The 54,597-nt window shown below is 55.2% G+C and carries 65 protein-coding genes and 1 tRNA gene (1 of these 66 only partly in view); 45 read left to right on the forward strand and 21 right to left on the reverse strand.

Annotated features, from left to right (window positions below):
* On the forward strand, positions 1–2,024 hold a 2,024-nt coding region (locus tag F7C11_RS10140; protein WP_297093084.1), incomplete at its 5' end, for a hypothetical protein.
* 4 nt (positions 2,025–2,028) lie between these two features.
* Here the strand turns inward: F7C11_RS10140 and F7C11_RS10145 are convergent.
* Positions 2,029–2,706, reverse strand: a complete 678-nt coding sequence (locus tag F7C11_RS10145) for a TIGR00289 family protein (RefSeq protein ID WP_297093085.1) — start codon at positions 2,704–2,706, stop codon at positions 2,029–2,031.
* 85 nt (positions 2,707–2,791) lie between these two features.
* On the opposite strand from F7C11_RS10145, the gene F7C11_RS10150 reads away from it, so the two are divergent.
* On the forward strand, positions 2,792–4,075 hold the full coding sequence (locus F7C11_RS10150) for a bifunctional L-myo-inositol-1-phosphate cytidylyltransferase/CDP-L-myo-inositol myo-inositolphosphotransferase (RefSeq protein ID WP_297093169.1): 1,284 nt from the start codon (positions 2,792–2,794) through the stop codon (positions 4,073–4,075).
* A gap of 2 nt (positions 4,076–4,077) precedes the next feature.
* On the opposite strand, the gene F7C11_RS10155 is transcribed toward F7C11_RS10150, so the two are convergent.
* The 4 genes from F7C11_RS10155 to F7C11_RS10170 are packed head-to-tail and all read right to left on the reverse strand — an operon-like array spanning position 4,078 to position 8,625.
* Entirely contained in the window at positions 4,078–5,163 is a 1,086-nt protein-coding gene (locus F7C11_RS10155; RefSeq protein WP_297093171.1) for an ABC transporter ATP-binding protein, read from the reverse strand.
* Positions 5,164–5,173: 10 nt separating this feature from the next.
* The gene (locus F7C11_RS10160) at positions 5,174–6,043 is read right to left on the reverse strand and encodes a carbohydrate ABC transporter permease (protein ID WP_297093086.1); all 870 of its coding nucleotides are present in this window, start codon (positions 6,041–6,043) and stop codon (positions 5,174–5,176) included.
* Positions 6,043–6,981 carry a carbohydrate ABC transporter permease gene (locus F7C11_RS10165; protein WP_297093087.1) on the reverse strand — a complete coding sequence of 313 codons (939 nt, stop codon included), beginning with the start codon at positions 6,979–6,981 and terminating at the stop codon, positions 6,043–6,045. Before F7C11_RS10165 ends, F7C11_RS10160 begins: the two co-directional genes overlap by 1 nt.
* A gap of 9 nt (positions 6,982–6,990) precedes the next feature.
* A complete protein-coding gene (locus F7C11_RS10170) occupies positions 6,991–8,625 on the reverse strand; it encodes an ABC transporter substrate-binding protein (protein ID WP_297093088.1) in 1,635 nt (544 codons plus the stop codon).
* Positions 8,626–8,873: 248 nt separating this feature from the next.
* Here F7C11_RS10170 and F7C11_RS10175 point away from each other — a divergent pair, with 248 nt between their 5' ends.
* The 5 genes from F7C11_RS10175 to F7C11_RS10195 are packed head-to-tail and all read left to right on the forward strand — an operon-like array spanning position 8,874 to position 12,295.
* Complete coding sequence (locus tag F7C11_RS10175; RefSeq protein ID WP_297093173.1) at positions 8,874–10,022, forward strand: inositol-3-phosphate synthase; 1,149 nt, start codon at positions 8,874–8,876, stop codon at positions 10,020–10,022.
* A gap of 51 nt (positions 10,023–10,073) precedes the next feature.
* Complete coding sequence (locus tag F7C11_RS10180) at positions 10,074–10,676, forward strand: DUF4443 domain-containing protein (RefSeq protein WP_297093089.1); 603 nt, start codon at positions 10,074–10,076, stop codon at positions 10,674–10,676.
* 4 nt (positions 10,677–10,680) lie between these two features.
* A complete protein-coding gene (pyrF, locus tag F7C11_RS10185) occupies positions 10,681–11,313 on the forward strand; it encodes an orotidine-5'-phosphate decarboxylase (protein ID WP_297093090.1) in 633 nt (210 codons plus the stop codon).
* A 3-nt stretch (positions 11,314–11,316) separates the two neighbouring features.
* On the forward strand, positions 11,317–11,835 hold the full coding sequence (locus F7C11_RS10190; RefSeq protein WP_297093091.1) for an RNA-binding protein: 519 nt from the start codon (positions 11,317–11,319) through the stop codon (positions 11,833–11,835).
* 1 nt (position 11,836) lies between these two features.
* Complete coding sequence (locus F7C11_RS10195; RefSeq protein ID WP_297093092.1) at positions 11,837–12,295, forward strand: FAD synthase; 459 nt, start codon at positions 11,837–11,839, stop codon at positions 12,293–12,295.
* 91 nt (positions 12,296–12,386) lie between these two features.
* Here F7C11_RS10195 and F7C11_RS10200 read toward each other — a convergent pair whose 3' ends face one another.
* The 4 genes from F7C11_RS10200 to F7C11_RS10215 form a co-directional block, all read right to left on the reverse strand.
* Positions 12,387–12,722, reverse strand: a complete 336-nt coding sequence (locus tag F7C11_RS10200; protein ID WP_297093093.1) for a CopG family transcriptional regulator — start codon at positions 12,720–12,722, stop codon at positions 12,387–12,389.
* A complete protein-coding gene (locus tag F7C11_RS10205) occupies positions 12,709–13,479 on the reverse strand; it encodes a ParA family protein (protein WP_297093094.1) in 771 nt (256 codons plus the stop codon). Before F7C11_RS10205 ends, F7C11_RS10200 begins: the two co-directional genes overlap by 14 nt.
* Before the next feature lie 31 nt (positions 13,480–13,510).
* Positions 13,511–14,755: a cell division protein FtsZ gene (ftsZ, locus tag F7C11_RS10210; protein WP_297093095.1), complete on the reverse strand. Its 1,245-nt coding sequence runs from the start codon at positions 14,753–14,755 to the stop codon at positions 13,511–13,513.
* 65 nt (positions 14,756–14,820) lie between these two features.
* A complete protein-coding gene (locus F7C11_RS10215) occupies positions 14,821–15,012 on the reverse strand; it encodes a ribbon-helix-helix domain-containing protein (RefSeq protein ID WP_088180914.1) in 192 nt (63 codons plus the stop codon).
* 209 nt (positions 15,013–15,221) lie between these two features.
* Between F7C11_RS10215 and cgi121 the strand changes: the two genes are divergently transcribed.
* The 5 genes from cgi121 to F7C11_RS10240 all read left to right on the forward strand — a co-directional run bounded on the left by cgi121 (position 15,222) and on the right by F7C11_RS10240 (position 18,704).
* Positions 15,222–15,629 (forward strand): KEOPS complex subunit Cgi121, encoded by a 408-nt coding sequence (gene cgi121 / locus F7C11_RS10220; RefSeq protein WP_297093096.1) that lies wholly within the window; start codon positions 15,222–15,224, stop codon positions 15,627–15,629.
* Positions 15,630–15,713: 84 nt separating this feature from the next.
* Positions 15,714–16,892: a pyridoxal phosphate-dependent aminotransferase gene (locus tag F7C11_RS10225; RefSeq protein WP_297093175.1), complete on the forward strand. Its 1,179-nt coding sequence runs from the start codon at positions 15,714–15,716 to the stop codon at positions 16,890–16,892.
* Positions 16,893–16,903: 11 nt separating this feature from the next.
* Complete coding sequence (locus tag F7C11_RS10230; protein ID WP_297093097.1) at positions 16,904–17,167, forward strand: TMEM165/GDT1 family protein; 264 nt, start codon at positions 16,904–16,906, stop codon at positions 17,165–17,167.
* Between the two features lie 12 nt (positions 17,168–17,179).
* The gene (locus F7C11_RS10235) at positions 17,180–18,385 is read left to right on the forward strand and encodes an MFS transporter (RefSeq protein WP_297093098.1); all 1,206 of its coding nucleotides are present in this window, start codon (positions 17,180–17,182) and stop codon (positions 18,383–18,385) included.
* Positions 18,375–18,704, forward strand: coding sequence for a hypothetical protein (locus F7C11_RS10240; protein ID WP_297093099.1), 330 nt, complete (start codon positions 18,375–18,377; stop codon positions 18,702–18,704). Before F7C11_RS10235 ends, F7C11_RS10240 begins: the two co-directional genes overlap by 11 nt.
* A 452-nt stretch (positions 18,705–19,156) precedes the next feature.
* Here F7C11_RS10240 and F7C11_RS10245 read toward each other — a convergent pair.
* Positions 19,157–19,244, reverse strand: a tRNA-Leu gene (locus tag F7C11_RS10245).
* Positions 19,245–19,340: 96 nt separating this feature from the next.
* On the opposite strand from F7C11_RS10245, the gene F7C11_RS10250 reads away from it, so the two are divergent.
* Genes F7C11_RS10250 through F7C11_RS10275 form a run of 6 tightly spaced genes read left to right on the forward strand, consistent with a single transcriptional unit; the run spans position 19,341 to position 22,666 of the window.
* A complete protein-coding gene (locus F7C11_RS10250) occupies positions 19,341–19,727 on the forward strand; it encodes a DUF2178 domain-containing protein (protein WP_297093100.1) in 387 nt (128 codons plus the stop codon).
* Entirely contained in the window at positions 19,728–20,096 is a 369-nt protein-coding gene (locus tag F7C11_RS10255; protein ID WP_297093101.1) for a DUF2178 domain-containing protein, read from the forward strand.
* Positions 20,097–20,396, forward strand: a complete 300-nt coding sequence (locus F7C11_RS10260) for a DUF2178 domain-containing protein (protein ID WP_297093102.1) — start codon at positions 20,097–20,099, stop codon at positions 20,394–20,396. It abuts the gene before it with no gap.
* Between the two features lie 9 nt (positions 20,397–20,405).
* Positions 20,406–20,603, forward strand: a complete 198-nt coding sequence (locus F7C11_RS10265; protein ID WP_297093103.1) for a helix-turn-helix transcriptional regulator — start codon at positions 20,406–20,408, stop codon at positions 20,601–20,603.
* A gap of 21 nt (positions 20,604–20,624) precedes the next feature.
* Positions 20,625–21,383, forward strand: coding sequence for an ABC transporter ATP-binding protein (locus tag F7C11_RS10270; protein ID WP_297093104.1), 759 nt, complete (start codon positions 20,625–20,627; stop codon positions 21,381–21,383).
* Positions 21,380–22,666 (forward strand): ABC transporter permease, encoded by a 1,287-nt coding sequence (locus tag F7C11_RS10275; protein ID WP_297093105.1) that lies wholly within the window; start codon positions 21,380–21,382, stop codon positions 22,664–22,666. Before F7C11_RS10270 ends, F7C11_RS10275 begins: the two co-directional genes overlap by 4 nt.
* 11 nt (positions 22,667–22,677) lie before the next feature.
* On the opposite strand, the gene F7C11_RS10280 is transcribed toward F7C11_RS10275, so the two are convergent.
* Positions 22,678–23,091 (reverse strand): RNA-binding domain-containing protein, encoded by a 414-nt coding sequence (locus F7C11_RS10280; protein WP_297093107.1) that lies wholly within the window; start codon positions 23,089–23,091, stop codon positions 22,678–22,680.
* A 71-nt stretch (positions 23,092–23,162) separates the two neighbouring features.
* Here F7C11_RS10280 and F7C11_RS10285 point away from each other — a divergent pair, with 71 nt between their 5' ends.
* Complete coding sequence (locus F7C11_RS10285; RefSeq protein WP_297093108.1) at positions 23,163–23,972, forward strand: ZIP family metal transporter; 810 nt, start codon at positions 23,163–23,165, stop codon at positions 23,970–23,972.
* Here F7C11_RS10285 and F7C11_RS10290 read toward each other — a convergent pair.
* Both F7C11_RS10290 and F7C11_RS10295 read right to left on the reverse strand, forming a co-directional pair.
* Entirely contained in the window at positions 23,958–24,515 is a 558-nt protein-coding gene (locus tag F7C11_RS10290) for a dephospho-CoA kinase (RefSeq protein ID WP_297093177.1), read from the reverse strand. The two genes, F7C11_RS10285 and F7C11_RS10290, sit on opposite strands and share 15 nt — an antisense overlap.
* A gap of 46 nt (positions 24,516–24,561) precedes the next feature.
* Complete coding sequence (locus F7C11_RS10295) at positions 24,562–26,742, reverse strand: ATP-dependent DNA helicase (protein WP_297093179.1); 2,181 nt, start codon at positions 26,740–26,742, stop codon at positions 24,562–24,564.
* A 137-nt stretch (positions 26,743–26,879) separates the two neighbouring features.
* Here F7C11_RS10295 and F7C11_RS10300 point away from each other — a divergent pair, with 137 nt between their 5' ends.
* On the forward strand, positions 26,880–27,125 hold the full coding sequence (locus F7C11_RS10300; RefSeq protein ID WP_088180934.1) for an Lrp/AsnC family transcriptional regulator: 246 nt from the start codon (positions 26,880–26,882) through the stop codon (positions 27,123–27,125).
* On the opposite strand, the gene F7C11_RS10305 is transcribed toward F7C11_RS10300, so the two are convergent.
* The gene (locus tag F7C11_RS10305; protein WP_297093114.1) at positions 27,126–27,473 is read right to left on the reverse strand and encodes a signal recognition particle protein Srp19; all 348 of its coding nucleotides are present in this window, start codon (positions 27,471–27,473) and stop codon (positions 27,126–27,128) included. It abuts the gene before it with no gap.
* A 58-nt stretch (positions 27,474–27,531) separates the two neighbouring features.
* Here F7C11_RS10305 and F7C11_RS10310 point away from each other — a divergent pair, with 58 nt between their 5' ends.
* The 4 genes from F7C11_RS10310 (at position 27,532) to gltA (ending at position 31,384) form a co-directional block, all read left to right on the forward strand.
* Entirely contained in the window at positions 27,532–28,170 is a 639-nt protein-coding gene (locus tag F7C11_RS10310; protein ID WP_297093181.1) for a DUF257 family protein, read from the forward strand.
* Positions 28,151–28,912, forward strand: a complete 762-nt coding sequence (locus tag F7C11_RS10315) for a tRNA (adenine-N1)-methyltransferase (protein WP_297093116.1) — start codon at positions 28,151–28,153, stop codon at positions 28,910–28,912. The genes F7C11_RS10310 and F7C11_RS10315 overlap by 20 nt, the downstream gene beginning before the upstream one ends.
* A 154-nt stretch (positions 28,913–29,066) precedes the next feature.
* Complete coding sequence (locus F7C11_RS10320; RefSeq protein ID WP_297093118.1) at positions 29,067–29,933, forward strand: sulfide/dihydroorotate dehydrogenase-like FAD/NAD-binding protein; 867 nt, start codon at positions 29,067–29,069, stop codon at positions 29,931–29,933.
* A complete protein-coding gene (gltA, locus tag F7C11_RS10325; RefSeq protein ID WP_297093120.1) occupies positions 29,933–31,384 on the forward strand; it encodes an NADPH-dependent glutamate synthase in 1,452 nt (483 codons plus the stop codon). Before F7C11_RS10320 ends, gltA begins: the two co-directional genes overlap by 1 nt.
* A 17-nt stretch (positions 31,385–31,401) precedes the next feature.
* On the opposite strand, the gene F7C11_RS10330 is transcribed toward gltA, so the two are convergent.
* From F7C11_RS10330 to gcvH, 3 genes are all read right to left on the reverse strand, one after another.
* Positions 31,402–32,499, reverse strand: coding sequence for an ATP-binding protein (locus F7C11_RS10330; protein WP_366927984.1), 1,098 nt, complete (start codon positions 32,497–32,499; stop codon positions 31,402–31,404).
* 220 nt (positions 32,500–32,719) lie between these two features.
* Positions 32,720–33,058, reverse strand: a complete 339-nt coding sequence (locus F7C11_RS10335) for a hypothetical protein (RefSeq protein WP_297093185.1) — start codon at positions 33,056–33,058, stop codon at positions 32,720–32,722.
* Positions 33,059–33,134: 76 nt separating this feature from the next.
* Complete coding sequence (gcvH, locus tag F7C11_RS10340; protein WP_297093187.1) at positions 33,135–33,539, reverse strand: glycine cleavage system protein GcvH; 405 nt, start codon at positions 33,537–33,539, stop codon at positions 33,135–33,137.
* 191 nt (positions 33,540–33,730) lie between these two features.
* On the opposite strand from gcvH, the gene F7C11_RS10345 reads away from it, so the two are divergent.
* From F7C11_RS10345 to F7C11_RS10380, 8 genes are read left to right on the forward strand one after another with little or no spacing between them, the layout of a single operon-like run.
* Entirely contained in the window at positions 33,731–34,336 is a 606-nt protein-coding gene (locus F7C11_RS10345; RefSeq protein ID WP_297093121.1) for a monovalent cation/H+ antiporter subunit E, read from the forward strand.
* Entirely contained in the window at positions 34,312–34,584 is a 273-nt protein-coding gene (locus tag F7C11_RS10350) for a monovalent cation/H+ antiporter complex subunit F (protein ID WP_297093122.1), read from the forward strand. The genes F7C11_RS10345 and F7C11_RS10350 overlap by 25 nt, the downstream gene beginning before the upstream one ends.
* Entirely contained in the window at positions 34,577–34,891 is a 315-nt protein-coding gene (mnhG, locus tag F7C11_RS10355; RefSeq protein ID WP_297093125.1) for a monovalent cation/H(+) antiporter subunit G, read from the forward strand. Before F7C11_RS10350 ends, mnhG begins: the two co-directional genes overlap by 8 nt.
* Positions 34,872–35,102: a hydrogenase subunit MbhD domain-containing protein gene (locus F7C11_RS10360; protein WP_297093127.1), complete on the forward strand. Its 231-nt coding sequence runs from the start codon at positions 34,872–34,874 to the stop codon at positions 35,100–35,102. Before mnhG ends, F7C11_RS10360 begins: the two co-directional genes overlap by 20 nt.
* Positions 35,099–35,341, forward strand: coding sequence for a hypothetical protein (locus tag F7C11_RS10365; RefSeq protein ID WP_297093128.1), 243 nt, complete (start codon positions 35,099–35,101; stop codon positions 35,339–35,341). The genes F7C11_RS10360 and F7C11_RS10365 overlap by 4 nt, the downstream gene beginning before the upstream one ends.
* Entirely contained in the window at positions 35,338–35,739 is a 402-nt protein-coding gene (locus tag F7C11_RS10370) for a Na(+)/H(+) antiporter subunit B (RefSeq protein WP_297093130.1), read from the forward strand. The genes F7C11_RS10365 and F7C11_RS10370 overlap by 4 nt, the downstream gene beginning before the upstream one ends.
* Positions 35,732–36,022 (forward strand): cation:proton antiporter subunit C, encoded by a 291-nt coding sequence (locus tag F7C11_RS10375; protein ID WP_297093132.1) that lies wholly within the window; start codon positions 35,732–35,734, stop codon positions 36,020–36,022. Before F7C11_RS10370 ends, F7C11_RS10375 begins: the two co-directional genes overlap by 8 nt.
* Entirely contained in the window at positions 36,019–37,515 is a 1,497-nt protein-coding gene (locus F7C11_RS10380) for a proton-conducting transporter membrane subunit (RefSeq protein WP_297093134.1), read from the forward strand. Before F7C11_RS10375 ends, F7C11_RS10380 begins: the two co-directional genes overlap by 4 nt.
* Here the strand turns inward: F7C11_RS10380 and F7C11_RS10385 are convergent.
* Positions 37,498–37,905, reverse strand: coding sequence for an ACT domain-containing protein (locus F7C11_RS10385; RefSeq protein ID WP_297093136.1), 408 nt, complete (start codon positions 37,903–37,905; stop codon positions 37,498–37,500). The genes F7C11_RS10380 and F7C11_RS10385 overlap by 18 nt on opposite strands.
* A gap of 77 nt (positions 37,906–37,982) precedes the next feature.
* On the opposite strand from F7C11_RS10385, the gene F7C11_RS10390 reads away from it, so the two are divergent.
* Positions 37,983–39,131, forward strand: coding sequence for a cation:proton antiporter (locus F7C11_RS10390; protein ID WP_297093138.1), 1,149 nt, complete (start codon positions 37,983–37,985; stop codon positions 39,129–39,131).
* Positions 39,132–39,297: 166 nt separating this feature from the next.
* On the forward strand, positions 39,298–39,771 hold the full coding sequence (locus F7C11_RS10395; protein ID WP_297093140.1) for a pyruvoyl-dependent arginine decarboxylase: 474 nt from the start codon (positions 39,298–39,300) through the stop codon (positions 39,769–39,771).
* Here the strand turns inward: F7C11_RS10395 and F7C11_RS10400 are convergent.
* The gene (locus F7C11_RS10400; protein ID WP_297093142.1) at positions 39,765–40,268 is read right to left on the reverse strand and encodes a hypothetical protein; all 504 of its coding nucleotides are present in this window, start codon (positions 40,266–40,268) and stop codon (positions 39,765–39,767) included. The two genes, F7C11_RS10395 and F7C11_RS10400, sit on opposite strands and share 7 nt — an antisense overlap.
* Before the next feature lie 96 nt (positions 40,269–40,364).
* Here F7C11_RS10400 and speE point away from each other — a divergent pair, with 96 nt between their 5' ends.
* From speE to F7C11_RS10425, 5 genes are all read left to right on the forward strand, one after another.
* On the forward strand, positions 40,365–41,234 hold the full coding sequence (gene speE, locus F7C11_RS10405; RefSeq protein ID WP_297093189.1) for a polyamine aminopropyltransferase: 870 nt from the start codon (positions 40,365–40,367) through the stop codon (positions 41,232–41,234).
* An 82-nt stretch (positions 41,235–41,316) separates the two neighbouring features.
* Positions 41,317–42,033, forward strand: a complete 717-nt coding sequence (locus F7C11_RS10410) for a creatininase family protein (RefSeq protein WP_297093191.1) — start codon at positions 41,317–41,319, stop codon at positions 42,031–42,033.
* On the forward strand, positions 42,033–42,674 hold the full coding sequence (locus tag F7C11_RS10415) for a hypothetical protein (RefSeq protein WP_297093143.1): 642 nt from the start codon (positions 42,033–42,035) through the stop codon (positions 42,672–42,674). Before F7C11_RS10410 ends, F7C11_RS10415 begins: the two co-directional genes overlap by 1 nt.
* Positions 42,675–42,714: 40 nt before the next feature.
* Positions 42,715–43,527 (forward strand): hypothetical protein, encoded by an 813-nt coding sequence (locus F7C11_RS10420; RefSeq protein WP_297093193.1) that lies wholly within the window; start codon positions 42,715–42,717, stop codon positions 43,525–43,527.
* Positions 43,528–43,594: 67 nt separating this feature from the next.
* Positions 43,595–43,744, forward strand: coding sequence for a nucleotide-binding protein (locus F7C11_RS10425; RefSeq protein ID WP_297093145.1), 150 nt, complete (start codon positions 43,595–43,597; stop codon positions 43,742–43,744).
* 75 nt (positions 43,745–43,819) lie between these two features.
* On the opposite strand, the gene F7C11_RS10430 is transcribed toward F7C11_RS10425, so the two are convergent.
* Positions 43,820–44,827, reverse strand: coding sequence for a cell wall-binding repeat-containing protein (locus tag F7C11_RS10430; protein WP_297093147.1), 1,008 nt, complete (start codon positions 44,825–44,827; stop codon positions 43,820–43,822).
* A gap of 45 nt (positions 44,828–44,872) precedes the next feature.
* A complete protein-coding gene (locus tag F7C11_RS10435; RefSeq protein ID WP_297093149.1) occupies positions 44,873–45,547 on the reverse strand; it encodes a metal-dependent hydrolase in 675 nt (224 codons plus the stop codon).
* Positions 45,548–45,732: 185 nt separating this feature from the next.
* On the opposite strand from F7C11_RS10435, the gene F7C11_RS10440 reads away from it, so the two are divergent.
* The 6 genes from F7C11_RS10440 to F7C11_RS10465 all read left to right on the forward strand — a co-directional run.
* Positions 45,733–47,112 (forward strand): acetate--CoA ligase family protein, encoded by a 1,380-nt coding sequence (locus F7C11_RS10440; protein WP_297093150.1) that lies wholly within the window; start codon positions 45,733–45,735, stop codon positions 47,110–47,112.
* An 11-nt stretch (positions 47,113–47,123) separates the two neighbouring features.
* On the forward strand, positions 47,124–49,064 hold the full coding sequence (iorA, locus tag F7C11_RS10445) for an indolepyruvate ferredoxin oxidoreductase subunit alpha (protein ID WP_297093151.1): 1,941 nt from the start codon (positions 47,124–47,126) through the stop codon (positions 49,062–49,064).
* A complete protein-coding gene (locus tag F7C11_RS10450; RefSeq protein WP_297093154.1) occupies positions 49,061–49,675 on the forward strand; it encodes an indolepyruvate oxidoreductase subunit beta in 615 nt (204 codons plus the stop codon). Before iorA ends, F7C11_RS10450 begins: the two co-directional genes overlap by 4 nt.
* A 56-nt stretch (positions 49,676–49,731) precedes the next feature.
* On the forward strand, positions 49,732–51,357 hold the full coding sequence (locus F7C11_RS10455) for a DUF2357 domain-containing protein (RefSeq protein WP_297093156.1): 1,626 nt from the start codon (positions 49,732–49,734) through the stop codon (positions 51,355–51,357).
* Positions 51,351–53,690 carry an McrB family protein gene (locus F7C11_RS10460; RefSeq protein ID WP_297504783.1) on the forward strand — a complete coding sequence of 780 codons (2,340 nt, stop codon included), beginning with the start codon at positions 51,351–51,353 and terminating at the stop codon, positions 53,688–53,690. Before F7C11_RS10455 ends, F7C11_RS10460 begins: the two co-directional genes overlap by 7 nt.
* 62 nt (positions 53,691–53,752) lie before the next feature.
* A protein-coding gene (locus tag F7C11_RS10465) for an ATP-binding protein (protein WP_297093158.1) crosses the window boundary here: on the forward strand, positions 53,753–54,597 show its 5' portion. Its footprint extends 265 nt past the window's final position; only the first 845 of its 1,110 coding nucleotides appear in the window; it begins with the start codon at positions 53,753–53,755; its stop codon lies off the right edge, out of view.

The following is a 54,597-nucleotide window of genomic DNA, read 5'->3' on the forward strand; positions in this document are numbered from 1 at the left end:
ACTTCAAGAACGAGAGCCTGATGGGGCAGTACATCCATCCTGAGTTCCTCATGAACCCCGTAACGGGTGAGAAGGTAACCTACAAGCCAACCGTCATAAGAATAGACGAGGGGAGCGAGTTCGGCGAAAGGTGGGAGGTGCACATCTACGGAGGGATCAGCAAAGGCAGCTTCACGCTATACAGGGTCACCGGGAGCGGGCTGAATGAACTCCAGAGCGGGGAGGTGAGCTTCAGCGGTTCTTCAGCGAGCTTCACGATTGAGAACTTCTCCGGGATGTTCCCTGAGAAGGTTTTCCTCAGAGCCCATGCGGTCCCGATGAGCGAGACAATGCCGGCCTTTTATTATCCGTCGGAGAAGACCTTTGTGTTGATAGCCTCAAAGGGACTGATAGAGTACCAGGAGAGCGCCTTCTTTGGAATGGAAGGCGAGCCCATCAGCCTCAGGGCGACGGCGAGCGGCTATGACCTTAGCTTCGACTTCTACTTAGAGAGGCCCGATGACTGGCTTCCTTTCGCCGTCTACATAGACAGCACGGACGACGGGAAGATAAACTGGGTCCTGAAGGTCTCGGAAAACGGTTTCCAGCTCCTCGACTCAAACGGCAACACCTTCAGGGAGGGGGATGTGGAGATTGAGGACACCCAGCTTGGCAGGAAGGTAAGCTTAAAGGTTGAGAACCTCTTCGGTTTAATCCCCTGGATGAGTTTCCGCTTCTGGGCTACGAACTGGATCGACCGCTTCCCGGCCAAGAGCAATCTGTGGCTAGACGCCAACGATGGGATGCTCATTGAAAAGGACGTCGATAGCTACCTGGTCGTGGTTGTTGAGGACGTGTTCATAAAGGGCAACAAGGACAAGGCCGAGGGTGAGATACAGCTGTCCTCGTGGGCCTACGGTCTCAGCTGGCCTCAGGGCAAGCTTTATCCGGTAAACTACAGCGAAATTTACACCTTCGGCTACCCCGTTGCCCACTGGGTTGAAGCCAAGGACAACAGCAGGCTGCTCTACCACGACGAGATGTCCACCGGAAGCCTTGGAAGTGCGTTCGTTAACGGCTATCCCATACTGGCGATGCCGATGGAGGAAGCTGAAAAGTACCGCATCATCGTCCTCGAAACGGCCGGCTGGGACAGGGACGAGCCGGGCGAATACGTCACCAAGACCGTTGGCTTATTGACTGACTTCGCGGTCGGAATGGCCACCGGGGAGATAGGGACGATAGCAGAGTACGCCTACAAGGGCGCCACCTGGATGAACTGGCTGGCAACTGGCCAGAGCGCCGACGACTTCTGGGGGAGCGTCTTCGAGTGGCTTGCTGGAGCAGAGCCGGACAGAGTGGGCGATGCGGTCTACATTTTAAAGCCCAACGAGGCGGACTTCACGAACGGTTACAGGGTGGTCACCGAATCCAAGGACGGCAACATGCGCGTCACCTACGTCATCTACGAGGTGGAGGTTCCCAGGATTATCCGCTACGACCACCTGAAGGCCGAACTCCTTGGAGTGAGCTTTACCAAGGATACGGAGTGGGGCGACGACGAGTATTACTACTACGCGAGGGCCTGCTCCGGGTTCGTGAGCAACGGGGAAACGAGGGGACTGAACGGCGTTAATGTCGAAGTTGCCGTTCCGGGCGGTTACGCCTACTCCTACCCGGTGCGCTCCGAGGAAGGTTTAACCTTCCACAGGGATTCGTGTGTGGCATCAAAGCTCCCGCACAAGCACCTTCTCGGGAACAAGGTCAACCTGGATCCAGATCTCGTCATGCTTGACCTCGACGATGCGCGGGTTCCTTTCCTCTACATGGAGTACTCTGGCTGGGAGAGCGATTCCGGAAAATGGGGCAACGACGATGATCCAATGGGCAACGTGGGGATAACGATACTCCTCGACGACGACTACCTCGACTGGGATATCCAGTCCGCAATCCCAACCAAGTACTGGTCGCTGAGCTATTCCGTCTGCGGCGTCTCTGGCGGCTGCTCGGAGGTCTGGCTCGGGCTGGACGTGAGGGAGGATTGACCCCTCACTCCTTTTTCTCCAGGTGCGCTCTCTTAACTTCGAGAACACCCGAATAGTTGCACTCGTCCCACTTCCTCTCGACCTCGTCGAAGACTATTCTGGCCTTGAAGAAGGGGGCATCACGAACGAAGGTCTCGAACTCGCCGCCCTCTCCGGCCACATGAATCCTGTACTTCTCGTGGAGCTTGATAAGTTCTTCCAGGGCTTTCTCGTCTATCCTCCTTCCGAGCCAGCGCTCGTCGAGGCCGTAGGCTGCCGTACCAACCATCACGATGTCAAAAATTTCTATCAGCTCGCGCATGTAGTCAACGGGGTCGCGGTGCCATGCCGGGGCGAAGCTCTCTATCCCGAGCTCCTCAGCAACCCTGTCCACACGCTTCTTCTGGTACTCGCTCGCTAAGGCTCCGGCAACGACGCCCTCTATTTTTAACCCCTCAAGGACGGCCTTCATGTCCTCTACCTCTTTCTCCTTCTCGCCGCTCGTGAAGCCCTTGACGAGCGGAATTCCCACCGCTTTAGCCTGAAGCTCGGTCAGATGAATGTTCGGGACGTGGTACATGTAGCTCTCATCGCTTTCACTCACCATCGAGACGAGGTATTTGACCTCAAACCCCTGCTTCAGCGCCCAGTAGAGGGCGTAGTTGGAGTCCTTCCCGCCGGAATACAGCACCGCAACGCGCATCTCTCTCACCCGAAAGCTTCAAATCATTGGTCGGATAATCCTCACTGGAGAGTGGCTCGGCGGGGGCTTTAAAAAGGTGATGCCGATGGCACCAAAAACGGCGGTGATTCTAGCGGCCGGCCTCGGAACGAGGATGGGGAAGAGACCCAAGGGGCTTATCAGAGTTGCTGGAAGAGAGATTCTATACAGGACGCTCACCCTTCTAATGAAAAACGGCGTTGAGAGGTTCATAATAGTAACAAACGAGCGTTATGGGAGGCTTTACCGCAAGTTCGTTGAGCGACATGGTTTTCCTGCGGAGATAGTTATCAATCCCGAGCCCGAGAAGGGCAACGGGCATTCCCTTCACCTGGCCAGCGGGAAGGTTTCGGGGAAGTTTGTTCTGACGGTGAGCGACCACGTTTACGGCGAGGATTTCATCAGGGAGGCCCTGAAGGGGAGCGGCCTTATAGCGGACAGGAAGCCAAGATGGACGGACGTGGGCGAGGCGACTAAGGTACGGGTCAGAGATGGCAGGGTTAAGGAGATAGGCAAATCCCTCGACGATTGGGACGCAGTCGATACTGGCTTCTTCGTCCTAGACGAGGGCATCTTTGAGGTAACAGAGAAGCTGGAGATAGAAAGGGAAGGGGACTACCCCGTGAGCGAGGTCGTAAAGCGGGCCGGGCTTGAGGTTACCTTCATTGACGGCCTTCCCTGGACAGATGTTGACACTCCCAACGACCTGAAGAAAGCGAGGAGGATGCTCGTCAAGACGGCGGTGAAGGGAACGGGTGACGGGTTCATCAGCAGGCATCTCAACAGGAGGATTTCAACAGAGATAAGCTACCTCCTCGCCGAAAGAGTCACCCCGAACGGGATGACGGCCATCACCTTCGCCCTCGGGATGCTCTCGGCCCTTCTGACGCTCCTCAGCCTCCCCTTGGCCGGAATACTCTATCAGCTGAGCTCAATCCTCGACGGCGTTGATGGCGAATTAGCGAGGGCCCAGCTCAGGACGAGCAGGCTCGGGGGCTACATCGACTCCCTCCTCGACCGCTACGTTGACGGCGCGTTTCTGGCCCTCCTAGCCTACTCAACCCTCACCGAACCCCTCTGGCACCTCATTGCCCTCCTCGCTCTCCTCGGCTCGGTGATGGTGAGCTACTCGACGGAGAGGTTCAAGGCGGCTTTTGGAAGGAACGCCTACGCCGAGATACCCTCCCTGAGGAAGCTGCCCGGCAAAAGGGACGAGAGAATCTTCCTGACGATGCTCTTCCTCCTGTATCCGGTCGAGACTTCGGTTAAAGCGCTCCTCCTCCTGCTCACCGTAATTACGAACCTGAGGGTCGGCCTGACGGCGTGGCTGGTATGGAGAAAGAAAGGCTGAGCTCAGTCCTCAAGGAACTCAAGGGCCTTCTCCGTCCTTCTGTCGAAGAGGACTATTCTCTCTTCCCGGAGCTTTACCGTTACCTGCTCACCGAAGCTGAAGTGCTCACCCTCCGGGGCGAAGACCTTCACCACCGCACCGTTTATGGACACAGTGACTATCTGCTCCCTGCCGAGGGGCTCGAAGGAATAGACCGTGCCGGCCAGTCCCTCGGCGCTCCCCTTCACGACCTCCGCATCGTGTGGCCTGAAGCCGAGGACGACCTCGGTGACCCCGAGCCTCTCAACCAGCTCCCTGTACTGCGCCGGGATCGGAATCCTGCTTCCGTAGACGTCGAGATGGGACCCCATAACCTCCGCCTCGACGAAGTTCATGGGTGGACTCCCGAGGAAGCCGCCGACGAAGCGGTACTTCGGCCGGTAATAGACGTCGTCGGGAGCTCCGACCTGGAGTATCACCCCCTCCTTTATCACCGCTATCCTGTCGGCCATCGCCAGCGCCTCGGCCTGGTCGTGGGTGACGTAAACGGCGGTGATTCCAAGCTCCTTCTGGAGCCTCTTGAGCTCGGCCCTCACCTCAAGCCTCAGGAGAGCGTCGAGGTTGCTCAGCGGCTCGTCGAGCAGGAGGACGTCCGGCTCCTTGACCAAAGCTCTAGCTATGGCAACGCGCTGCTGCTGGCCGCCGGAGAGCTGCCACGGATAGCGGTCGAGGAGGTTCTCTATGCGGAGCATCTCGGCCACTTCCCTGACTTTCCTGGATATCTCATCCTTCGGCGCCTTCCTAAGCTCAAGCGGAAAGGCTATATTGTCGAAGACCTTCATATGCGGATAGAGCGCCCAGTTCTGGAAGACCAGCCCGACGTTCCTGTCCTTCGGCGGAACATCCGTAACGTCCCTGCCGTCGAAGTATATCCTTCCGCTCGTTGGCCGGTATATGCCCGCTATCGTGTAGAGGAGCGTGGATTTCCCGCTTCCAGATGGGCCGAGGAGGGCCATGAACTCCCTGTCCTCTATCTCAAGGCTTACCCGCTTGAGGGCCTCAAAGTCGCCGAACCTCTTCGTGATGTTGTCCAGGGTGACCTTGACCATTCCCACCACCTCATCCCTTTATTCCACCGGAGTAGCCCTGGAGGAGCAGCTGCTGGGCGGTGACGAAGAATATTATCGTGGGGAGAAGGTAGAAGGTTCCGGCGGCCGCTATGAGGGGCATGTGGGAGTACTCGGCCTCTATGTTGGCCTCTATGAAGGTCGCGAGCGTTGGATATACGAGGAATGTTCTCACGTAGATTATGTCCTGCCAGCCGGCGAGGAAGGCGAATAGGGCAACCGCCAGAATCCCGGGCTTTATGAGGGGCAGCATTATCTTCCTCCAGACAGTTATCCGAGATGCACCGTCTATGATTCCCGACCACTCAAACTCCCAGGGGATCGTGTCAAAGAAGCCCTTCATGAGCCAGATCGACATGGGTATCTCCAGCGCCGCCCTCGCGAGTATGACGTAGGCGAAGGAGTATAGCCCGACGACCTCGTAGTTCTGGGGAAACGTGAGGCGGTAGAGGAGGTAAACGCCTACTATGAGGGCAACGCCCGGAAAGGCATGGAGGACTAGGAGGAGCACCATCATGGTCTTCCTTCCACGGAAGTCTATCCTTGAGAGGGAGTATCCGGCGAGGGCACTTATCCCTGTAACGACGCCGGCCACACCGAGGGCCACTATGAGCGTGTTGAAGGTTATGCGCCATATGTTGACCCTTATTCCGCCCGTGGTGGCTATTTTCCCGCGGAATAGGTTTACCCAGTTCTCAAGAGTCGGGTGGAAGGAGTTGGGGTCGAGGTTGGTGACCATCTCCGTGCTGAAGCTCGAAAGGACGAGGAGGAGAAAGCCCAGGATGAGCGGGAGGCTCGCAAGGAGGAGGGCGAGGATTATAAGCCGCTCGTACCTCTTGGGTCTCGTCTCCACGTCCCTCATCAGAAGTCCCCCCTGGGCTTTTTCATCATCCTTTCAAACTTGAGAACCTTGAGCGTCACGAAGCCGCCGAGGATTCCGATTATGGAGAGTATGACCGCCGCTGCCGCGGCCAACCCCTGATCCTGCTCTCCCCTGCCGAAGGCCGTGTTGAAGACGTATAGCGCCAAGGTTGTTCCGTAGTCCCTGTTGACGAGATCCCACTGAACGAGCAGGAAGAGGTGCGGATACGTCGTCAGCAGGCTGAGGAACTGCCACGTCAGTACGTAGAGGAGGTGCCATTTAATCATCGGGATCAGGATTCGCCTCGATATCTGCCAGGAAGAGGCACCATCAACCCTCGCAGCTATGACGAGTTCCCGGGGTATCTGATTCAAGGCCGAGGTGAAGACTATCATCCCGAAACTTACACCCACCAGGCCGTTGACGAAGATTATCACGCTCCACGCCCCCCAGGGCGTTATCTGGCCCCAGGGGATGGGCTCCGAGATGATACCGAGGCCCATGAGGATCGAGTTCAGAGTTCCGATTTCACTCCCGTGGAAGAAGTAGTACCAGACGAGGCTGTAAACCGCTATAGGAGACATCCTGGGAAGGAGCCACAGGAGTCTGTACGAAGATGCCGGCTTCTCTCTTATGAAGAAAGTCGCAAGGGCGAGAGCAAGGCCGCCAAAGACGTTTATCATGAGCGTTATTCCAACGAAGACGAGGGTGGTCAGGATCACCGCCTTAAACGTCGGGTCGTGCTGGAACATGTAGAAGAGCCTCTCGTAGTTGTAGAGGCCGACGAACTCGGTGAGGTACCTGTCAACGTTCCAGTTCCTCATCCGGGTCATGCTTATGTAGATGGTCATGAGTAAGGGCACCAGGTAGAACAGGAACACCATCAGCACCATGGGGGAAAGAAAGAAGGAAAGGTCCCTGAGCTTCCCGTTTGTCATGGCATCACCTCATCCCTGCGGGAACTTCCAGTCCTTGGGTATCTCTCCCTGTATCTCGACGTTCTCCTTGAGCTCCGGGTCTGCGTTGACCTTCTGGACGATGTAGTTGACAGCCTCCCCCGGTGTCATCTCGCCCCTCAGAACCTTGTCAACGGCCTCCTTGAAAATATCTGCCAGAGCGGGATACTTCGGGTGTGCCGGGGCGAGGTGGGTGTATTCGAGCATGTAGCTGACGTCCGCCAAGAACTGGGCGTTTATCGGGTTCACAGTTGCCTGAACGATGTCCCTGATGTTGCTCTTCACCTCGTCGCTCAGGTCGAGGTTGAGGGCCTTGAGGTCGCTGAGCCACTTCTCGTCCTTGATCAGCTCCGCAGCAGCTTTTCTCACGGGCAGGTGGGCGGAGATGACGCTGTGGATTGCGTTTATGTCCGGGTCACTGGCCTTTATGAGCATCAGGAAGGCGAGCTTGTGGTAGACGTCCTTCAGCTCGTCATACTTGGGGTTCAGCTGCCCTGCCCTGGAGTTTATCATCCACACGAAGGGCTGGCTGAGGGTTACCGGCTTGTCCCCCTTCTCGCCCGCAGGGAAGAGGGTATAGTAGAACCAGTCCCTCACCTCCTCGGGCTTCAGGCCCCTAGGTGTCCCGCCTTTGGCGTAGTACTGCTTGGTCTGCCACTCTGTCCAGTACCAGGTTCCGCCTATGTCGAAGAGCGTCCTGCCCTCGACTATGGCCGGGTGTATCTGCTTGGCCCAGTCCCAGCTCATGATGTCCTTCGGCAGAAGCCCGTCCTGGGCGAACTTCCATTCGACGTAGAGCCACTTGTAAACGGCCGGAACGTCCACCACGAGCTTCCCCGTGTTCTCGTCGTAGAGCTTTCCGCCAAAGGCAAAGATGAACTGTATCAGGTCCGGGTGAGCGGAGCCCTTCCTGTGTATGAGGCCCCACTCGGCCGCCCCGCTTTCCTTGGCCTTCTTAGCCCAGTAATAGACGTCGCTCCAGGTGAACTCACCGTTCTTCACCTTTTCATCGAGGCCGTTGAGGTCGAACCCTATCTTCTGGGCCACGTCCTTCCTTATGTAGAGCGGCCTCGCCTCGGTGTCCTGCGGCAGGCCGTAGAGCCTTCCATTGAACTTGGAGGCCTCGATGAGAGACGGATAGAAGTCGTCGATAACACTCTGATAGGCCTTGGCGTAGTCCGTTATGTCGAGTATGTAGCCCTCGTCGGCCAGCGTCGGCAGGAATGCGTAGCTGTTGACGAAGAAGTCCCCGGCCTGTCCGAGGGGCTGCTTGCTGAGGTACTCCTTGTATGCATCCTGGAAGGAGGCGACGTAGTGGGTCTCGGTTATAACAATCTTGACGTTGATTCCGTTGTCGGCCCAGATTTTGTTTATCCTCCTCGCGGCCTCCACTATTCCATAGACCCTCATGACGCTGTTCGGATCGCCCGAACCCCAGGCGGTGAACTTAACCTCATTAACCCCGTTCTGCTCCAGAACCTTTCCTATCTCCACAAGGTCCTTTGTAATGTCCCCAGTGAGCTGAACCTCAGCAGAAGAGGTCTTCGCTTCCTCGCCACCGATGCAGCCGCTGGCAATTACTCCGAAAATCACCAGTGCAACCAGCCATAGCGCCGCGGCCCTCATGGCTACCACCCTCCGAAGTTTTCAAAAGCGAGCCCAAAAAGGCCCGGAGGGAGTTATTTTAGAAAGCGGGCAAACGCCATCTTTTATTCAAGTTTTGTTATTTATAAAATTTTTGGACGGGGCTCTGTGGCCGGCGATCGGGAAACGGCGGGAGTATGGAATGTTCAAAGATTCATAAAATCGTTTTTTCACCAAAAACTATTTAACTGCTATAAAATAATTTATCGCAAGCAAAGGAGGTGGAGGAAATGGTTAGGGTTGTCATACTCGGACAGGGATACGTTGCAAGCATCTTCGCGAGCGGTCTTGAGAAGATAAAGGCCGGCAAGATGGAGCCGTACGGTGTTCCCCTCGCCGATGAGCTTCCGATTAAAATCAAGGAGATTGAGATAGTCGGTTCCTACGATGTTGATGCCAGCAAGGTCGGAAAGGACCTCCACGAGGTCGTCAAGACCTATGACCCCGAGGCGCCGGAGAGCCTCAAAGGGGTAACCATTGGGAAGGGCATTCATTTGAGAAGCCTCAGGAACCTCCCGATCGAGGCCACCGGCCTTGAGGACGAGATGACGCTCAAGGAAGCCGTTGAACACCTCGTTAACGAGTGGAAGGAGCTCAAGGCGGAGGTCTTCATCAACGTCTGCACCACCGAGGCCTTCGTGCCCTTTGGAAACAAGGATGAGCTCGAAAAGGCCATAGCCGAGGACAACAGGGACAGGCTTACGGCGACCCAGGTTTACGCCTACGCGATAGCACAGTACGCCAGGGAAGTCGGCGGTGCCGCCTTCGTCAACGCGATTCCCACTTTAATAGCCAACGACCCGGCCTTCGTTGAGCTTGCGAAGGAGAGCAACATGGTTATCTTCGGCGACGACGGTGCCACGGGAGCAACTCCCCTCACCGCCGACGTCCTCAGCCACCTCGCCCAGAGGAACCGCTACGTCCTCGACATCGCCCAGTTCAACATCGGCGGAAACAACGACTTCCTGGCCTTGACCGACAAGGAGAGGAACAAGAGCAAGGAGTTCACCAAGAGCTCGGTCGTCAAGGAGCTCCTCGGCTACGACGCTCCGCACTACATCAAGCCCACCGGATTCCTCGAACCTCTGGGCGACAAGAAGTTCATCGCGATGCACATCGAGTACGTCAGCTTCAACGGCGCCCATGACGAGCTGGTCATCACCGGCAGGATAAACGACAGCCCGGCTCTGGCGGGTCTCCTCGTCGACCTCGTCAGGCTCGGAAAGATAGCTGTCGAGAAAAAGGCCTTTGGAACCGTCTATGAGGTCAACGCCTTCTACATGAAGAACCCGGGACCGAAGGAGAGGGGCAACATACCGCGCATCATCGCCCACGAGAAGATGAGGATGTGGGCGGGTCTGAAGCCGAGATGGCTCTGATTCTCTAAAACTTTTTAATCTCCTTGCCCTATTTTTCTCGGAGGGAAGCCGATGAGCTGGAAGAGGGGGGCATATCCGGAGTTCACGCTTGAAGATGCCGTTGCGGTTCTTTTCATGCTCCAGAATCCAACGGGGAGAAAGGCCATATCAGAGGTGCTAGACCTGGGGGAGGGGAGCGTTAGAACGCTCCTGAAAAAGCTTTCAACGCTGGACGTTATAAGCTCCACCCAGCGCGGACATTCGCTCAACAAGGAAGGGATGAAGCTCCTTGAGAGATTATCGGAGCATTTCTCAGAGGTTCAGAGAGTCGGGGAGGTTGAGGGTTATCCGGCATACGGTCTGGTGGTCAGAAATCCGCCGGGATTCAAGAGCATCGAGCTCCGGGACGAGGCAATAAGGTTCTTCGCCAAGGGTGCCATGATACTCGTCGTGAAGGAAGGTGAGCCCGTTTTTCCAGAGGATGGGAGACCCCTGAGCGAAACCATGCCGGCCCTCGCCGAAAGGCTGGGTGAAATGTTCAGGCTGAACGAGGGCGACCTCGTCGTGGTGACCTGGGCAGAGAAAGAGGCCGATGCCATGAAGAGCGCCTACCACGTTGCGCTGACCCTCAAGGGCGACGGACTGCCGGATGAGATAAAGTCCCTCGTGAGGTGAAGAAATGAGGAGGCTTATTCTCGCCCTTGACGTGTACGACAGGGAGAGGGCACTTGAGATAGCGGAGTGCACGGCGGATTACCTCTGGGCGGTGAAGGTGAACTGGCCGCTGATAATCGGCTCGGGCCTTAAAATAATCACCGAGCTGAAGCAGGTAACTGGACTGCCAATCATAGCCGATTTGAAGCTCGCCGATATTCCAAACACCAACAGGCTGATAGCGAAGAAGGTTTTTGAAGCCGGGGCGGACTACGTCATAGCCCACGGCTTCGTCGGGAGGGACAGCGTTAGGGCCGTGATGGAGCTCGGGGAGACGATAATCGTCGTGGAGATGAGCCATCCCGGGGCGAGGGAGTTCATCCAGCCGGCAACCGACAGACTGATTGAGCTGGCCAACGAGCTTGAGCCCTTCGGTGTCATAGCCCCTGCAACGAGGCCGGGGCGCGTTTCATACATACGCTCCAATCTGAAGCCGGGAATCAAAATCCTGACCCCGGGTGTTGGAGCCCAGGGGGGTAAGGCTAGAGAGGCTTTAAAGGCCGGTGCCGACTACATCATAGTGGGACGATCCATATACGCAAGTGAGAACCCGCGGGAAAGCGCAAGGATGCTCTATGAGGAAACCCTGGAGGTGTGAGCCGTGGATCTGAAGGTCAAGCACCCCCTCAGCAAGAAGGAGGTCAAGGAGATCATCCGCGAGATGGGGAATATATTCGGCGAGGAGATAGCCAGGAAGATGCTCAACAAAAAGGACAGGGTCGAGGTTGCCGAATTCGACAGGACAACGGAGATACTCCTCGTCAACGGCAGGCCCTTCTTCATCAGAAGGAAAGACCTCATATTCCCTCTTGTCATAGCCCTCTACGAGCTCTCCAACGAGGAAGACCTGAGGAAGTGGCCGAGAAGGGTGGTGGTCGACGCCGGTGCGGTGCCGTTCATAATAAAGGGCGCCGATGTCATGGCTGCAGGAATAACCGACGCCGACGAGAACATCAGGGAGGGAGACTTCGTCTTCGTGGTCGAGGAGGACTACGGAAGGCCCCTTGCGATAGGCATAGCTCTGATGGACGGTAAGGCCATGAAGGAGAAACCCAAGGGAAAGGCAGTGAAGAACATCCACCACGCCAAAGACAGGATTTGGGAACTGACGGTGGGCTGAGATGGAGGAAAAAGGGGGAGGAAGAGGAAAAATCCGCGTCCTCGTTGGTGGGGTTTTCGACATCCTGCACGTCGGCCACATCCATTTTCTCAGCCAGGCCAAGGCCCTGGGGGACGAGCTGATAGTGATAGTCGCCCACGACGAGACGGTTAGAAGACAGAAACGCAGGGAGCCAGTAAACAGCGCCGAAGACAGGGCGGAACTCCTCCGGGCCCTTGAGGTTGTGGACGAGGTCTACATAGGTTCCCCGGGTGGGATAGATTACGAGCTGGTGAAACAGATAAAACCGGATATAGTGGCAATAGGGCCCGACCAGGGGTTCAGCTGCGAGCGCCTCAAGGAGGAGCTGAGAAGGCATGGTATAGAGGCCGAAGTCATAAGGATACCCTACCTCTACAAGAGGGACAGGGCAAAGACCAGCAAGATAATCCAGAGGATAATAGAAACGTTCTGCGACTGATTTTAGCCCCTTATTCCAAGGGATTAAGAGGGAGCTGGGGTATGATTTTAGGGGCTGATTTTAGCCCTGAATCGAGTGGTCTGGATTAACGTCAGAGTTTGAATCTACCCATGTACTCCCTCAGGAACTCCGGATCCTCTCTTTTCACCGCACTCATCAGCTCATCGAACTTCTTTTCCCCAAGGGCAAGCTTCAGGTAGTAGTAGAGGTTAACCGCGTCCTCAACTATGACGCTCTGCCTTCTGCCTTCCTCTCCATACAGCTCGATGAGCTTTCTGTTCATGTCGAGACTTATGTAAAGAGTCTTCTGCTTCTTCTCTCTTTTCATGTCCTTTGACTTGGCCTTTCGATCTTTTTTGGGCCTGGACGGCCGCGTGAGCTCGTTAACGGAACCGTCAAAAAGCTTGGGGATTTTATCCTTCGACAATCTCAACCACCTCTCTCGCGAGTTTTAGAAGAGCCTTGGAGGCCCTACCATCTCCGTCGAATTCAAATATGCTCATCCCCTGGCTCTGGGCCTTTTCGAGGGCTATTGCCTTCGGGATGGTCGTCAGAATTGGGGCGTCCGGATAGGTTGCCTTGAGCTCCTTGAGGCGCATCTTCGGCACTTTCGTCTGGCGGGTGAACTTGTTGGGGACGAGGCCGAGTAGCTTGAGGTTCTCGTTGGTCTCCTCGCGGATCATGCGCATGAGGTTGAACATGAGCTGCATCCCTATGACGCCGAAGTAGCTGAGTTCGAGCGGGATGAGCACGTAGTCCGAAGCGGTGAGCGAGTTCACAAGAAATATCCCCATGCTGGGCGGGTTGTCTATGAGGACGTAGTCGTAGTCAGGCAGTATCGGGGTGAGAGCCTTCTCAAGGCGTCTTTCGCGGTTGTAGGCGTTGATGATCTCTATCTCCCTGGCGGAGAGATTGAGATGGCTTGGAATTAAGTGAAGGTTCTCCCTCACCTCGACGATGGTGTCCTCGATATCGCTCTCCCGGGTCATCAGAGTCCCCACGTTGCTGTCCCCGTACTGGAGGACATCCATACCTATCAGTCCAAAGGTAAGGTTGAACTGGGGGTCTATGTCAACGAGAAGAACCCTCTTGCCCATGGTGGCAAGGGCATGACCGAGGTTCATGGTCAGAGTGGTCTTCCCAACCCCGCCCTTCTGATTGGCTACGCTGATCACGACGGCCACTGGAACCACCTGCCGGAGGTAAAAGAAAGGGTCAGGTTATGTCTATGAAGTCGTCAAGAACCCTTCTCGCGTAGGGCGGAAGCTCCTTCTTCTCCTTCTTAGCGATCGTCGTGAATATCTTGTCGAAGCCGTTGTCCGCCGACTTGAAGGGCTTAACAGGTTCAGGGGTTATGATGTTCTCCTTGAAGGAGGAGCCAACGCGGAGGGCGTGCTCCCCACCGAGAATGTGCGGGCTTTTAACGCCGGTCATGATGACCATTGCCCTGACAACCTTGCCCATGTCCTCGTCTATCCTCGCTCCCCACTTGATTTCGCTCTTCTCGCCGAGCTTCTCGTAGACTATGTTCATTGCGTCGTTTATCTCTCCCAGGCTCACATCGGGCCCGACGGTGAAGTGTACCAGCGCCCTGTCGCCGCTGCCGTACTCGACCTCAAGCATCTTGTTTTCGAGGGCGTTCTTGACGGCATCAACCGCCCTGTTGCTGGAGTCGCTCTCGCCGATTCCGATGAGTGCCGCACCACCGTTGTGCATGACGCTGTAGACGTCGGCGAAGTCGATGTTGACCATGGACGGGAGCTTTATGGTCTCGGTGATGCCCTTGACCATCCTGGCGATGATCTCGTCGGCGAAGCGGAAGGCCGCGTTGATGGGCAGCTTCGGAACGAGCTTGAGGAGCTTGTCGTTCTCGATTATGATGACGGTGTCAGAGTAGTACATGAGGGCCTTTATACCAGCTTTGGCCTTCTCAATCCTTATCTTGCCCTCGTTCTTGAACGGGTAGGTCACAACGCTGACGACGAGCGGTTCCCTAAACCTTCCGTTGTGCCTGGCACGCTCCTTTATGACCTTGGCAACAACGGGAGCAGCGCCCGTACCGGTGCCGTTACCCATACCAGCGGTTATAAACACAAGATCAGCGTCACCAATGGTCTCGGCAATCTCGTGGGCGCTCGCCTCGGCGGCGCGGTAGCCTATCTCAGGGTTTCCACCGGAGCCCTTGCCCTGCGTTATCTCCTTGCCGAGGAGAAGCTTCCTATGTGCCTTTGTCCTGGCAAGGTGCTGGGCATCGGTGTTCATGGCTATGAGCTCCGCACCCTGAACACCAAGCTCGTAGAGCCTGGTTATGGTGTTGTTTCCAGAACCGCCGACGCCGACTATGACGATCCGTATCAAGTCCACAAGGTTTTCGTCGGAGAATCCGTCGAACTTCGCGGTTCTGGGCTCGTCGTCCAAATCAAGTTTTATTCCGGCCTGTTCCAGGAGTTTAAATACCATTGCCCCAACCCCCTCAACACGTCTGGCTTTGGATGATGATTATTTTACGGTATGATTTTAGCGGCTTATTTCAGGATGTAGTCAGGCGTTGAGCGTTCCTCAGTCTCCAGCTGATAAAGCTCCTTCTTCAAAAGCTCGCGAATGGCTTCCCTGATGATTTCGCTCCTGCTGGGGTAAACACCCTTCTTAACCAGCTGATCCATGGCGTTAATCAAGCCCTGGGGGAGCTGTACACTGATGATACGCATTTTGCTCATCCCTGCACCACCCAGTTCAGTAAGCCGCTGAAATAACTAGTGATTTAATTAGTTAAATACTTTGCGGATGCATGATAATATTATGATATTATTAATTTCAAAAAATTTTTAGGAAAATCCAAAAATGCAAAAAATGTTTTAGATTCATAAAAATCAGAGAGGAGAAAGGGTTTTAACATCGAATATTTCACCCAACTTCGGGGAGCTCAATGAGAGAGATAACGGAAAAACTCCACATCACGAAAGTCGATGTGAAAGATGCCGAGAGCCTTGTCCCAAAGCTTGGAGGAGACATCCAGATAGTCAGTGCCGAATGCTGGGAGGCAGTGGCATTTGCAGCTCTGATGGCGCTCCGCTCATTTGAGAGGAATACAAACCACGCCAGAACCCTTGGCGGAGAACTGCTCATCCGTCTGGCTGGAACACTTCAGATAAAAGATGCCATAACTCGAAACGGTATAAAAAACGGTGAGAACTATCTGGTGGTCTTTGGAACCCGCGAGAGGGCCCGTGAAGTGCTAAGGGAACTCAACCTCAACGAGCTTCCAATGACCGACTGTGACGAGGAAAAAGTGAAAACTTTTTTTGAAAAAGCGGCACTCGTTGAAGTTTTGTAGACGTTCCGTGCGCATTTCTGTACCATGTTGAGGATAGGTTTATAAAATCCCTTCCTCATTTTCGAAGTGCCTGAGGTGATGCTTATGAAGTATAAAAAGCGCAAGTATTTCCTTGCTGGCAGGATAAACCTCATTCAGCGCTCAAAAATCAGGGAGCTTTTTGAGAAGGCAAAGAAGATGGACGATGTCATATCCCTAGGCATCGGCGAACCAGACTTTGACACCCCCCAAGTCATCAAGGAGGCCGCGAAAAGGGCGATAGATGAGGGGTACACCCACTACACACCCAACGCGGGCATTCCCGAGTTCCGCGAGGCCATCGCCGAATACTATAAAACCCACTACAAGGTTGACGTTTCTCCCGGGGATATAATAGTCACGGCAGGCGCTTACGAGGCGACTTACCTGGCGTTCCAGACCCTCCTTGAGCAGGATGATGACGTCATAATCCCCGATCCCGCTTTCGTGTGCTACGTTGAGGATGCCAAGATAGCCGAGGCGGGAATCATCAGGATACCCCTCAGGGAGGAGAACGATTTTCAAATTGACCCCGATGAGCTCGTCGAGGCCATAACCAAGCGCACCAGGATGCTGGTTCTCAACTATCCCAACAACCCCACCGGTGCGATTCTCAAAAAGAGGACTGTCAAGGCGATTGCAGACATAGCCGAGGACTACAACCTGTACATACTCAGCGATGAGCCCTACGAGCACTTCCTCTACGAGGGAGCCAAGCACTATCCGATGATAAAGTACGCCCCGGACAACACGATCCTGGCGAACAGCTTCTCCAAGACCTTCGCCATGACCGGATGGCGCCTCGGCTTCACCATAGCCCCAACGCAGGTCATCAGGGACATGATAAAGCTCCACGCCTACGTCATCGGTAACGTCACCTCTTTCATCCAGATAGCGGGAATCACCGCCCTCCGGGACAAGCGCAGCTGGGAAGCGGTTGAGAGGATGCGTCAGACCTACGCCGAAAGGAGAAGACTGGTTCTCAAGCACCTCCACAGGATGCCCCACATAACTCCGTTCAAGCCAAAGGGAGCGTTCTACATCTGGGCAAAGATCGACCCCAGCCTGGATATGAGCAGTGAGGACTTCGCGGGATGGCTGCTGGAAAACGCCCGCGTCGTCGTCATCCCTGGAACGGCTTTTGGAAAGGCCGGCGAGGGCTGGATAAGAATAAGCTACGCCACCAAGAAGAGCCAGCTCATCGAGGCAATGCAGAGAATGAACGAGGCACTATCAAAGCTCTGAGGGGGAAAGAGATGGACGGTGTCCTGGCCATCTTCTTTGCCATTTTTCTGGCGGAGCTGGGGGACAAGACCCAGCTTGCCACCATGGCCTTTGCGGCCAAATACGGCTGGAAAGTGGCGTTTATTGGGGCCATTCTTGGCCTCGCAGCGGTGAATCTCATCGGGGCACTACTAGGCGACAGGCTCGGCGATATGGTGCCCCTTGAGGTTGTTCACAAGTTCGCGGGAGCACTTTTCATTGTTTTCGGTGTTCTCATGATATCCGGAAAGCTCTAGGAGGGATAAACCATGGACAAACGGTGGAGTTCAGTCCTGCTTGACACGCTGGTCATGACCGCTGGCTTTGGAACCCTGACCATGATGGCCGTCGCAAAGCCCGATGTTATGGCCCATTTTGGAATCGATAGCGCCGCCTACGAGTGGCAGCACATAGCCTATGTCTTCGGTCTCTTCATAGCGTTCCTTCTTGGCCACACCAAAATCTATGAGGGCAGCTTTAAGAAAAGCGTGGCCATAGCACTCAGCTGGGCGGCCATAGCTCAGGCACTCATCCCAATCGCCCCCAACTGGTACGTCGTGGTGTTCCTGAGGTTCATACAGGGTTTTGTCGTCACGCTCGTGCCGCTCTTCAGCACGCAGATAGCGCACTTCTTCGTTGCCGAGAGGCCCTTTGCCAAGGGTATAATCCTCTCGGGCATATTTTGGGGAGGCGTCTTTGGGAGCATAAGCGCCAAGTACGCGGTCGGAGCCTTCGGATGGAAGGGCGGCTTCTGGGTTACAGTCATCATAATGTACGCCGTCCTCGCCCTCTGGTGGCTCTTTACCGAGGACTTCGAGATAGTCCACAAAACCGATGGCAGTGAAAGGATAAACGTCTGGAAGATGCCCTTCACATGGGTGCTCGGTCTTACGTTCTTCCCGGCCCTGTGGATCATATTCACCATTGTGGGCTTCTCGGCGTCCCTGGGCTATGAAATCGGCTGGACAAAGGAGCACGTGGCAACCCTCAGCACCAGCCTCAACATATCAAAGGCACTCTGGAGCATAGGCATGGGATACGTTGGATACCTCCTCTCCAGGAAGAACCCGAGCGCCAGGGGGCTCTTTAAGGCCATCGTCCAGGTCATGATATTCTCCTACGCGGTGGCATTCGTCGGTCTCCTCATCTACGGAAAGGCGATGCTCGCCGGCGACTACACCATGGCCCTTGCCTCAGTCGTCCTCATCGGAGCCCTTCAGGGAACCGGGCCAGCATTCTGGACCAGCGCCCCGGCAACCTATCCCAAGAGCATCTTCCCGAAGGCCAGCTTTGCCCTTGGGCTCATCTCCAACTCGGCCAACGTCATAGCCCCTGGACTCACCGACGCACTGGCAAGGCAGAGCATAGGCCTCGCCCTCGGGGAGCTTGCCATAATGCCGCTCCTTGGAATCCTGACGCTGATCGTCGTATCCAGGATGAAGCTCCCTGTGGAGGAGCTGGGCGATGAGGCCTAAACCCCTCATCGTTTCCTTTTTCGTTCTTCTGGCGCTCTTCTTCTACGGGATAGCGGCGATGAGTTTCGGGGAGAAGTACACCTTTCCGGGGTACGTTGTGATCGGGAGTATACACCTCCTATTCGCCTACGGGGTTCGGGTCGGCCACGAGACGGTCGTGGACCTGGCGGCGTACATAGCCCTGCTCGACCTGCTCTTCGGGCTCCTGTGGGTGATGGTGGGACTCTCCGTTCCAGCGGTAACACTAACCCTCCTCTCAGCCCTGGTTCTCTTCGTCCTGATGGACGAGGATGTGAGAAGCGAGCTCAAAATGCCGTGAGCAAGCTTTGCGCAAGCAAAGCTTGACCAAAGAAACTTTAATGGGCAAAGTTTCATCAAAATCAGTTAGAAACATTCCGCCAGCGCTTTCGTCAGAAAGGGCTGTTCGAGGATGTGGGATGAAACCCCAAATCGGGGTTTGAGAGTACAGAAAGCTTTTGGAAAAAGCTTGACCAAAAGTTCGTAGCTCTTCATAGAATGTCCAGATGAAAGGATTTACAACCAAGTGCTTATTCTCCAGCGAGAGCACGTTGAGGATAGGCCTCAAAAGGAGTTTACTCTCTTCTTGACGCCCTTCGGGCGTCGATTTTAAAGTTAAACCCCTCACCAGAGTTGCAATTTGAAAAGTTCTCACACTTAAAACGGCTATTCTATAAGAAAATCCCCAGGATTTTTAGCCTTTGAAAAGGAGCTGCGAACTTTGATGAAACTTTTGCTTGGCAAAAGTTTCTATGGTGCGGGGGACGGGATTTGAACCCGCGAACCCCTACGGGACGGGACCCTAAATCCCGCGCCTTTGGCCAGGCTCGGCAACCCCCGCGCGGTGTTGAGTTCCTCCCGGCGCTTTAAAAACTTTGAGGGACAAGGCTTATAAAGATGTAAAAGAAGCTTTACGTAAAGGAAACTTTACATGGTGATGGGTGTGGAAAGGTGGAGGTTAATTGGATACGTGATCCCGGCCACGACCGCGTCCTTGCTGGCCGTAGCACTGTGGATGGGAAACGTTGCGCTGGCTTTTGGAGTTCTGGCGGCGGCAATCGCGGTTTCGTTCCTCTATGCCGATTGGCTCAAAAAACGCGGCGAGATAATAAGCGACGAGAGAACGCTCCGCATCGAGGAGATGGCCTCAAGAAGAACCCTTCAAGTGCTGGTGCTGACGCTAGCATTTGTGGTCGTGGCTCTGTCGGTCATCTCGGAGAAGAACCCAGGTCTGAGGAGTGCCTACTACCTGGCCCTCAGCCTGATGGTTCTCGTCTCGATCCTCAAGCTGTATTTGAAGCACCATTACGCGAGGGTGATCTGAGTGAAGCTCCGCTACGAAGGCCTGCTCGCGGGTTTAATTGCCGCGATTGTTATCGGCCTGGCGTACTCAACCAAATCAGGAAAAGCCGCACTGGCTGTAGGAATCTTCCTCACTGGTGTTCTCATGGCCTATGCTCTGAACCGGTACTACAACTTCAATGTGGAGATGGTGGAGGACGAGAGAACTGAGCTGATAAGCGCCAAGAGCACGAGGAACGCCTTCGCTGTTATCAGCATAGCCCTCTTTGCCGAGTATCTGTGGGAATACTCCGTCGGAAACACTGAGACGGCCATGAAGCTCCTCATTCCGCTCGCACTTGGTGTCCTCGCACTGCTCATCTCCCAGTACTGGTACGGGAGGGTGACCTGAATGAACGAGCTCGCCTTGGTATCACTGGTGGCCCTCATCGGCGGGGGGTTTTTAGGGTACTTCATGACGCGGATAGTGGTGGAAAACACAGGAGTTCCCTTGGACGAAAGGGGGCTTGAGATTTCCAAGCTCGCCGCCATGAGAACGCTGGAGCTGGTACTACTCGTGGCGGTTCTCTCGCTGTACTACTCGTGGCTGGTTCTCAGGGACGAAAGGTGCACGAACCTTGCAAGCCTAATCTTCGCCACAATATTCTTTGGAAACCTTGCCTTCAGGGCCTACTACTCAAGGAAAATGTGAGGTGTCCCCATGAAGAACCGCCTCCGCGAGCTGAGAGAGGAGAGGGGTCTAACCCAGGAGGAGCTGGCAAAAGCTCTGGGAGTCACGAGGCAGACGATAATAGCCATCGAGAAGGGAAAGTACGACCCGTCTTTAAAACTGGCCTTCAGGATAGCGCGCTTTTTCAACAGGAGGATTGAAGAAATCTTTATCTACGAGGAGGGTTAAAAAGACGCGGGAGGGCTGAAAATGCCCATGGTTGAAGTTCTGAACCTGGAAAAAGACTACGGAAAGGTAAAGGCCCTCAAAGGGATAAGCTTCTCCATCAGCGAGGGTGAAATATTCGGGCTTATCGGTCCCAACGGCGCAGGAAAGAGCACCACCCTGAAGATTCTTGCAACGCTCCTCAAGCCTACAGGCGGGAGCGCAAAGATAGCTGGCCACGACGTCGTTAAGGAAGCCGACAGAGTCAGGGAGCTCATAAGCTACCTGCCGGAAGAGGCCGGTGCTTATAAGAACCTAACGGGCTACGAATACCTCCAGTTCATGGCGCGGCTCTACGCCAAGGACAAGGAGAAGGCGAAGAGGATGCTTGAGCTGGGTGTCGAACTGAGCGGCCTTGGGGACAGGCTGGGCGACAAGGTATCGACGTACTCCAAGGGGATGACAAGAAAGCTCCTAATAGCGAGGGCGCTGATGGTAAAACCCAGGCTCGCGATACTGGACGAACCCGCCAGCGGGCTGGACATAGTCAACGCCTACACAATAAGGCAGATGATAAGGCGCTTCGCGAGGAGCGAGGGTGTTACTTTCCTCATATCGAGCCACAATATGCTCGAAGTCGAGTACCTCTGCCACAGGGTGGCCCTGATAAACAAGGGCGAAATCATCGAGGTGGGAACTCCAAAGGAGCTCAAGGAGAAGTACGACGCAGAGAACCTGGAGGAGGTCTTCATGAGGGCGGTGGGGGCCAACATCGGCGAGCCGATAGGGGGTGAGGGAGCTTGAGCGACTTCTGGGTGATGGCCAAAAAGGAGCTGTGGAACCTCTTCAGGGACAAGAAGCTCGTCTTCGGCCTCGTGGTCGTCCCTCTTATCCTGCTTCCCCTCATGGGAAAGGCCGTGAATATAGGCATGGAGCAGGCACAGGGGGAGACGCAGGTCACGATAGTCAACTTCGACGAAGGTGCCTACGGAAACCTGCTGATAAAGGCCCTGGAGGTCGCCCCCAACGTTACGGTAACGGTGGTCAACGCAACGACGCTTGATGAGGCGATCCAGCAGGCCATTCAAAAGGAGCAGAACGTCCTTGTGGTGATTCCTCCAGACTTCACGGCCAGGCTCCAGGCCAATGAAACGGCCACCGTTGAGATATACGGAATCTTCACCACCATAAGCACCGGCATAAAGGAGAGCGTCAGCGAGGGCAGGATAAACGCCGTCCTTGGGATACTCAGTGACGAAATAGCCAGGATAAAGGTGAAGAACCTCGGGGCGAGCAACCCCGACGCCATACTGCAGCCGATACGGACAGAGAGCAGGTCCGTCATAAACAACCGCGTCGTGGACATCTCCCCAACCGCTGTTTCAAGCGTCATAGCGGCGCAGGCGTTCACGATACCCCTCATAGTCTTTATGATGGTCATGATAACCTCCCAGATGGCGGCCGGGGCGATAGCGAGCGAGAAGGAAAACAAGACCCTCGAAACCCTCCTCACCCTCCCCGTGGCGAGGACGAAGATAGTTGCCGCGAAGATCTTCGGAACGGCCATGATGGGCCTCGTTGCGGCTATAGCATACATGATAGGCATGCGCTACTACATGAGTTCCTTCGGTCTGGGTTCCAGCGGGGTGAGCCTTGAAGACCTGGGCCTGGTAGTTACCCCAACGGGGGCACTTATCTTCGCCCTAGTGGTGTTCCTGACGATAATAATTGCCCTCAGCCTGGCAATGATAGTGGCAACCTTCGCCGAGGACGTCCAGAGCGCCACAACGCTTGTCAGCGCGGTGATTCTCCCTCTGGCTTTCCCGGCTTTCCTGCTGATGTACACCGACATCAACGACCTTCCAGCCCTCCTCAGGTACGTCCTGCTTGCCATACCCTTCACGCACCCGGTGATAGACTACCGCTACGTGCTCCTGAGCAACTACACCCCGCTGATCATGAGCACCGTTTACCTGGCGGTGCTGGCGGGTGTCATACTATACGCAACAGCATGGCTTTTCTCCACGGAGAGAATACTCACGGCACAGGTCAGCTGGGGTAGGAAGAAAAAGAAAGCTGCCGAATGAGTTTTCATTTTTCACTCTATCGGCACGCCGTCCCTTGTCCTCGGCGCGAGCCACTTCATGAGTTTTCCCGGATCTTTGGTTCTGATGATTATCGTTATCGGGCCAAGCGGGCTCTCCTCGTTGAAGTTGACGACGCCCGCGTAGGCAGCCTGCTTGTTCACCTTCACGATTATCTCCTCACCGAAGTAGCCCTCCTCCAGGAATGAGCGCGCGGTGTCGAGTATCGCCTGCCCCCTAAAGAGCTCATATAACCTGCTCAGAGCCTTTCTGCTCCTTGTCTTGCCGGTCAGGATGATGTAATCGCCCCTGTCAAAGGCCTCAAACTCAAGCCCCGGAATCAGATTCAGCATCGCCCTCTTGACCTTCTCGATGTCCTCCGTTGGATAAACATAAGCCTCGACCTCAACTTCCTCAAAGAGCTCCATTTTCCCACCCAGAAGAAGCTCGCGGGAAGGCTTATAAACCCAACCGCCCAAATAGTTAGGGTGGCCTAATAGTGTTAGAGAACTTCGTTACCGACCTGGCCGGATGGATAATGGTAATCTCAAACGGCGAAATCATGTGGGTTGCCTTCTATGCCGGACTTTTCGTCGCCCTCATGACCTCACTCGGTGCCATGGTGGCAATATTCTCCAAGAGCCTCCCAGAGGGGGGCGTTGACTTCGCCCTCAGCTTTGCCGCTGGAGTCATGATCGTGGCGAGCTTCACCTCCCTCATCCTGCCAGCGATAGAGAGCACCGGCTCATTTGCACCCGCGGGGATCGGAATAGCCCTCGGTGTGCTGCTCATCTATGCCATAGACCGCTTTCTCCCGCACGAACATCTAGTCCGGGGTTACGAGGGCCCGAAATCTATGAAGGACAAGCTGAGAAAGGTCTGGCTCCTCGTCATAGCGGTGATAATCCACAACCTGCCGGAGGGTCTGGCGGTTGGAACATCCCTGGTTTACAACCTTGAGGTCGGTCTCGTAACCACCCTGGCCATCGGGATTCAGGACTTCCCGGAGGGCACAGTCGTTTCTCTGCCCCTGGCGACGATACAGAAGAAGCGCCTCCAGCCGATAGCGATGGGCGTGCTGAGCGGCTTCGCCGAAATGGCCATGGTGCTCCTCGGGGCGTATTTCTTCAGCCTCTTCGCCTGGCTTTTACCGTATGGCCTCGGCCTGGCGGGCGGAGCGATGCTCTACGTGACCGTGAAGGAGATGATACCCGAGATATACAGGGGAGAGAAGAGCGAGACCCTAATAACCCTTGGATTCTTCCTGGGCTTCTACGTGATGCTCTTCCTGGACTCAATGCTTGGTTAGAATCCTGTCAACCAGCTCTTTTACCCTTTTATCGTACTCGTCCTTCGTCCCATCGTTCACTATCATGTGGTCGGCCATCGCTATGACGTTGCCTATGCCGAACTTCAGCTCCTTCCAGTCGCGCTCCTCGAAGTCCTCCCAGGTCTTCGGGTCGTCGTGCCTTCCGCGGGCCTTAAGCCTCTCGAAGCGGGTGTGGGGCGGCGTGTGAACCGCGACTATCACTATCTCCTCACCGGGAAAGGCGCTCCGGAAAGTGCCCACCTCATCAAGGGAGCGGACGCCGTCTATAACGACGACCCTGCTGCGTCCGAGGAGGTGCTTCACCCTCTCGACCGCCAGCTTTGCAACCGCGTTCTGACCAAGTTCCTGTCTCAGACGGATGCTAACCTTGGCGACGTTTTCCTTGGTCAGCTCAAGACCGCGCTTTGCCGTCTCTTCCCTCACGACGTCCCCCATAGAAACGCTCGGAAAACCCCTCCTCTCGAACTCCTTAACGATTTTGCTCTTTCCTGAACCGGGCATTCCAGTCACGATGATTATCATAGTGCCCACGCCAGAGTAAAAGGGCAGGATTTAAAAGCTTTGACCTTTACCTGAGGAAGTCGTCGAGGGTCCCCTTCCGGGCCCGTTCCACCTTTTTAGAGGCCCTTTTAGCATCCTTGGGGAGTTCCACGCCAAAGTGTCTTAACAGACCCTCGATGACCTTCATTCCAATCCCCTCTACCTCCAGGAGATCCCTCACCTTGGCGCGCATTATATCCTCCTGGCTCTTGAAGCCGGCGTTGTAGAGCGCTCTGGCCCTCTTTCTTCCGATGTTGGGCAGTCTGACCAGTTCGAGGAGCTCCTCCCTAACCCCATGCCTCAGCCTGAGGTGCAGGTCTCTCAGATAACCCATCACATCCTTCTCCGGGTCGAAGAGCTTGTAGAGTTCTATGAGGGAGTACATGAGCCAGTCCGCCAGCTCCAGAATTCTGTACAGGTCGCCGGGGTCTATGCCGTATGTCTCGTATATCCTTGCCTCGGGAACCTCGTTTATCCAGTCGAGGAGAATCTTTGCGGTCTTTATCTCGCCGAGGAAGGTCTGGAACCTGTAGTCCTCATAGTAGGGGATGTTCGTGTACAGCTTCTCCTCGAACTCGTAGGCCAGGTCGAGGTAGTCCTCCATCTCCCGCCTCCGGGCGTTCAGCGTTGCCATGTCCGGCGTCGAGGCTATCAGCTGGAAGATTCCGAAGGGGTTGGGGTTCCTCTCAAGCTTCGGGAAGGCATCCCTGAACTTCTTCGCCGTCAGCGGGTCGATGTAGAGCTGGGACGTGCGCTTTCCAAAGGGAAGGGCTATGAAGCGGTCGTTCATGTCCATGTCCACGAACTCGTTTTCGATGAGGAAGTAGACTATGTCCTTTGCCTTGTACTCTATCGAGCTGGTGTCCTTTCTCTGGTGGAAATAGAAGGTCTTTTCAAGGAAGCCTATCAGCTCTCTGAAGTTTGAAACGCCAAAGTTAGTTATCAGGGCAAGAACCTGGCTCCTGAAGGCCTGTTCGTTGGCGAGCATCGAGAACAGCTTCTCCGGTTTTCCATGGATGTACTTCTCCATCAGCTTCTTCGGGTCTTCGGTTCTGGCGACCACTATGGCCTCGCCAACCCTATCGTACTTCGGCCTCCCGGCGCGCCCCATCATCTGCTGGATTTCGAGGACCGGAATATCTGTCCAGCCGAAGCCGGCGTAGCGCTTGGTATCCCTTATAATGACGCGGAACGCGGGGAGGTTCAATCCCGCGGAAAGGGTCGGCGTCGCCGTTATCGCCTTGATAAGGCCATCTCTGAAGGCGTCCTCTATCATCGTCCTCTCGGTTCTGCTCAGGCCGGCATGATGGAAGGCCACGCCGCCCCTGATGGCCTTTTTGAGCTTCTCGTTGGTCGGGTTTTCCTCAAGGGAGTCCGCGAGCTCCTTAAGCCCCCTTGCTTCAGGTTTCGTGAGAAGACGGGCTATCTTGGAGGACAGCGAGACGGCCTCCTTTTCCGCCGAGCGGCGGGTGTTGACGAACACAAGCGCCTGCTTGCCCCTTTTAACAGCATCAACTGCCAGAGCCTCCCAGTTCTCCGGATAGTGCTCTCTCCTTCCGTCCTCCCAGATGAGCTCTCCAAGGTGAAAGACACCCTTTCTCAGCTCGACCGGCCGCCAGTCACTCACGACCAAAGCGGCATCGAGCCACTCCGCCAGCTCCCCGGCGTTTCCCACTGTGGCACTCAGGGCCAGTATCTGGGCCCTGTCAAGCATGTGGCTGAGTATCATCTCCAGCGTCGCTCCCCTGTCGTAGGAGCCTATGAGGTGGACCTCGTCGGCAACGACGAGCCTGACGTCCTTTATCCAGTTCGAGCCGTGCCTCAAAAGGGAGTCGAACTTCTCGGAGGTGGCAATGATTATATCGTACCTTCCAAGCCACTCATCGGTTGAGTCGTAGTCACCGGTGGTGGCCGCGACACGAAGGCCCAAAACCTCCCACGCCTTGAACTCCCGGTACTTCTCCTCGGCAAGGGCCTTGAGCGGAACCAGGTATACCGCCTTTCCTCCCTCGCGGAGGAGCCTGTTGACCATAACTATCTCGCTGACGAGGGTTTTTCCGCTCGCGGTCGGGATGGCAAGAACTAGGTTCCTCCCATCCAGCACGCCGCTCTTCAGAGCCTCTGCCTGTGGCGGATAGAGCTCCTCTATGCCCCTCTCAATGATGACTCTTTTCACGCGTTCGTCAACCGGGAGTTCCTCGACCCTCATACCAATCACGAAAACTCCGAAGGGCACTTTATAGGTTTTTGGTTTCAGCTTGAAAACCTACCAGAAGGCCCCTACGAAAAGCTTAAATGAGATGGCCGGCTAGATAAAGACGTAAAGCCTTTCAGCGGTGGTGGAAAATGGTTAGGTCGTACGTTTTATTGACTGTGGAGATTGGAAAGGTCGAAAGCGTTATAGACGCCCTCAAGCAGATCCCGGGCGTTACGAGGGCGGACGCCGTCACCGGCCCCTACGACGCGATAGTCCACATCGAGGCCAAGGACCTCGGAGAACTTACCAGAAAGATACTCCACGACATACACAACATCGACGGTGTTATAGACACTACTACCGCCATAGTCGTGGAGATGGAAGAGGAGGAGTGATCACCTCTTTTTCTTCCTGGATTTGTGCTTCTTCTTGCCTTTGGCTTTAGCCTGGATTTTCCTGATTTCCCTGATCTTCTGCCCCAGCATTCTGAGGCTCTTCCCCTTCGGGTGCTTGCTTTCGATGCGGAGCATTCCCCTTAGGCGGTACTCCTCATCGAGGCCGGCCAGACGTGGGTTGAGCTTTGACTCGTCGATTTCGACTATTTTCATGCCCAGTGCCCTGGCGGCGTCTGCTATCTCGTGAATCTTCGGGCCTTCAACCGCGAATTCCTTTCCTATCATTCGCCCGTATCGTCTGCTGAGCCTGGAATCCAGCTCGCTGGGCCACACTACGAATCGCTTCATCCCTTCCACCTAACAAGGTTTAAAAGATGAGCGGTTAAAAACCCTTTTGGTGAGTCCTATGGAGACCTCTGTCCTTGAAAAGTACCTCTTCGGAAGGACTGAGAGGGGAGACACAGTTCTCATCGAGTACCCGCCAACTTATCCGCTCGAGGAGTTCTCATGGGGATTCCTGATACCCAGCCTCATCGAGAGGGGCGAGGTTGTAATAGGGGATTTCTTCGGTGTAGGCGACCTCCTGTTCAGGAACTACATACGCAGGGTTTCCGGCAGGAAGTACTCAGATATAATCGAGCTGATAAAGAAGATAAAGGTCGTCAAGATAGGCCCGGGCTCCGCCAGCTACGGGGAGGTCATAGAGGAGGTTGTCCCGGTCTATGACTCCCACAGCTTCCTCAAAAACTATCACACAGTAATCAACAGGATGACACACTCCCCGACGAAGCCGGAATACTTCGTAACCTTCGGGCTCTCACACTACGTCCACTTCGGCGGTGACGAGGCAATGAAGGCTATAATGACGGGGATAAGCACAATCCCCATGGAGGACTGGGTCGGCATACACTTCCTCAACGTGGACGTGCTCAGCAGGGCTCACCTGGCCATGCTGGAGGAGATGGCATCGATAGTGTTCCAGCTGTCGAAGGAAGAAGTGATTGTAAAAAAGGGCGGTGAGGCGTTTGATTCGGGAGGGAGATAGGGTTCTCCTCATCGATAGAAGGGGGAAGAAATACCTCGTAACAGTCTCCGACAGGGAGTTTCATACCGACCTGGGTATAATCAACCTCGGAGAGCTCACGGAGAAGAACTACGGGGAGAGCATCCCCAGCCACAGGGGAGAGGAGTTCAGGATACTGAAGCCCGACGTTAACGACATCATAGCGAAGATGCGGCGTGGCCCTCAAATCGTCCACCCCAAGGACGCTGGAATAATAATCGCATACGCAGGTATATCGCCCGGAAACACCGTGATAGAGGCCGGCGTTGGAAGCGGGGCGCTCACGATATTCCTCGCGAACATAGTCGGGCCCCAAGGAAGGGTCATAAGCTACGAGGTCAGGGAAGACTTTGCAAGGATAGCCCAGAGGAACATCGAGATGGCAGGCTTCTCCGACAGGGTGACGATAAAGCTGAAGAACATCTACGACGGCATAGACGAGGAAAGCGCCGACCACATAGTTCTCGACCTGCCCCAGCCCGAGAACGTCCTTCCCCATGCAGTCAAGGTGCTCCGTCCCGGCGGCTACTTCGTGGCATACACCCCGTGTATGAACCAGGTTCACCGCTTCTTCCAGGCGCTTCAGGAGTACAGGGAGCACTTCTACAGGCCGAGGGTCGTCGAAGTCCTTGTCAGGGAGCACGAGGTCAAGAGGGAGTGCATGAGGCCAAAGACAACGATGCTCGCCCACACCGGCTATATAACCTTCCTCAGGAAGCTCTGATTCTGATGCTCTTCTGAACATTTTTCACAAAAAGCCCTGTTGTATCAAAATACCTCCACAATATTAAACCAAAGGTTAACAACAGATTTATAAGCACCCAAGGTTGTGAACCTTTAGATGACCAACTTTGAACCCGTGTACGGAGGTGTTCATCGTGTATAAAATCCTGGAGAAGAAGGAAATCGCCATGAGAAACACATGGTTCAAGGTTCACGCCCCCCACGTGGCCAGAAAAGTCCGTCCGGGGCAGTTCGTTATCGTCAGGGCATTCAAAAACGGTGAGAGAATTCCCCTCACGCCGGTCATGTGGGACCCCGAGGAGGGATGGATAGTTCTCATAGTGTTCACCCGCGGAAAGACCACAGCAAGGATGGCGGCCGAGCTCAGGGAGGGTGACGAGATACCCAACATCGCCGGCCCGCTCGGAAACCCGGCGGAGATGAAGAGGTTCGGAAAGATACTCGCTATTGGAGCCTACACCGGAATAGTCGAGGTGTACCCGATAGCCAAGACCTGGCAGGAGCTTGGAAACGACGTCACGACGCTCCATGTCACGTTCGAACCGATGGTGGTCATCAGGGACGAGATGGAGAAGGCCGTCGGAAGGCACATACTTGAGACCGTCCCGATAGACCCCAACCTTGACTTCCCGACCAACATGAAGAACGTCACCAGGAGGCTCACCGAGAAGGTGAGGGAGCTCCTCGAAAATGAGCACTTCGACCTCGTCTTCATGGTCGGCCCCACGGGAGACCAGAAGGCGGTGTTCCAGGTCGTCAAGGAGTTTGGAGTCCCGATGAAGGCAGACCTGCATCCGATAATGGTCGATGGAACCGGCATGTGCGGTGCCTGCCGTGTAACCGTTGGTGGCGAGGTCAAGTTCGCCTGCATAGACGGGCCGGAGTTCGACGCCTACAAGGTCGCCTGGGACGAGCTGATAGCGAGGAGCGGCTACTACACGGACCTGGAGATGAAGGTGTTCATGGACTACATGAAGGCCCTTCAGGGAGGTGAGCAGTGATGGCCGTTAAGAGAAAGCTCATCAAGGAGCGCGTTCCGACGCCGGAGAGGCCGGTTGAAGAGCGCGTTAAGAGCTTCGTTGAAGTAAACCTCGGATACAACTTTGAGCTGGCCGTAAAGGAAGCCGAGCGCTGCCTGCAGTGTCCCTACGACTACGCGCCCTGTATAAAGGGCTGCCCCGTTCACATAGACATTCCGGGCTTCATAAGCAAGCTCGTGGAGTACCGCGACGATCCCGACAGGGCCGTGAAGGAGGCCCTCAGCGTCATCTGGGCCTGCAACTCCCTGCCGGCCACTACCGGGCGCGTCTGTCCTCAGGAGGACCAGTGTGAGATGAACTGTGTGATGGGCAGGGTTGGCGACAAGATAAACATCGGAAAGCTTGAGCGCTTCGTGGCAGACTACGCGCGCGAGAGGGGCATAGACGAGGAGCTCCTCTTCGAGATGGTGCCAAGGATAGAGAAGAAGGGACAGCGCGTTGCAATCATCGGCGCAGGTCCGGCGGGCCTCACCGCCGCCGGGGAGCTGGCAAAGCTCGGCTACGACGTCACGATCTACGAGGCCCTCCACGAGCCCGGAGGAGTCCTGATGTACGGAATCCCCGAGTTCAGGCTGCCGAAGAGCATCGTCGAGAGCGAGATTGACAAGCTCAGGAAGCTCGGCGTTAAGATACTCACCGACCACATAGTTGGGAAGACCGTTACCATCGAGGAACTCCTGGAGGAGTACGACGCGGTCTTCATAGGCTCCGGTGCGGGAACGCCCAAGCTCATCAACGCCCCGGGGATAAACCTCAACGGCATCTACACCGCCAACGAGTTCCTGACGAGGGTCAACCTCATGAAGGCCTACAAGTTCCCCGAGTACGACACCCCCGTCAAGGTCGGGAAGCGCGTCATAGTCATCGGTGCGGGGAACACGGCAATGGACGCGGCGCGCTCAGCGAGGCGCTTTGGAGCCGAGGTCATAGTTGCATACCGCAGGGGAGAAGAGGACGTTTCGGCCAGGATTGAGGAAGTGGAGCACGCCAAGGAGGAGGGCATAAAGTTTGAGTTCTTCCTGAACCCCGTTGAATTCATCGGGGACGGAAAGGGCAACCTCAAGGCCGTTAAGTTCGAGAAGATGCGCCCGCTTGAGGAGAGGGACAAGCGCGGAAAGAGGAAAATCGTAGGAACCGGGGAATACGTGACGATAGAGGCCGAGACGGTGGTCATAGCAATCGGAAAGCACCCGAACAGGCTCATAGTCAACACCCCAGGCCTCAAGGTCGAGCGCGGAAAGATAGTGGTGGACGAAAACCTCATGACCAGCATCCCGGGAGTTTTCGCGGGTGGCGACGCAATAAGGGGGGAGGCAACCGTCATCCTCGCCATGGGAGACGGAAGACTGGCCGCAAAGGCCATCCACGAGTACCTCACGAAGAAGAGGGAAGGGCAAAAGGCGAACGCCTGAGCTCACCTTTTTTTCTTCTACTTAAAACACGCCTCCAGTATCGGGTCGGGAATCACGTAGTAAACGTTCCTCCCCTCGATTCTTCTCTCAAGGAAAGAGGAATCAACCAGCCCCTTAAGGAGCCTCGCCAGAACGCTGTCTGCTATGCTCTTGCCTTCCTTTTTCTCCAGATGCCCCTTTATCTCCTCCCAGGTTCTCTTTCCTCCTGCCACCGCCCGCATTATCTCCATGTATCTTCCCCTTGCAACTTGTCTTTTTTCCAGAAAATTCTCGAACTCGCTCATCGCGAGCGCCTTTGCTTCCTCAAAGACCTCACCTATGAGTCCCTCGGAGGGGCCCTTCTCCATCGCCTTCTTCCCAAAGAGGACGAGCCAGCCGACTATGCCGTCAAGCCTTTCAACTGCCTCCTCGATGAGCTTTTCCTGTGGGTTTATACCCACCTGTTCGAACCCCTTCAACAGGAAATCCCAGCTCTGCTCAGGGGTAAAACGGGATAGGCTTACCTCATGAAAGTATCGCCCGTAAAGGGGGGCGCTGGGGTCATCAACGCCTAAGTAGTCATGGAGCAGGCCCACTTCGGAACCCGTCATAACCATTCTCAGCTCGGAGTAGTCGTAGAGGTGGGCTATCAAACCCGCGAACTCGCTCCCGACAGGCCCTCTTAGATACTGAACCTCATCGAAGGCCAGGACGACGTTGTGCTTCTCCAGCTCCCGGAAGAGGGCTATTAGGTCGGTCTTCCCCTCCTTCCATGAAAAGCTCACGCCGAAGCCGAGCAGCCGAAGACCGGAGATGTTTTTAAGGTCCCCCTTGACATCTTCCCAGATTCCGCGGTTCTCGCGGAAGAAGGCGTTGACGGCGCCCTCTATCCTCTTGTAGACGTCCATACGGGAGTTCGGGTTGACTCCCCTGAAGTCGACGATGACGTGGGGAAGCTCAAGCTCGTTGAGGCCGACGAGAAGGAGTGAGGTCTTTCCGAGCCTCCTTATACCGGTGATGACCGTTAGTGGGTTTCCGGACTTTAGGGAGTTCTCAAACTCGCCCAGTTCACCTTCTCTGTCATACAAATCCTCCCGCTTTCTCTTCGGACGGGTGTCGAAGTACACAACTACCACCCCAGTAGTTAACTACTGGGGCAGAAGTTATAAGGGTTTCCTCGTTAATAATTCACGGCGATGACGAGCCCTGGAGTGGCTGACCCGTGATGACGGGCATACTGGCCGAGCCGCTAGGCTTTTAACATCTTTAGGGGAGTAGGGAAGGAGCGATGACGACCTCTAGGGTATCTGAGACCGCGCCCTGCGCGGCAAAAATGATGAGGGTCAGAGACTGAGCTCACTCCTCCATCTCTTCGATCTCTTCGAGTATCTCCTCGAACTTCTTGAAGTCCTCGGTCTTCGCCAGAAGCGCGACGAACTCGTCTATCTCGGACTTCTCAAGGAACGCCCCCGCGAGGAGCTTCCCCGTATAGCGGTTGTTCCTGATCTCCCAGAACATGTAGAACTCGGGGAAATTCTCCTTTATTCTCCTGTAGGCCACACCGTACTTTGAATCCTTCAGGGGGTTCTGTTCGAGGTAGAAGTGGCCCGGCTCAAGCTCGATCATGTGGAGAACCGCCCCGCGCTTAGTTTTCACGAGCTTCACCTTAACGTCCCACTCTTTAAGAACCTTCACGGGAACCACCGAAAACCAATTGACGTCCGAATACTTAAGGGTTCCGAGAGGAGAAGAGAAAAGTTGGAGGAGCACATCAAAGGCTCTCAAGGTACTCGGCGTAGGCCTCGGCGTCCATGAGCTCACCGAGCTCCTCGTCGAGGTTGCTCGGCTTGAGTTTGGCGATCCAGTTCTCGTAGGGGTCCTCGTTAATGAGCTCCGGGCTGTCCTCAAGCTCCCCGTTGACCTCGATAACCTCGCCGCTGAGGGGAGCGTAAACCTCGGAGACGGCCTTGACGCTCTCAAGCTCACAGAGGACCTCGCCCTTGCTGACCTCCTTCCCGACCTCAGGGAGCTCGACATAGGCGAGGTCGCCAAGCTCCTTCTGGGCATAGTCGCTTATTCCGACGAGGACAGTTCCGTCCTCAAGAACCTGAACCCACTCATGGTCCTTCGTGTAATAAAGGCCTTCCTTGACCCGGTATTCCCCAACCTCAATCATGAGCATCACCGTTTTCATCTAAAGCCCCCGAGATTTAAACCTTTCCCCGGAAAGAGCTTGACCGCGGAGCGGGGAAACACCGCCGAGGATGCATGGGTTTGGAGGCCGTTCTTTCGAACTTATTTCACATTTTTGGGCAGTAGTTTTGCATCTGCAAAATCGTTATAACCTCTCCATCCCTAAAATACCACATGAGCCGCGTCCCCTTTTACCTTAAGGAGAGGCTCGAAGGCCTGAGGGAGAGGGTTCTCCACGAACAGTTCGAAGCCTCAAAGCTCCCACCCTGGGAGAGGGTTATCATAACGTGGGTCGTCCTTATGGCCTTCTGGGTGGTCATATCGGGAAGCTTCAGGGCCCGGGATTTGGCCATGGGCGCGGCCGTTACGCTGATGATAGCGGCTTTCATGCGCGACCTGCTCACTGAGGACATACGCAGAACGGGGCATATCGTCGAAAAGCTCCTGTACTTTGCCTTCATATACCTCCCACAGTACCTCGTGATAATGGCCTTCCGGCTCATCGAGAGCAACCTGAAGGTTGCAAAGAACGTGATTTTCATGGACATAAACCCCGGGATAGTCAAGATAAAGACCGACCTCCATTCGGACACCGGCGTTACCATACTCGCCAACTCGATAACCCTGACTCCAGGCACACTGACGCTCGATGTGAACAAAAAGCTCGGCGAGACTTACCTCTACGTTCACTGGATAGATCTGGAAACCCTCAACCGCGAGAAGGCCGGAGAAAAGATAAAGGGGGACATAGAGGAATGGCTCAAGAAGGTCTTCTGGTGAGCGTCTTTTACGTCCTCGTCTTCACGGCCATGCTGATAACATACCGCGTGGTTAGAGGACCGACCCTGCCCGACAGAATAGTGGGCCTGAACACGATAACGACGAAGGTGGTCGTCATAATTGCCGTCGTCTCCGTGATCCGGAAGGAGTACTACCTGATAGACCTGGCGATAGTCCTGCTCATGGTTAACTCCGTCGGCGGGCTTATACTCGCCAAATACATGGAGAGGAGGGCTTCCAATGATTGAGATAGTCCTCACCCTGTTTGGAGAGGCAGTTATGGTCTTCGGGGCCCTTGGAATACTGCGCTTTCCCGACGTTTACACCCGCCTTCACGCTGCAACGAAGTGCGACACCGGTGGGGCCATGAGCATAATCCTCGCCCTGATCATAATAATGGACGCCCCAACGGTTGTGAGGGCCAAGTTCCTCGTCCTGGCATTCCTGATAGCGATGATAAACCCCATGGTGAGCCATGCCATTGCCAGGGGGGCGTACAAGTACGGCGTGAAGCCGAAGGTAGTGGTGGATATGTATGCTTGGGACAGTCCTTGACGTGGTCTTCATAGCGATGATACTGCTGGCCATAGCGGTTGTTGAAGAGAAGAATTTGGTTAGTGCCCTCGTTAAATACTCCCTCCTCAGTCTGCTCTTCGTGTTGGCCCTGTTCGAGCTGAAGGCCCCCGACGTCGCCCTCTCGGCGATAGTCGTCGGCGCGATAGTGATAGGTGTCTTCCTGTTCACGATAGAGGAGGTGACGAGGTGAGAAAGGCCGCCCTGCTCCTCACCGTGGCCCTCGGGGCGTTCCTGCTCGGCCTGAACTACTCCCCGTCTTACGGCGGGAGCTACACGTACTACGTCACCCACTGGACTGAGATAGACGTTCCCAACCTGGTCTCGGCCATACTCGCCGGCTGGAGGGCCTACGACAGCCTTGGAGAGGCGAGCCTGCTCTTCACCGCGGTCATAGGCTTCTACCTGCTCCTCGGGGGGAAGAAGAAGTGAAGATGAGCACCGTCGTGAGGAGCACAACCAAGATGATAAGCCCCTTCCTGGTCACTTACGCGGCCTACATTATGCTCTACGGCCATCGAAGCCCGGGGGGCGGCTTTCAGGGTGGGGTTATCCTCGCGGTCGCGGTCATACTCCTCATAACCTCCCACGGCTACAGAAAGGTCAGGAAGAAGTTCAAGTTCAACTGGGCGAGCCTGATAGAGAGCTCCGCCGGGGCCCTTCTCGTCCTGATGGGAATCGCCGGGATAGCCTTTGGGGCGTTCTACTCCAATTTCCTGCCAACGGAGGGCGGTATAATACTGCCATTCAACGTCATTGTCGGCCTTGAGGTCGGTGCGGCCTTCACGTTCGTCTTCTACATACTGCTGAGGTGGGTTGAAAGTGATTAGCCCGGAACAGGCGGGAGTTGTCATAATGCTCATAGGGATATACGGCCTGATGGCGAAGAGGGAGCCGATAAAGTTAGTGCTCTCCATAAACGTTGTTTCCCTCGGTCTGGTGCTCTTCTTCGTCGGCCTGGCGTACTCCCCTGGAAAGGACGTCCCGATAATGCCGACGAACCCGGTCGACCCGCTCCCGGCAACGCTGATGCTCACGACCCTCGTTGTTGACGTTGCCATAACGTCGCTCGCCCTGGCGATAATAATCCGCATGCGGAGGGACGGCTCATGATTCCGCTTATGGTGGCCTTCCCGCTCCTGTTTGGGTTTATAATCGTCACCCTTGACATCCTCAGGGCAAGAAAGGTGTTAATAAAGGCCGCCTTCGCCCTCGGGGCGGTTCTCCCGGCCGGGGTTTTCCTCGTAGAGAATGGGAGGGAAATCGTGGGTGGCTGGAGCAGGGTGGCGGGGATAGAGGTCTGGATCGGTGAAACCAATACCCCCTTCATCGCGGGTGAGCTGATACTCTTCACGGTCGTTGCCCTCTATTCTCTCTCTTACTTCGATTTCAGGGATAAAAAGACCGCCAAAGCCCTCGTCCTATTCCTCCTAATGCACGCGGGCCTGCTGGGCTCGTTTTTGGCGAGGGATTTCTTCAACTTCTACATCTACATGGAAATCGCTTCCGTCTCGGCCTTTGCCCTGGTGGCCTTCTCCGAAGATCCCGGCTCCAGGAAGGCCGCTTTCAAGTATCTAATACTATCGCTCCTCGCATCATACCTCCTCATCTTTGCGATAGGCCTCATATACATGGAGACCGGCTACCTCAACGTCGACCTCGTCGCCGAGAGTGCCACCCCGAGCAGGGAGCTCAGCGCCGCCCTCGGGATGGCCTTTGCGTCACTCCTCCTGAAGGCCGGCATCTTCCCCCTCCACGGGTGGCTGCCCGACGCCCACTCCACCGCCCCGACACCCGCCAGTGCCATGTTGAGCGGTCTCGTGGTAAAGGCACCTGCCTACGGCATGATCCTTCTCTTCTCTGCCCTGCCCGTCGGGGAGAGCCTGAAAACCGCGGCGCTGGTGGTGGCGGTTGCGTCGATCTTCTTCGGCATAGTCATGATGATCCTCCAGAGGGATGCGAAGCGCCTACTCGCCTACTCCACGGTCTCTCAAATGGGCTACGTGCTCCTCGGGATAGCCACCTTCAACTTCACAGGGGCAGCCTACTACGCCCTGGCACATTCTCTGGCCAAAGGGGGCCTCTTCCTGAGCGTTGGGAGCCTTGGAACGAAGTCGAGAAGACTCGGAGAGTTTGGGTATAGGAACGCCCCGTTCATGGCATTCTCCGTGCTGATGCTCAGCCTCGCCATAGGCGGGGTCTCGCCCTTTATAGGCTCCTACGCGAAGGGGCTGCTCTCATATGGCCTTCCGGGGAGGTGGTACTGGGTCGTCCCCATTGGAACCCTCGGGACTATTACGGCGTTCACAGGGCTGAACTACCACATGCTGAGGGCAGAAAGCCCGGAGATTAAGCACTCCTGGAGGCTCTCGGCCTTAGCGCTCGCGCTCCTTACCCTGGGGGCGGGCATATACCTCGGTGCGGGGTTCAGGCCGGCTGATTTCATCTACATTGCCGCCGCGCTGCTCGGGTTCTTTGTACTGAGGGCGCTGGGCATATTCGGGAAAGAAACGGGAATAAAAATGAAGGCCGATGAGGAGATAAACGTCCTGGCGGCGGTCTTTGTGACCTTCATGCTGGCGGTGCTGTTACTCCAGTGGTCTTAGGATAACCTCCCTCACAACGTCCAGCTCTTCGAGCTCCCTCCTCAGCTCCTCCAGGGTGCCGCTCATCCCGCTTACGTCTATGACCGCAACTATTCCTGCCAGTTCTATCCCCTCAAGCTCTTCGGCCTCGCTGAAGAGTATGTTCGCCCCGTGCTTCCCGAAAAGCCCGCTTATCTTGGCGAGGACGCCGGGCTTGTCCTCCACTATGAGCTCCACCTCCACGAGCCTCTTTCCGGGGAGGGCTATGCGCTCCATGTGAACCTCGTTGAGGTCGGTGTCTATCTCCAGAAGGAAGTACGCTCCCTCCACGATTCCCAGCTCGTACGCATAACCGGGTGGCAGCTCGACCTTGCCGTTCTCCTTTATCCTGACTATCTCATAGTGCCTCATACTTAGAGCTATCTCCCCACACAATAAAAGCCTTGCCGGGCGGAAGAATTATTAACCCACCGCCGTAATGAACCAGCATGGAAATCATAGGGTACGTCTTCGTGATCATAGCCTTCGCAAGGCTCTTGGCTGAAGGCTTTGAGAGGCTGGGCTATCCCGGGTTTCTTGGCGAGATAACGGCAGGAATGATACTCAGCGCCATCCTACTGGAGATGCCGAGGGATCAGATGCTCCTCATGGCCGAGCTCGGCCTGTTCTTCCTCATGATCTCGGCAGGCCTTGAGGTGACCCCCGAGGAGCTCCACTACGCCGGGAAGAAGACCCTGCCTCTCTACGTGGTCACGTATCTGGTCATGCTGCTTGTGACCCTGCCCTTCACCGGATGGAAGCTCAACTCCGACGCCCTCATCGTTGCCGCAATAATTTCAACTGCGTCAGCCCCCATAGTCCTGAGACTCAAGAGGTTCTTTGGGGAGGACTTCATCCACGTCGCCCTCTCCTACGCGGTTATAAGCGAGATAATGAGCCTATTCATAGTATACGTGATGGTAAGGATACACGAAACTCCCGGAGACTACATGCCCGTCGTCGAGAGCATACTGAAGGATGCGGTCTTCATAGGCGTCCTCATGTACATCAACTACATAATAGGAATAAAGCACAAGGTCATGATAATACGCTTCCTCCGCAGGCTCAAGAGCGATGAGGCGGTTTTCGGCCTCTTCATGGTGCTTTCAACGTCTCTGGCATTCATCAGCGATGAGATAGGTCTCCACTTCAGTATAGGCGGGTTCATGGCTGGCCTCATGATGCACAGTGACCTGGTCGGAACGAAGCAGTACGACAGGCTCACAACCATCGTCAGCGGCGTTACCTACGGCATCTTCGCCCCGATATTCTTTGCATGGCGCGGCCTTAACTTCGAGACCGAGCTGTCTTTCGTGGTCATAGAGTTCTTCGTCCTCGTGTACGCGGTGAGGCTGCTCCTTTCCTCGGCCCTCGTGAGGCACAGGGATGTTTCAACGTCAATAGTAAGGGGGGCAGGAATAGCCAGCTTCGGCGTTCTTGGCCTGCTCGTCGGTGAAATAGGCTTCGTTTCGGGTGTTCTGAGCCAGCATATGTACGCAATGGCATCCCTCGCCAGCGTCCTTGGAATCTTCACCTCGGCCACTCTGGGAAGGGCGGTCAGCAATTACCAATCGAAATCCTCCGAAAGCGCAGCTTGAGGCGAATTTGGGGATGTGGGCGGCTATTCAACCCCAAGAACACCCGTGCTTCCCCCTTTCCAATATAGCGAAACGTTTTTAAGCCCGGCTCTAATTAGCGAGTAGGCACACCTTTACTTTAGCCTGTAATCGTCTAACGTGTGAGAAAAGAAAGGAGGAAGCTGAGATGAGCTGGACAACCCCCAAGAGAGCTTTTATCGGTGCCGCCGCCGCGGAGGGAGGGACCAAGCTCAACGCCTTTGACAACGCACTCCTCAAGCTTGGGATAGGAAACGTAAATCTCGTCAAGCTGAGCAGCGTGATCCCAGCCCACATAGAGTGGATCGATGAGGTTCACGACGTCCCGATAGGGATGCTCCTTCCGACGGTGTATGCCCACATCGAGAGCGACGAGCCGGGCATGACCATCAGCGCCGCCCTGGGGATAGGCATCAGCGAGGGCAACGAGGGAGGCCTCATCTACGAGTACTCCGGCTACTGCACCAAGGAAGAGGCTGAGGAGATGGTCAGGAAGATGGTCGAAGAGGGGTTCAGGCAGAGGGGCTGGAAGCTGGCCGAGTTCAAGGTCGCAAGCGCGAGCATAACCGTTAAGGACAAGCCGGCTGCTGCAATAGCCGCGGTCGTGATGTTCCCCTACTGAGGTCCACCAATCCTTTTTATATCCCTCAGAACGAACCCTTTCCCCCTCTTCTCAAAGAGAACGTTGTATCTGGCCGTCCCAGAAACCGCCCAGACCTGGACGAACTCAGCCCCATCGATCAGGTACTCGTTCGTCCACAGAACCTCAAGCCCGATGCCCCCAAGGAACTCCACTGGGGATGCTCTAAGGACGAGCCTGAAGCGTGAATCGCCGAACGTTCTCTCGAAGAAGTTCATAATCTCCAGGAAGGCCACATACGGGTTGGTATCCTCAACGGGATACATGAATTTGACAGAATCCCCATCGCTAAACGCCAGCGGATGCCTGCTCCCGTTGAAGGTTATAAGGGAAAGCTCAACGTGTGGTTCATCCCCGGAAAACCTTATTTCTCCCACAACATGTGGGACGCCGTACCGCATTTCTTTGTGTATCTCCGACACAGAGTCCTCAAGGAACTCCAGGAGCTCCTTATGGACTTTCTTCCACCACATCGTCACAAATTCTTAGTACATAACTTACTTATAAAAGTATTCCCGGTGCCCTTAAACCCCAAGGTTTAAAACCCCTCATCCTACCTAAGGACGGTGAGACTCATGGGATTCAACGAAAAGGAGAGAGCCTTCATAGAGTGGTACCCTCGCGGTTACGGTGTCGGCTTTAAGGTCAAGGAGAGGCTGTTTGAGACCCAGACAAAGTATCAGAGGCTTGAGCTGTACGAAACCGAGGGGTTCGGTAAGCTCCTCGTTCTCGACGGTACGGTTCAGCTCGTGGAGGTCGGCGAGGAGAGCTATCATGAACCGCTGGTTCATCCGGTCATGCTCGCACATCCGAACCCGCGGAGGGTTCTCATCATCGGTGGCGGTGACGGCGGGACACTCAGGGAGGTTCTGAGGCACGAGACCGTTGAGAAAGCCACGATGGTCGAGATAGACGACGGCGTGGTTGAAGCCTCATACCTCTACCTCGATGTCGCCAAAGACCTGCTCGATAGGCTCATAAAGAACGAGGAGCAGAGGGCCGAGCTCATAATTGGGGACGGTGTGAGATACCTCCGGGAGACGGAGGAACGCTTTGACGTAATCATAGTCGACTCCACAGATCCCGTTGGCCCGGCGAAGCTCCTCTTCAGCGAGGAGTTTTACCGGGAGGCCTACGAGAGGCTGAACGATCCGGGAATCTACATCACCCAGGCCGGGAGCGTCTACCTCTTCACGAACGAGCTCCTCGATGCCTATAAGGCCATGAAGAGGGTCTTTGACCGGGTTTACTACTTCAGCTTCCCGGTGATCGGCTACGCATCCCCCTGGAGCTTCCTCGTCGGAGTTAAGGGGGACGTTGACTTCACAAGGATAGACCTGGAGCGGGCGAAAAAACTGGAGCTGTACTACTACGACCCGGAGAGGCATGAGACGCTCTTCCAGATGCCGAAATACGTCAGGGACCTCCTTGAAGGAACCCAGTAACGTCCTCCCCCTTTTCCCTCTCCTTTCCCCGGGCATAGAAAAGGCTTATGAGGATTCACTCCCAAGGGCGATAGGGATACTCATGAGGATAGAGGAGCTAACATGGCCCGAATTCGAGGGCATCAAGGAGCGTGTTGACACAGTTATGATTCCAGTGGGGAGTGTTGAAGCCCACGGAAGGCATTTGCCCCTTGGAACCGATGTCTTTGCCCCTGTCGAGATAGCAAAGCGGGTTGAGGAGAGACTCCACCGGCTGGGGGTTGAAGTTCTCATAGCGCCACCGATATGGTACGGGCATACCTTCGTTCTCGATGTATATCCTGGAACCATAAACGTGGCCGCCGAGGCACTCAAGGCTTACGTTCGCGAGATAATGAAAGAGTTCGCCGCCGAAGGGTTCAGGAGGATCGTTCTTCTCAACGGGCACGGTGGGAACTACTCGCCGCTGGTTCTCGCGGCAGAGGAAGTTGCCGGAGAGTTCCCTGAGACCGAGGTCTGGCTCATAAACTGGTGGCTGGACTTCCGCGAGGACATACTGAGCATATGCTCCAGCCAGGGACATGCCGGCCAGGACGAGACGTCTGTGATGCTGGCAATAAGGCCGGAGCTCGTGAAGATGGAGAACGCCCAGGGAGAAAAGAGAAGTTCAAAGGTGAGGGTAATCAAAAAGGACATAGGACGGGAACTGTTCCCCGACGGTGTGAACGACGACCCCTCCCTGGCGACGGCGGAGAAGGGGGAGGCGATCCTGAGCGTCGTTAGTGAAAAGATAGCCCGTCTTATAGCGGGGGATACGTGATGGGACGGGAAGAGGTTCTTGAGGAGATCGATAGGCGTATAAAGCGTCTGCGGGCCGAGATGGAGCTGGCGGAGGAAAGGCTCCGATACCTTGACCAGATAGGTGCCCCCTCCAAATACAGGGCACTCCAGAGAAAGGACTACTCGGTTTACTACCTTCTCCTGATGGCAGTCTGGGTTCTCCTCGGATTCCTCGCGCTCATGGCCATCAGCCACCGCCTCCCCTACGGGTTCAACTTCCCCCTTCTCCCGTATCTCCTCATAGTGCTCGTTGTGATCGTCCTTCCACTGGCCTACTACTACCTCAGCAGGAGGGAGGAACCAAAGACACCCATGGACGAGCTCGAGGAGCGGGAAAGACTCGCAAGACTTGTGCTTTCCCTCTTCTACCAGCCCCTGCGCGAGGCCGTTGAAAAAGACGACAGAAAGGCCATGGAGAATCTCGCCGAGGAGCTCCTCAACAACCCCCTACTTGCGGAGGCCGTGGAAAAAACAAAGGAGGGAGACCCGAAGGTCATGGCCTACGCCCTGTACCTGTACGCCACATACCGCCCGGAAATGGAGGAAGACGTGAGGGAAACGCTGTCGATTCTCGGCAACAGGCCCCTGAGGGCCCTCCTGTCCACCCTTGTGGAGGGCTAAGGTTATAACCCCTCCCGTCCTTCTCTATCCGGTGAGACGGTTGAGGTTGGAAGTTCTGAGTAAAGATGACATGAACGCCCTTTCGAGGGAACTTAGCAGGGCGGGGATAATGAACAGAACCCGTGAGGAGGTAACTCCCCAGATCTCCCACTACGTCGTTGTGGAGGGCACCTACGCAGAGCTCGTCGAAAATGCCCAGGGGATAGGGCCCCTGCAGGAGAGCCTCGATGAGCTGAAGTTCGCGTTTGAGGAGATAATTGGGAACTGGGAGCCCGGTCAAGAGAAAGCCCTCGACGGACTGTTTGACGAGTCGGATTTGGGGAGGCTTCTCGTACTCACGGCACTGATAGAGAGCGGCGCGGTGGTTGAAGAGGACGGAAAGCTGGTGCTCGTGAAAAAACCAGCCCTGGGGTCCCTGCGGGTGGAGCTCCGCTTCCCTATAGACGAGGTCGAGGAGTACCTTGAGGAGTTTGAGAAGCGCTTTGAAACGGGAATGATAACCGAGTACACGATGGAGAAGAGGTACTTCGTCGAGGTGATGGAGGTCGACAGGGAGCTGGTCGAGGCGGCCCTTGAGATAGCCGGGGAGTACGCCACTGAGGAGAGCATAGTCGAGGCGATGTTCGACGGCATAGCCCGCTCCGTTTTGGCGGACGTAATCCTGGAGCTGGCGAAGAAACACAGGAAGAAGAACGACCTCATAGACGCCCTGCTTGAGAGGGAGCCCATAGTCGTCGAGGGCGAGCACGAAAGGCTCAACATATACTTCGATGAGGAAGCCATAGAGGACTTCCTCAAGGAGCTCCAAACACTGGGCTACCTGAAGGTTAAGGGCAACAGGATATGGGTTTGATTCTTCTTTCCAGCATTTCCCCTCCGTAAAATTTTAAAAGGGCTTTTCTCACCTAACGCCGGAGGTGGTGGCAGTGGCGGAGCTGAGGGCGGTTATATTCTATGACCGCGACGGCACCCGCTACTACCGCTGCCCGCGCTGTGGTATGCTCTTCAGGAACTCCAAGGACTACACGAGGCACGTGAACAAGTCCCACGGCCATCTCTTCAAGAAGTGACTCTTCCTTTTTCTTCGGGATGAGGAGAACGGCCAGGTCTGAAAAAGTGATGAGCGGTTTCGGGCTTGCCGACCGTTACTCCCTGAGGATTATCTCCTTCGTGAGCTTGACGATGAAGGTCTTCCCGACTTTCTCCCTCTCGACGAGCTGCTTCTTTTCGAGCTCCTGAATGATCCTGCTTATAGTCGGTCTGGAGTAGCCCGTGAGTTCCGGCAACTCCTCCTGCTTGATAACGCCCCCCTTCTCAAGGATTGCCTTGACCACTATGCGCTCCTTCTCGGTCAGCACCTCGATGGGGACCCTGTTGGCCGCCCAGCGCTTCTTTGCATAGTACAGGGAGACCGGAATCGCAACGGCGAGCGAAAGTATCACCGCAGCTATTATCAGCACCCAGTTGGTCTCCTTGGGCTGCTCCGGAAGCCTTATCTCCAGGTTCTCCTTGACCCAGTAGGTCTGATAGCCCATCTCCTCTATCTTCTTCTGGACGTCCTTGGACATGCCTGCACCCATCAGCTCCACGAGCTCCGGGTTGAGCTTCTTTATCGCGTTGGCCGTCGAATCCGAGAGGGCATCCTCCTGGGTTAGGAGGAGCGGGTAGCCGTATATCATCGCCCACCTCGCCGCCGCCAGTGCCGAACCGTAGTCGCTGGAGCTGGCGACGACGACTATGTCGGCCCCGTTAGGATAAAAGTGAAGCGCCAGCTTTGCGGCGGTCTCCGTCCTAACCGCGCCCCCTATCCTCTCGACGATGAAGCCCATGTTCAGCAGCTCGTCCTGGACGTTGTCGCTGACGGCCTGGGAGTCGCCTATTATGAGCACGTGGTTCCATCCGAACTGAGCGTAGCTCTGGAGCTGGACTATGGTGCCCGGATCAAGCTCTTTTGGGTTAACTGGGAGAATAGGAACGTCGAGCATCTTCGCGTAGGGGAGTGCGACGATGTAGTCAATCATGTCGTCGTTTCGGACTATTATTAAATCGTATTCGGGCTTCTCACCTCCGCCCTGCTGGGCGGAGGAGAAGGGAAGGATGAAAGATGAGAATACCAGCAGGATGAGCGCCAACGCCAAGGCCCTTTTAATCATTCCATCACCTGAAAAAAGGGTAGGGGAAGCTCCTTAAAAGGTTTTTCAAAGCTCCAGGGTTTCCCCGGGTTTGAGGATTACCACCTCTGCCTTATCCCCAACCAGCTTTCTGAACTCCTCGGGGTCGGCTGCTATCGGGGGCCAGGTGTTGTAGTGCATCGGCACGACCTTCCTTGGCTTGAGGAACTCAACGGCCTTTGCCGCCTCCCTGACACCCATCGTGAAGTGGCCGCCTATCGGGAGCAGGGCAACGTCTATCGGCCCGTAAAGCTCGGCGAAGAGCTCCATGTCCCTGAAGACGTAGGTATCGCCGGCGTGGTAGATCCTGACGCCGTCGAGCTCGACGATGTAGCCGCAGGCGCTTCCTATGCTGTACTTACCGTCGCTGCTGGAGTGCCAGGCCGGAACTTGGACGATCTTAACCCCGTCAACCTCCGTCGGACCGTAGTTCATGCCGATGGTGGTTATGCCGCCCTCGCTCTCAACGAGGTAGTTGGCTATGTCGTACATGGCGACTATCTTTGCCCCGGTTCTCCTGGCTATCGCGGCCGCATCGCCGACGTGGTCTCCGTGGGCGTGGGTTATGAGGATCAGGTCTGCCTCAAGCTCCTCGGGCTTGGCAGCGGCCGCCGGGTTTCCTGTCAGGAACGGGTCTATCAGGATCTTCCTGCTACCCTCGATCAGAAAGGCAGCGTGGCCCAGAAACTTCACCTTCACCATGATACCACCCCGACGGATATAATAACCAGAACTTACTTAAGTCTTTCGACGGCACAAAATATGCACAGTGGTGTCCTTTTTAGCCCATCAGAGCTTTACTTTTCCCCGTCCGTGCTCATATTTGCCTCGCTGTCCTTTTTAGGAAAGCTTATATAGAATCCCACAGACTTTAGGCCGGTGATGTGATGACGTTTGATTACTTCTTCAAGCCAAAGGGTATAGCTGTTATTGGAGCATCCAACGACCCGCTCAAACTTGGCTACGAGGTCTTCAAGAACCTTAAGGATTACAAAGACGGTAAGGTTTACCCCGTGAACGTCAAGGACGAGGTCGTTCAGGGAGTCAGGGCGTATAAGAACGTAAAGGACATCCCGGACGAGGTTGACCTGGCAGTTGTCGTCGTTCCCAAGCGCTTTGTCAAGCAGACGGTAATCGACTGCGGCGAGAAGGGCATCAAGGGAATAATCCTCATAACGGCCGGCTTCGGTGAGGTCGGAGAGGAGGGCAAGAGAGAAGAGCGCGAGCTCGTTGAGATAGCCCACAGATACGGCATGCGCATAGTCGGCCCCAACTGCGTCGGTATAATGAACACCCACAACTCCATGAACGCGACCTTCGTGACCAACGCGAAGAAGGGGGACATAGCCTTCATAAGCCAGAGTGGCGCCCTTGGAGCGGGCATAGTATACAAGACGGTCAAGGAGGGAATAGGCTTCTCCAAGTTCGTCAGCATAGGCAACATGGCCGATGTGGACTTCGCCGAGTTCATGGAGTACCTCGCCGATACGGAGGAGGACAAGGCAATCGCGCTCTACATCGAGGGCCTGCAGAACGGAAGGGCCTTCATGGAGATAGCCAAGCGCGTCACCAAGAAGAAGCCGGTCATAGTTCTCAAGGCAGGCAAGAGCGAGAGCGGGGCCAGAGCCGCTTCGAGCCACACGGGTTCTCTCGCCGGTTCTTACAGGATATACGAGGCGGCCTTCAAGCAGAGCGGCGTCATAGTCGCCGATACGATAGACGATATGCTCAGCATGGCCCGCGCCTTCACCCAGCCACTGCCGAAGGGCAAGCGCGTCGCCATAATGACCAACGCAGGCGGGCCGGGAGTCCTCACCGCGGACGAGATAGACAAGCGCGGACTAAAGCTCGCCGACCTTGAGAAAGAGACAATTGAGGCTCTCAGGTCGTTCCTTCCACCGATGGCCGCCGTGAAGAACCCGGTCGACATGATCGCAAGCGCCCGCGGGGAGGACTACTACAAAACGGCAAAGCTCCTCCTTGAGGACCCCAACGTTGACATGCTCATAAGCATATGCGTCGTTCCGACCTTCGCGGGCATGACGCCAACTGAGCACGCGGAGGGCGTTGTGAGGGCTGTTAAAGAGGTCAACAACAGCAAGCCGGTTCTCGGCCTGTTCATGGCAGGCTACGTGAGCGAGCCCGCGAAGGAGGTCCTTGAGAAGGCAGGCATTCCAAGCTACGAGAGGCCGGAGGACGTCGCCGCTGCAGCCTACGCCCTCGTCGAGTTTTCAAAGGCTAGGGGAGTATTGGAGGAAGAGGAATGAGGTGATTTTGGATGGCGAAGGTTACCGACATGGTTTTATGGGACAAGCCGGGGGAGAAGGTTCTCCTGCTCGGCAACCAGGCGATAGCGAGGGGTGCGCTTGAGGCAAACATAGCTGTCTACGCCGCCTATCCGGGAACCCCGAGCTCGGAGCTGACCGACACAATGGCCATCGTCGCCAAGAAGGCCGGTGTCTACATGGAGTACTCCACCAACGAGAAGGTCGCCTTCGAGACGGCCCTGGCCGCTGCCTGGAGCGGCCTTAGGGCAATGACGGCGATGAAGCACGTCGGTCTCAACGTCGCGGCAGACACCTTCCTCAGCTCCGTCGGGATGGGGGTGGAAGGCGGATTCGTCATAATGGTCGCAGACGACCCGAGCATGTGGAGCAGCCAGAACGAGCAGGACACGAGGGTCTACGCGAAGTTCGCCAACGTCCCGGTTCTTGAGCCGAGCTCTCCCCACGAGGCAAAGGAGATAACGAAGTACGCCTTTGAGCTCAGCGAGAAGTTCAAGCACTTCGTTATTCTCAGAACTACCACCAGAACCTCCCACGCGAGGGGTGACGTTGTCCTCGGCGAGCTGCCGGAGGAGATAAAGGCCGGAAAGAGAAAGTTCGGGAAGTTCAAAAAAGACCCGAACAGGTTCGTCGACGTTCCATCAAACGCGAGGCGCTTCCACCCCATAATCCTGGAGAAGATCGAGAAGATCCGGGAAGAGTTCAACGACATGCCCTTTAACTGGATAGAGGGAGACGAGAACGCCAAGGTCGGCATTATAGCCCCGGGACTGAGCTATGCGTACGTGAAGGAAGCCCTCCACTGGCTCGGCGTCGAAAACGTGAAGATCCTCAAGCTCGGAACTCCGTTCCCGGTCCCCTACGGTCTTCTTGAAAAGTTCATGGACGGCCTTGAGAAGGTTCTCATAGTTGAAGAGCTCGAACCCGTCGTCGAGGAGCAGGTCAAGACCTGGGCCTACGACAAAGGCCTGAGGATACCGATACACGGCAAAGACCTTGTGCCCAGGGTCTACGAGATGACGACCAGGAGGGCCGTTACAGCTATAGCCAAGTTCCTCGGCATTGAGATGCCACTCAACTACGAGGAGCTCGACGCCAAGTACAGCAAGGCCCTGGAGATAGTCCCGCCGAGGCCGCCGAGCCTATGTCCGGCCTGTCCCCACAGGAACAGTTTCTACGCCATAAAGAAGGCCACCCGCGCCAGGGGCATCTACCCGAGCGACATTGGCTGTTACACCCTCGGTCTCCTCCCGCCGCTCAACGCGGTTGACACCACCGTCGCGATGGGAGGCTCAATAGGCATCGCCCACGGCCTTGAGATAGCCCAGCACGGTTCCCTGAGCGAGGAGCAGAGGAAGAAGGAGAAGAAGGTCATAGTGGCCACCATAGGCGACTCGACCTTCTACCACACCGGCCTTCCGGCACTGGCCAACGCAATCTACAACCGCTCCAACGTACTCATAGTCGTCCTCGACAACCTCGTCACGGCAATGACGGGCGACCAGCCGAACCCGAGCACCGGCCAGACGCCCCACGGCATGGGCAAGAGGATACCGATAGAGGACGTCGCTAAAGCGATGGGCGCCGACTTCGTCGAGGTCGTTGACCCTTACGACATAAAGAAGACCTACGAAGTCATGAAGAAGGCCCTTGAGGTCGAGGGAGTCAGCGTCGTCGTGTCGAGGCAGGTGTGTGCCCTCTACAAGATAGGCCAGATGAGGCGCAGGGGCGAGAAGTGGCCGATATACTACGTCGACGAGGATGCCTGTACCGGCTGTAAGGTCTGTATCAACGCCTACGGCTGTCCGGCCATCTACTGGGACGAGGAAAAGAAGCAGGCGAGGATAGAGCCCAGTATGTGCTGGGGCTGCGGTGGATGTGCTCAGGTCTGTCCGTTCGATGCCTTCAAGCCCGTGGAGGAGGGAGAGGAATGAAGGTTAAGGAGTACAACATAGTCATCGCCGGTGTCGGCGGCCAGGGTGTCCTTACGGCCGCCAACATCCTTGGCTGGGCCGCCCTTCACGCCGGCTACAAGGTGAGGATGGGTGAGGTTCACGGCATGAGCCAGCGCTTTGGAAGCGTCGTCTCGTACGTCCGCTTCGGCGAAGAGGTTTACGGTTCGATGGTTCCCGAGGGCAAGGGGGACGTTATACTCGGCTTCGAGCCGGTGGAAGCTCTGAGGTACATCAACCACCTCAGGGAGGGCGGGATGGTCGTCGTCAACACCAAGCCCATCGTTCCCGTCCAGGTCTCGATGGGCAAGGCCCGCTACCCAGAGCTGGAGGAGATAAAGAAGATCGTGGAAGAGGACTTCAAGGCCAAGTGGATTGGATTCAACGCAGAAGATCTCGCCATAAAGGCCGGCCACGTCGTCACGACCAACACTGTCCTTATCGGCGCTCTGACGCAGATCCCCGAGTTTCCGCTCGATGCGGAGCACGTCAGAGAAGTGATAAGGCTCAGTGTCCCGCCGAAGGCCGTGGAGATGAACATGAAGGCCTTCGACCTCGGAATTAAAGCCGCGAAGGAGATTCTGGGGCTTTGAATGCCCTACTTCGCAACATTTTTAACTTTTTATGACGAATTACATAAGGTGCTAGAATGCCCTGGGAGCCTGTTCAAAAGGTTCTGGATGGCTTTGAGATACACTCTAAAGAGGAGTGCCCCTGGGCGTTCTACGACGGGATGAGGCTAGTTCTTTTTGAGTGGGTGGACTACTACGTGAAATCATCCCGCAGCTTCGAGATACCAGGTTTGGACGTTCAAAAACTCGGGGATGGTTACCTCGTTAAATTCTCAAACTATGTGGGCATTTCTGAGGTCAGATTCGACGATGGAGGTAGATTACCCATCCTCGTTTTGTCGAAGAAGATAGGCCAGATGTTCGGGGTTTTGGGCCCCGAGAAATGCGTGCATTCCGATAAGGTTGAAAGGCTTGTGGGGGCTTTTGAGTCTCTGGCAAACACTCTGACGGAGAACCTTCTGGAAATCTCGTCCAGCATTCCCTTCTCTCTGGAGGCCCCAACCGGTTTCTCGACCGTAGAGAGCGACGAGCCGATCAACGAACTCTTCGCCTATCACTTCCTCCGCTCGAACCGTGAAAGAATCATCGAGGCCTTTGAGACTGTACTCCGCAGAATGAAGCGGAAGCTTGTGGTTGAAGAGGAATGGATGAGGACGGACGAGGTGGACGAGATAACTCCAGAAGCTATCCTCTCAATCGTCCAGCACCCAGAATACTTGGCCCCCGCGGGGGAGGGTGTTCTGATAGCGGATTACCTGAACGGCCATGCTCCAACCAGGGTCTTGGGATACAGAAAGTATGAAAGCTTCGACACTCCAGAGAATCGGTTCGTAAAGCATTTCCTCAACCTACTCATTGAGTGGAGCGAGAGAGTTATAGAGACCTTCGATAAAAAGAATGAAAAGACGGCAAATTTGAAGCCGATTAAAGAACTTCTCGGAGAGCTTGAGTTCATAGGAAGCGATGGACTCTGGGAAGACGTTGGCGAGATGAAGCTCTTTCCCTACACTTCCCAGACTCTTTTGAAGGGTGACGGCTACCGCGATCTGCTTGAGCTTTACAGGGAGTTTACTTCCTACCTTCCTTTCTTCGAGGAGCTGCAGAGGGCGATAGACAATAAGGACATCGCCAAACTCTACGAGTACTGGGCCTTCTTCAGGCTCGTTGACGAACTCGGAGAGATTCTTGGAAAGAAAGAGCTCAAAATCCATGTGCTTCCTGCGGGTGAGCTCTCCGAGAGGGGAGATGTCTACGCTGAATTCGACAACGGTTGGAGGCTCTACTACAACAAGCGGTTGACTCCAGGGAGGTGGAGCTACTCGGTGACGTTAAGGCCGGACTTCTCGCTCTTTAGCGGCGATCCAGAAAGGGGTGCAGAGCTCATTGGAGTCTTCGATGCGAAGTTCAAGCTTGATGTGGTGGATGAGCCAAAGGAAATAGAAGAATTCGACCAAGAGGCCGAAATCGCCGGGGAAAAGAGGAATTACGAGACTTGGGCAAAGCTGGAGGATGTTTACAAGATGCACACTTACAGAGACGCTCTTGGATGTAGGTTTGCGGTCGTGGTTTATCCCGGGAAGAAAAGTTTGTTTTTTGATGTAAAGGGAGGTAAGGTTGAGAAATTCACCCTGGAGGAAGTTTTGATTGGAGAACTGAGTGGCGTTGGTTATTTGAGGTTTGTTCCGGAGGTGGAAATATGGTAGTCACCAGAGAAGATGCGGAGAATCTCCTAAATGAAATATCCGGGGAATTTTTAAGAAAGGTGCAAGGAGAAACGCTCAAGCCCTCAAAAATAAGGTACTTCGATGAGCACCAGGTTGTTGAGGTTAAATTCGATCTGTGGCACAGGTATGTAAACAAAAGAAGGTATGAGATCTCCTATATGTGGACAATTTATTTAAGAACTCAAAAGATTAGGTACGGACTTGCCGTTTCCTGTTTCTCTGTCAACGCCAGTGAGCGGACGTTAATTAAACTACTCGGGGAGGACACAATTAAGTCCCTAAAGGAGAGGGGCCTTTCTATCATACGGCTTGACCGCAGGGTGATGCTGGGAAAAGAGATGTCTCTGGATGCTTTTGGGGAAGCCCAGAAAGAGGAGAGCCTAAATATGATGCTAGGTGTGCACTCGCTCCTTGGCAGTAGTATTGCCACGTTCGAAGAAAGTCTATGTTTTGATAGAGAGAATGACCCTCTAATCGAAGCTTTAAGGGGTATGAAAACTCTTTACTGGAGGGAATGGGAAAATAAAGGAAAGCCCCTAATCGAGAAGGCCCGGGAAGAAGTGATTAAGTTCGCTAAAGGCGAGTCTGGCGAATTAAGCCTACCTTCAGACACAGATGGGGATGCCGGGCGCCTGCTCTGGTTTGTTGCGGGGGGAGTCAGTGACAGAGGAGACCCGGATGGGCTTAGAGAGTTCTTGAGGGCGCTAATGGAGACGTCTCCTGAGAATGCGATACAGCTCGTGCGAGAGTACTCCCACAAAATAAAAGGAACCAGCATGCTGGGCATCATAAACCTAGCGGCGCTGGTTTATCCGGAGACACTTATGCCCCTGTGGGGCAGTGATAAGGAGATGAGGGGCATTTTAAATCCTGCGAGCTCCAAGTTGTTGGGACTCAAGAAGAAAGCGTCAAAGCTCAAGCTTGATGAATACGAAAACCTGCTGGGCAGAATAAAGTATGCATCCCACGAAGTAGGGGTGTCAAATCTGTTCGAGGTGGCGTTTTATCTCCTGAAGATGGGCAGGGATAAACTTCAGGGGATGCCGTATGAGGAAGAGCACACGCTGCCGAATTATTTGCTAAATGACTACCTTGCCTCAAAGGGCTACCTCTATCACGAACACCTCGTTTCTCAGTTCTACACAGCCCTCAAAACCAAAGGCTTCGTCATCCTCTCCGGCCTTACTGGGACCGGAAAGACAAAGATAGTTCAGGAGCTCGCAGAGCTTCTTGATTCGAGTGGAGAAAACTTCCTCTTCCTTTCCGTGCGCCCGGACTGGAGGGATTCAAATGCTCTTCTCGGCTATTACAACCCCCTAACAAAGGCATACCATAAGACCAGTCTGCTTGAATTCATACTACAGGCCGTTAAGGATTACGAGGACAACTGGGACGAAGCTCTCCCGTACTTCATCCTCCTCGACGAGATGAATTTAGCTCACGTTGAGTACTACTTCGCCGACTTCCTCAGCGTCCTTGAGAGTGGAAGGGATGAGGACGGATTCACAAGGGAACCCCTGCGGCTTCACGATATTGACGAGATTGAAGAGAAAGAGGGCATCCCTAAGAAACTTTTCCTCCCGCCCAACCTCTACATCATTGGGACGGTGAACATGGACGAGACTACTTACTCTTTTAGTCCCAAGGTTCTCGACAGGGCTTTCACAGTAGAGTTCCACGATGTCGAGCTTGAGGCATATCCTCCAGATGGGAAGGGCAAACTGAGTTCCGAAGCTCTCGGAGCCTTAAGGGAAACAATACTGGAAGACATTCGTGGCAGGGATGGCCAGTTCCTCGCCCGCTCGAAAGAAGAAATAAACGAGGCCATCAAAAAGCTGAAAGATACCGGGTACTGGCAAATCCTCATCCGGCTTAACGCCCTTCTCAAACCCTACGACATGCACTTCGGCTACCGGGTTGTTGACGAGATTGCCCTCTTCTTCAAGAGCGCAAAGGAAAGCGAGGAGGCGGGCATCGTTAAATTCAAGAACGATAACGAAATCTTTGACCTTGCCCTCCTGATGAAGATCCTACCCAAATTCCACGGCAACAGGAAGAGGCTTGAGAAGCCTTTGACGAAAGTGCTGGAGGCCTGTATAAGGGGAGAGTTTGGGGTAAAATTCAAAGAGAACAACCAGGAGAAGAGCCTAAAGATGCCACGAGATATCGAAAAGATCAGTAGTGGAGCGATAATTGAGATGCTTGCGAACTGGGAGAGCTACAGGGAAAACTTCCGCTTCAGACACACCGCCAAGAAAGTCCTCCGCATGCTCCGGCAGCTCCACGAGATAGGCTTCGCGAGCTTCAGCTGAACCTTTCATTCTTCGAAACCCTTATAACTTACCCCGGGGTAAGTAACTTACGGTGGGGTAAGTTGCTGTTTGATCTACAACCTAAGACAAGGCGTGAGGATTTGTACGACAGGGAGGCAGAGCTCCAAGAGTTCAGAGATGCCCTAAACCTGGGTGAGAGGCTCATTCTCTTGCTCGGATTGAGACGTCTGGGGAAGAGTTCACTGCTCAACGTTTCCCTGAATGAATCCGGGATGCCTTACGCAAAGATTGACGTCCGCTCTCTGTACTTCACCCATGGCTCCATACCTCAGGAGATCCTGGCCAAAAAACTTCTGGACTCACTTCTCTCGACGGTCTCGTCCCGCAGGGCCATTAGACTGAGACTGGAAAAAGCGCTTGAATCTGTGAGGGGAATAAGACTTTCGGGCCTTCACGTTGAGTTTGAGAGAAAACCGGATTTGGCAGAAATTCTTGAGAGGATAAACTCCTGGGCCGAAAAGGAAGGCCTAAGGGTTATAATCGCCTTCGACGAAGCCCAGTACCTCAGGCTCTCGGGAATCCAGTACGATGGCCTCATAGCGTATGCGGTTGACAACCTTCCGGCCCTGACCTTTGCACTGACCGGCTCGGAGGTTGGAATGCTCTACGACTTTCTGGGGCTGGAAAATCCGAAAAAACCCCTCTTTGGGAGGTATGCACGGGAGATTACACTCAACAGGTTCAGTCGGGAGCAGAGTGTGGACTTTTTAAGCAAAGGCTTTGAGGAGATTAGAGTTGAAGTCCACAAGGGTGAACTCGAAAGGGTCGTCGACAGACTTGATGGAATAACCGGCTGGCTGACAACCTACGGCTACCTGAGAGGAGTGAGGGGACTCTCCGAGAGGGACGCCCTTGAAGAGCTGTTTCAGCGGGCCCAAGCACTGGT

This window comes from Thermococcus sp. (genome assembly GCF_015521605.1).
Taxonomy (GTDB): Archaea; Methanobacteriota_B; Thermococci; order Thermococcales; family Thermococcaceae; genus Thermococcus.

Bases quoted from the DNA above. Each gene is read 5' to 3' on its own strand.
- F7C11_RS10145 (WP_297093085.1), bottom strand. From the start codon at position 2,706: ATGCGCGTTGCGGTGCTGTATTCCGGCGGGAAGGACTCCAACTACGCC.
- F7C11_RS10150 (WP_297093169.1), top strand. From the start codon at position 2,792: ATGGCACCAAAAACGGCGGTGATTCTAGCGGCCGGCCTCGGAACGAGG.
- F7C11_RS10155 (WP_297093171.1), bottom strand. From the start codon at position 5,163: ATGGTCAAGGTCACCCTGGACAACATCACGAAGAGGTTCGGCGACTTT.
- F7C11_RS10160 (WP_297093086.1), bottom strand. From the start codon at position 6,043: ATGAGGGACGTGGAGACGAGACCCAAGAGGTACGAGCGGCTTATAATC.
- F7C11_RS10165 (WP_297093087.1), bottom strand. From the start codon at position 6,981: ATGACAAACGGGAAGCTCAGGGACCTTTCCTTCTTTCTTTCCCCCATG.
- F7C11_RS10170 (WP_297093088.1), bottom strand. From the start codon at position 8,625: ATGAGGGCCGCGGCGCTATGGCTGGTTGCACTGGTGATTTTCGGAGTA.
- F7C11_RS10175 (WP_297093173.1), top strand. From the start codon at position 8,874: ATGGTTAGGGTTGTCATACTCGGACAGGGATACGTTGCAAGCATCTTC.
- F7C11_RS10180 (WP_297093089.1), top strand. From the start codon at position 10,074: ATGAGCTGGAAGAGGGGGGCATATCCGGAGTTCACGCTTGAAGATGCC.
- pyrF (WP_297093090.1), top strand. From the start codon at position 10,681: ATGAGGAGGCTTATTCTCGCCCTTGACGTGTACGACAGGGAGAGGGCA.
- F7C11_RS10195 (WP_297093092.1), top strand. From the start codon at position 11,837: ATGGAGGAAAAAGGGGGAGGAAGAGGAAAAATCCGCGTCCTCGTTGGT.
- ftsZ (WP_297093095.1), bottom strand. From the start codon at position 14,755: ATGGTATTTAAACTCCTGGAACAGGCCGGAATAAAACTTGATTTGGAC.
- F7C11_RS10215 (WP_088180914.1), bottom strand. From the start codon at position 15,012: ATGAGCAAAATGCGTATCATCAGTGTACAGCTCCCCCAGGGCTTGATT.
- cgi121 (WP_297093096.1), top strand. From the start codon at position 15,222: ATGAGAGAGATAACGGAAAAACTCCACATCACGAAAGTCGATGTGAAA.
- F7C11_RS10225 (WP_297093175.1), top strand. From the start codon at position 15,714: ATGAAGTATAAAAAGCGCAAGTATTTCCTTGCTGGCAGGATAAACCTC.
- F7C11_RS10230 (WP_297093097.1), top strand. From the start codon at position 16,904: ATGGACGGTGTCCTGGCCATCTTCTTTGCCATTTTTCTGGCGGAGCTG.
- F7C11_RS10235 (WP_297093098.1), top strand. From the start codon at position 17,180: ATGGACAAACGGTGGAGTTCAGTCCTGCTTGACACGCTGGTCATGACC.
- F7C11_RS10240 (WP_297093099.1), top strand. From the start codon at position 18,375: ATGAGGCCTAAACCCCTCATCGTTTCCTTTTTCGTTCTTCTGGCGCTC.
- F7C11_RS10250 (WP_297093100.1), top strand. From the start codon at position 19,341: ATGGGTGTGGAAAGGTGGAGGTTAATTGGATACGTGATCCCGGCCACG.
- F7C11_RS10260 (WP_297093102.1), top strand. From the start codon at position 20,097: ATGAACGAGCTCGCCTTGGTATCACTGGTGGCCCTCATCGGCGGGGGG.
- F7C11_RS10265 (WP_297093103.1), top strand. From the start codon at position 20,406: ATGAAGAACCGCCTCCGCGAGCTGAGAGAGGAGAGGGGTCTAACCCAG.
- F7C11_RS10270 (WP_297093104.1), top strand. From the start codon at position 20,625: ATGCCCATGGTTGAAGTTCTGAACCTGGAAAAAGACTACGGAAAGGTA.
- F7C11_RS10280 (WP_297093107.1), bottom strand. From the start codon at position 23,091: ATGGAGCTCTTTGAGGAAGTTGAGGTCGAGGCTTATGTTTATCCAACG.
- F7C11_RS10290 (WP_297093177.1), bottom strand. From the start codon at position 24,515: ATGATAATCATCGTGACTGGAATGCCCGGTTCAGGAAAGAGCAAAATC.
- F7C11_RS10295 (WP_297093179.1), bottom strand. From the start codon at position 26,742: ATGAGGGTCGAGGAACTCCCGGTTGACGAACGCGTGAAAAGAGTCATC.
- F7C11_RS10300 (WP_088180934.1), top strand. From the start codon at position 26,880: ATGGTTAGGTCGTACGTTTTATTGACTGTGGAGATTGGAAAGGTCGAA.
- F7C11_RS10305 (WP_297093114.1), bottom strand. From the start codon at position 27,473: ATGAAGCGATTCGTAGTGTGGCCCAGCGAGCTGGATTCCAGGCTCAGC.
- F7C11_RS10310 (WP_297093181.1), top strand. From the start codon at position 27,532: ATGGAGACCTCTGTCCTTGAAAAGTACCTCTTCGGAAGGACTGAGAGG.
- gltA (WP_297093120.1), top strand. From the start codon at position 29,933: ATGGCCGTTAAGAGAAAGCTCATCAAGGAGCGCGTTCCGACGCCGGAG.
- gcvH (WP_297093187.1), bottom strand. From the start codon at position 33,539: ATGATTGAGGTTGGGGAATACCGGGTCAAGGAAGGCCTTTATTACACG.
- F7C11_RS10345 (WP_297093121.1), top strand. From the start codon at position 33,731: ATGAGCCGCGTCCCCTTTTACCTTAAGGAGAGGCTCGAAGGCCTGAGG.
- F7C11_RS10350 (WP_297093122.1), top strand. From the start codon at position 34,312: ATGGCTCAAGAAGGTCTTCTGGTGAGCGTCTTTTACGTCCTCGTCTTC.
- mnhG (WP_297093125.1), top strand. From the start codon at position 34,577: ATGATTGAGATAGTCCTCACCCTGTTTGGAGAGGCAGTTATGGTCTTC.
- F7C11_RS10360 (WP_297093127.1), top strand. From the start codon at position 34,872: ATGCTTGGGACAGTCCTTGACGTGGTCTTCATAGCGATGATACTGCTG.
- F7C11_RS10380 (WP_297093134.1), top strand. From the start codon at position 36,019: ATGATTCCGCTTATGGTGGCCTTCCCGCTCCTGTTTGGGTTTATAATC.
- F7C11_RS10385 (WP_297093136.1), bottom strand. From the start codon at position 37,905: ATGAGGCACTATGAGATAGTCAGGATAAAGGAGAACGGCAAGGTCGAG.
- F7C11_RS10390 (WP_297093138.1), top strand. From the start codon at position 37,983: ATGGAAATCATAGGGTACGTCTTCGTGATCATAGCCTTCGCAAGGCTC.
- F7C11_RS10395 (WP_297093140.1), top strand. From the start codon at position 39,298: ATGAGCTGGACAACCCCCAAGAGAGCTTTTATCGGTGCCGCCGCCGCG.
- speE (WP_297093189.1), top strand. From the start codon at position 40,365: ATGGGATTCAACGAAAAGGAGAGAGCCTTCATAGAGTGGTACCCTCGC.
- F7C11_RS10410 (WP_297093191.1), top strand. From the start codon at position 41,317: ATGAGGATAGAGGAGCTAACATGGCCCGAATTCGAGGGCATCAAGGAG.
- F7C11_RS10415 (WP_297093143.1), top strand. From the start codon at position 42,033: ATGGGACGGGAAGAGGTTCTTGAGGAGATCGATAGGCGTATAAAGCGT.
- F7C11_RS10430 (WP_297093147.1), bottom strand. From the start codon at position 44,827: ATGATTAAAAGGGCCTTGGCGTTGGCGCTCATCCTGCTGGTATTCTCA.
- F7C11_RS10435 (WP_297093149.1), bottom strand. From the start codon at position 45,547: ATGGTGAAGGTGAAGTTTCTGGGCCACGCTGCCTTTCTGATCGAGGGT.
- F7C11_RS10440 (WP_297093150.1), top strand. From the start codon at position 45,733: ATGACGTTTGATTACTTCTTCAAGCCAAAGGGTATAGCTGTTATTGGA.
- iorA (WP_297093151.1), top strand. From the start codon at position 47,124: ATGGCGAAGGTTACCGACATGGTTTTATGGGACAAGCCGGGGGAGAAG.
- F7C11_RS10450 (WP_297093154.1), top strand. From the start codon at position 49,061: ATGAAGGTTAAGGAGTACAACATAGTCATCGCCGGTGTCGGCGGCCAG.
- F7C11_RS10455 (WP_297093156.1), top strand. From the start codon at position 49,732: ATGCCCTGGGAGCCTGTTCAAAAGGTTCTGGATGGCTTTGAGATACAC.
- F7C11_RS10460 (WP_297504783.1), top strand. From the start codon at position 51,351: ATGGTAGTCACCAGAGAAGATGCGGAGAATCTCCTAAATGAAATATCC.